Annotated in this window: 46 protein-coding genes (1 of these 46 cut by a window edge); 27 read left to right on the top strand and 19 right to left on the bottom strand. The window is 69.2% G+C overall.

The window, feature by feature from the left end:
• Together Q8Q77_RS14845 and Q8Q77_RS14840 are read right to left on the bottom strand one after the other, a co-directional pair.
• Positions 1-86, bottom strand: an 86-nt coding sequence (locus Q8Q77_RS14845; protein WP_305584398.1) for a hypothetical protein, incomplete at its 3' end; no start/stop codon positions are given.
• 63 nt (positions 87-149) lie between these two features.
• The gene (locus Q8Q77_RS14840; RefSeq protein ID WP_305584394.1) at positions 150-1,349 is read right to left on the bottom strand and encodes a DSD1 family PLP-dependent enzyme; all 1,200 of its coding nucleotides are present in this window, start codon (positions 1,347-1,349) and stop codon (positions 150-152) included.
• Between the two features lie 149 nt (positions 1,350-1,498).
• On the opposite strand from Q8Q77_RS14840, the gene Q8Q77_RS14835 reads away from it, so the two are divergent.
• The 4 genes from Q8Q77_RS14835 to Q8Q77_RS14820 all read left to right on the top strand — a co-directional run bounded on the left by Q8Q77_RS14835 (position 1,499) and on the right by Q8Q77_RS14820 (position 5,919).
• Positions 1,499-2,890 (top strand): L-serine ammonia-lyase, encoded by a 1,392-nt coding sequence (locus Q8Q77_RS14835; RefSeq protein WP_305584393.1) that lies wholly within the window; start codon positions 1,499-1,501, stop codon positions 2,888-2,890.
• Between the two features lie 87 nt (positions 2,891-2,977).
• Positions 2,978-4,135: an MFS transporter gene (locus Q8Q77_RS14830; RefSeq protein ID WP_305584392.1), complete on the top strand. Its 1,158-nt coding sequence runs from the start codon at positions 2,978-2,980 to the stop codon at positions 4,133-4,135.
• Positions 4,136-4,166: 31 nt separating this feature from the next.
• A complete protein-coding gene (locus Q8Q77_RS14825; RefSeq protein WP_305584391.1) occupies positions 4,167-5,192 on the top strand; it encodes a serine hydrolase in 1,026 nt (341 codons plus the stop codon).
• Between the two features lie 28 nt (positions 5,193-5,220).
• Positions 5,221-5,919: a GNAT family N-acetyltransferase gene (locus tag Q8Q77_RS14820; protein ID WP_305584390.1), complete on the top strand. Its 699-nt coding sequence runs from the start codon at positions 5,221-5,223 to the stop codon at positions 5,917-5,919.
• 11 nt (positions 5,920-5,930) lie between these two features.
• On the opposite strand, the gene Q8Q77_RS14815 is transcribed toward Q8Q77_RS14820, so the two are convergent.
• Positions 5,931-7,676, bottom strand: a complete 1,746-nt coding sequence (locus tag Q8Q77_RS14815) for an amylo-alpha-1,6-glucosidase (RefSeq protein ID WP_305584389.1) — start codon at positions 7,674-7,676, stop codon at positions 5,931-5,933.
• A gap of 139 nt (positions 7,677-7,815) precedes the next feature.
• Here Q8Q77_RS14815 and Q8Q77_RS14810 point away from each other — a divergent pair, with 139 nt between their 5' ends.
• The gene (locus Q8Q77_RS14810; RefSeq protein ID WP_305584388.1) at positions 7,816-8,280 is read left to right on the top strand and encodes a (2Fe-2S)-binding protein; all 465 of its coding nucleotides are present in this window, start codon (positions 7,816-7,818) and stop codon (positions 8,278-8,280) included.
• Complete coding sequence (locus Q8Q77_RS14805) at positions 8,277-10,514, top strand: xanthine dehydrogenase family protein molybdopterin-binding subunit (protein WP_305584387.1); 2,238 nt, start codon at positions 8,277-8,279, stop codon at positions 10,512-10,514. Before Q8Q77_RS14810 ends, Q8Q77_RS14805 begins: the two co-directional genes overlap by 4 nt.
• Before the next feature lie 120 nt (positions 10,515-10,634).
• Here Q8Q77_RS14805 and Q8Q77_RS14800 read toward each other — a convergent pair whose 3' ends face one another.
• Positions 10,635-12,497, bottom strand: a complete 1,863-nt coding sequence (locus Q8Q77_RS14800) for a hypothetical protein (protein ID WP_305584386.1) — start codon at positions 12,495-12,497, stop codon at positions 10,635-10,637.
• Between the two features lie 45 nt (positions 12,498-12,542).
• A complete protein-coding gene (locus tag Q8Q77_RS14795; RefSeq protein ID WP_305584385.1) occupies positions 12,543-13,541 on the bottom strand; it encodes a YafY family protein in 999 nt (332 codons plus the stop codon).
• 80 nt (positions 13,542-13,621) lie between these two features.
• Between Q8Q77_RS14795 and Q8Q77_RS14790 the strand changes: the two genes are divergently transcribed.
• Positions 13,622-14,038 carry a hypothetical protein gene (locus Q8Q77_RS14790; protein ID WP_305584384.1) on the top strand — a complete coding sequence of 139 codons (417 nt, stop codon included), beginning with the start codon at positions 13,622-13,624 and terminating at the stop codon, positions 14,036-14,038.
• Positions 14,039-14,303: 265 nt separating this feature from the next.
• Here Q8Q77_RS14790 and Q8Q77_RS14785 read toward each other — a convergent pair whose 3' ends face one another.
• Entirely contained in the window at positions 14,304-15,254 is a 951-nt protein-coding gene (locus tag Q8Q77_RS14785) for a nitronate monooxygenase family protein (protein ID WP_305584383.1), read from the bottom strand.
• Positions 15,255-15,401: 147 nt separating this feature from the next.
• Here Q8Q77_RS14785 and Q8Q77_RS14780 point away from each other — a divergent pair, with 147 nt between their 5' ends.
• Positions 15,402-15,914: a hypothetical protein gene (locus Q8Q77_RS14780; protein ID WP_305584382.1), complete on the top strand. Its 513-nt coding sequence runs from the start codon at positions 15,402-15,404 to the stop codon at positions 15,912-15,914.
• A gap of 12 nt (positions 15,915-15,926) precedes the next feature.
• Here Q8Q77_RS14780 and Q8Q77_RS14775 read toward each other — a convergent pair whose 3' ends face one another.
• The gene (locus tag Q8Q77_RS14775) at positions 15,927-17,495 is read right to left on the bottom strand and encodes a carboxylesterase/lipase family protein (protein ID WP_305584381.1); all 1,569 of its coding nucleotides are present in this window, start codon (positions 17,493-17,495) and stop codon (positions 15,927-15,929) included.
• A 208-nt stretch (positions 17,496-17,703) separates the two neighbouring features.
• On the opposite strand from Q8Q77_RS14775, the gene Q8Q77_RS14770 reads away from it, so the two are divergent.
• Entirely contained in the window at positions 17,704-18,006 is a 303-nt protein-coding gene (locus Q8Q77_RS14770) for a GNAT family N-acetyltransferase (RefSeq protein WP_305584379.1), read from the top strand.
• On the opposite strand, the gene Q8Q77_RS14765 is transcribed toward Q8Q77_RS14770, so the two are convergent.
• Complete coding sequence (locus Q8Q77_RS14765) at positions 18,003-19,082, bottom strand: acyl-CoA dehydrogenase family protein (protein ID WP_305584378.1); 1,080 nt, start codon at positions 19,080-19,082, stop codon at positions 18,003-18,005. The genes Q8Q77_RS14770 and Q8Q77_RS14765 overlap by 4 nt on opposite strands.
• A 3-nt stretch (positions 19,083-19,085) precedes the next feature.
• Positions 19,086-20,279, bottom strand: coding sequence for an acyl-CoA dehydrogenase family protein (locus Q8Q77_RS14760; protein WP_305584377.1), 1,194 nt, complete (start codon positions 20,277-20,279; stop codon positions 19,086-19,088).
• A 576-nt stretch (positions 20,280-20,855) separates the two neighbouring features.
• On the opposite strand from Q8Q77_RS14760, the gene Q8Q77_RS14755 reads away from it, so the two are divergent.
• The 12 genes from Q8Q77_RS14755 to Q8Q77_RS14700 are packed head-to-tail and all read left to right on the top strand — an operon-like array spanning position 20,856 to position 30,567.
• Positions 20,856-22,760 (top strand): methyl-accepting chemotaxis protein, encoded by a 1,905-nt coding sequence (locus Q8Q77_RS14755; protein WP_305584376.1) that lies wholly within the window; start codon positions 20,856-20,858, stop codon positions 22,758-22,760.
• Positions 22,761-22,798: 38 nt separating this feature from the next.
• Entirely contained in the window at positions 22,799-23,095 is a 297-nt protein-coding gene (locus Q8Q77_RS14750; RefSeq protein ID WP_305584375.1) for an STAS domain-containing protein, read from the top strand.
• Positions 23,092-23,457, top strand: coding sequence for a response regulator (locus Q8Q77_RS14745; protein ID WP_305584374.1), 366 nt, complete (start codon positions 23,092-23,094; stop codon positions 23,455-23,457). The genes Q8Q77_RS14750 and Q8Q77_RS14745 overlap by 4 nt, the downstream gene beginning before the upstream one ends.
• Before the next feature lie 25 nt (positions 23,458-23,482).
• A complete protein-coding gene (locus tag Q8Q77_RS14740; RefSeq protein ID WP_305584373.1) occupies positions 23,483-25,819 on the top strand; it encodes a chemotaxis protein CheA in 2,337 nt (778 codons plus the stop codon).
• Between the two features lie 2 nt (positions 25,820-25,821).
• Positions 25,822-26,289: a chemotaxis protein CheW gene (locus tag Q8Q77_RS14735; RefSeq protein ID WP_305584397.1), complete on the top strand. Its 468-nt coding sequence runs from the start codon at positions 25,822-25,824 to the stop codon at positions 26,287-26,289.
• The gene (locus tag Q8Q77_RS14730) at positions 26,286-27,158 is read left to right on the top strand and encodes a protein-glutamate O-methyltransferase CheR (protein ID WP_305584372.1); all 873 of its coding nucleotides are present in this window, start codon (positions 26,286-26,288) and stop codon (positions 27,156-27,158) included. The genes Q8Q77_RS14735 and Q8Q77_RS14730 overlap by 4 nt, the downstream gene beginning before the upstream one ends.
• Positions 27,155-28,192: a chemotaxis response regulator protein-glutamate methylesterase gene (locus tag Q8Q77_RS14725; RefSeq protein WP_305584371.1), complete on the top strand. Its 1,038-nt coding sequence runs from the start codon at positions 27,155-27,157 to the stop codon at positions 28,190-28,192. The genes Q8Q77_RS14730 and Q8Q77_RS14725 overlap by 4 nt, the downstream gene beginning before the upstream one ends.
• Positions 28,192-28,581 (top strand): response regulator, encoded by a 390-nt coding sequence (locus tag Q8Q77_RS14720; RefSeq protein WP_305584370.1) that lies wholly within the window; start codon positions 28,192-28,194, stop codon positions 28,579-28,581. Before Q8Q77_RS14725 ends, Q8Q77_RS14720 begins: the two co-directional genes overlap by 1 nt.
• Positions 28,578-29,141, top strand: coding sequence for a chemotaxis protein CheD (locus tag Q8Q77_RS14715; protein ID WP_305584369.1), 564 nt, complete (start codon positions 28,578-28,580; stop codon positions 29,139-29,141). The genes Q8Q77_RS14720 and Q8Q77_RS14715 overlap by 4 nt, the downstream gene beginning before the upstream one ends.
• On the top strand, positions 29,141-29,509 hold the full coding sequence (locus Q8Q77_RS14710; protein WP_305584368.1) for a hypothetical protein: 369 nt from the start codon (positions 29,141-29,143) through the stop codon (positions 29,507-29,509). The genes Q8Q77_RS14715 and Q8Q77_RS14710 overlap by 1 nt, the downstream gene beginning before the upstream one ends.
• 15 nt (positions 29,510-29,524) lie before the next feature.
• Positions 29,525-30,121 carry a response regulator gene (locus Q8Q77_RS14705; protein ID WP_305584367.1) on the top strand — a complete coding sequence of 199 codons (597 nt, stop codon included), beginning with the start codon at positions 29,525-29,527 and terminating at the stop codon, positions 30,119-30,121.
• Positions 30,118-30,567, top strand: a complete 450-nt coding sequence (locus Q8Q77_RS14700; protein ID WP_305584366.1) for a hypothetical protein — start codon at positions 30,118-30,120, stop codon at positions 30,565-30,567. Before Q8Q77_RS14705 ends, Q8Q77_RS14700 begins: the two co-directional genes overlap by 4 nt.
• 64 nt (positions 30,568-30,631) lie before the next feature.
• On the opposite strand, the gene Q8Q77_RS14695 is transcribed toward Q8Q77_RS14700, so the two are convergent.
• From Q8Q77_RS14695 to Q8Q77_RS14685, 3 genes are all read right to left on the bottom strand, one after another.
• A complete protein-coding gene (locus Q8Q77_RS14695; RefSeq protein WP_305584365.1) occupies positions 30,632-31,117 on the bottom strand; it encodes a hypothetical protein in 486 nt (161 codons plus the stop codon).
• Positions 31,114-31,716, bottom strand: coding sequence for a response regulator (locus Q8Q77_RS14690; protein WP_305584364.1), 603 nt, complete (start codon positions 31,714-31,716; stop codon positions 31,114-31,116). The genes Q8Q77_RS14695 and Q8Q77_RS14690 overlap by 4 nt, the downstream gene beginning before the upstream one ends.
• A 92-nt stretch (positions 31,717-31,808) precedes the next feature.
• Positions 31,809-33,311: a CehA/McbA family metallohydrolase gene (locus Q8Q77_RS14685; RefSeq protein WP_305584363.1), complete on the bottom strand. Its 1,503-nt coding sequence runs from the start codon at positions 33,309-33,311 to the stop codon at positions 31,809-31,811.
• 144 nt (positions 33,312-33,455) lie between these two features.
• Between Q8Q77_RS14685 and Q8Q77_RS14680 the strand changes: the two genes are divergently transcribed.
• A complete protein-coding gene (locus tag Q8Q77_RS14680) occupies positions 33,456-33,926 on the top strand; it encodes an SRPBCC family protein (RefSeq protein ID WP_305584362.1) in 471 nt (156 codons plus the stop codon).
• Between the two features lie 59 nt (positions 33,927-33,985).
• Positions 33,986-34,699 (top strand): DUF899 family protein, encoded by a 714-nt coding sequence (locus Q8Q77_RS14675; RefSeq protein WP_305584361.1) that lies wholly within the window; start codon positions 33,986-33,988, stop codon positions 34,697-34,699.
• Positions 34,700-34,791: 92 nt separating this feature from the next.
• Here Q8Q77_RS14675 and Q8Q77_RS14670 read toward each other — a convergent pair whose 3' ends face one another.
• Both Q8Q77_RS14670 and Q8Q77_RS14665 read right to left on the bottom strand, forming a co-directional pair.
• Entirely contained in the window at positions 34,792-35,934 is a 1,143-nt protein-coding gene (locus Q8Q77_RS14670) for a hypothetical protein (protein ID WP_305584360.1), read from the bottom strand.
• Between the two features lie 10 nt (positions 35,935-35,944).
• Positions 35,945-36,349: a Zn-ribbon domain-containing OB-fold protein gene (locus Q8Q77_RS14665; protein ID WP_254835808.1), complete on the bottom strand. Its 405-nt coding sequence runs from the start codon at positions 36,347-36,349 to the stop codon at positions 35,945-35,947.
• Positions 36,350-36,474: 125 nt separating this feature from the next.
• Here Q8Q77_RS14665 and Q8Q77_RS14660 point away from each other — a divergent pair, with 125 nt between their 5' ends.
• Entirely contained in the window at positions 36,475-36,906 is a 432-nt protein-coding gene (locus Q8Q77_RS14660; RefSeq protein WP_305584359.1) for a DUF1810 domain-containing protein, read from the top strand.
• Here Q8Q77_RS14660 and Q8Q77_RS14655 read toward each other — a convergent pair.
• Complete coding sequence (locus tag Q8Q77_RS14655; protein WP_305584358.1) at positions 36,895-37,581, bottom strand: helix-turn-helix transcriptional regulator; 687 nt, start codon at positions 37,579-37,581, stop codon at positions 36,895-36,897. The two genes, Q8Q77_RS14660 and Q8Q77_RS14655, sit on opposite strands and share 12 nt — an antisense overlap.
• Positions 37,582-37,681: 100 nt before the next feature.
• Here Q8Q77_RS14655 and Q8Q77_RS14650 point away from each other — a divergent pair, with 100 nt between their 5' ends.
• Positions 37,682-37,990 (top strand): NIPSNAP family protein, encoded by a 309-nt coding sequence (locus Q8Q77_RS14650; RefSeq protein WP_305584357.1) that lies wholly within the window; start codon positions 37,682-37,684, stop codon positions 37,988-37,990.
• On the opposite strand, the gene Q8Q77_RS14645 is transcribed toward Q8Q77_RS14650, so the two are convergent.
• Positions 37,944-38,453 carry a MarR family winged helix-turn-helix transcriptional regulator gene (locus tag Q8Q77_RS14645; protein WP_305584356.1) on the bottom strand — a complete coding sequence of 170 codons (510 nt, stop codon included), beginning with the start codon at positions 38,451-38,453 and terminating at the stop codon, positions 37,944-37,946. The two genes, Q8Q77_RS14650 and Q8Q77_RS14645, sit on opposite strands and share 47 nt — an antisense overlap.
• Positions 38,454-38,538: 85 nt before the next feature.
• On the opposite strand from Q8Q77_RS14645, the gene Q8Q77_RS14640 reads away from it, so the two are divergent.
• Entirely contained in the window at positions 38,539-39,699 is a 1,161-nt protein-coding gene (locus Q8Q77_RS14640) for a serine hydrolase (protein ID WP_305584355.1), read from the top strand.
• Here Q8Q77_RS14640 and Q8Q77_RS14635 read toward each other — a convergent pair.
• From Q8Q77_RS14635 to Q8Q77_RS14625, 3 genes are read right to left on the bottom strand one after another with little or no spacing between them, the layout of a single operon-like run.
• On the bottom strand, positions 39,696-40,076 hold the full coding sequence (locus Q8Q77_RS14635; protein WP_305584354.1) for a hypothetical protein: 381 nt from the start codon (positions 40,074-40,076) through the stop codon (positions 39,696-39,698). The genes Q8Q77_RS14640 and Q8Q77_RS14635 overlap by 4 nt on opposite strands.
• Positions 40,073-41,101, bottom strand: coding sequence for a phosphotransferase family protein (locus tag Q8Q77_RS14630; RefSeq protein ID WP_305584353.1), 1,029 nt, complete (start codon positions 41,099-41,101; stop codon positions 40,073-40,075). The genes Q8Q77_RS14635 and Q8Q77_RS14630 overlap by 4 nt, the downstream gene beginning before the upstream one ends.
• Positions 41,102-41,106: 5 nt before the next feature.
• A complete protein-coding gene (locus Q8Q77_RS14625) occupies positions 41,107-42,384 on the bottom strand; it encodes a cytochrome P450 (RefSeq protein ID WP_305584352.1) in 1,278 nt (425 codons plus the stop codon).
• Positions 42,385-42,540: 156 nt separating this feature from the next.
• Between Q8Q77_RS14625 and Q8Q77_RS14620 the strand changes: the two genes are divergently transcribed.
• On the top strand, positions 42,541-42,636 hold the start of the coding sequence (locus Q8Q77_RS14620) for a hypothetical protein (protein ID WP_305584351.1). It continues 990 nt past the right edge of the window; 96 of the gene's 1,086 nt are visible here — the first part of the coding sequence; it begins with the start codon at positions 42,541-42,543; its stop codon lies off the right edge, out of view.

The raw sequence follows: 42,636 nt of genomic DNA, 5'->3' as shown, positions 1-42,636 counted from the left end.
TCGAAGGCCTTGGGCCCCTCCAGGTCCACCTCGACGATCTCGAGCGGTTTCTTGGCCTCGAAGGCGACGGCGGCGCGGGTCTTCATGGTGTCCTCGTAGGTGTTCGGCGTCGGCGCACAAAAGGGCAGGCCGGCGCTTCGGGCAAGCCCCTAGACCTGCGCGGTGCGGCGCGCGTCCACCGGCCAGACCTCGACCCCGCCCAGCTCGTCGACCACGTAGAGCGCGTCGTGCAGATTGACGGTCGGGTCGATGTGGCCGGGCTGCAGCCAGACCAGGTCGCCGACACGCGGCGCGTCGGGCGGCCAGGCCAGGCTCGCGTCGGCGTCGATCGCCGCGACGGACCGGTCGAAGTCGCCGCCGGCCTTCAGCGCCTGGGTCAGGGCCGGATGGAAGATCGCCCCGTGCTCGTCGCCCATGGGCCGCCAGCGGGCGCCCAGAGGCGCGCCGGCCGCGATCCGCGCCGGCGGTCCGTCCACGGAGTGGGCCTTCAGACCCGCGTCGCAGACCACGTGGGTCTTGTGCCGCGCCGAGACTACGCTGGCCGCCAGGAACAGCGAGGGCGCGAAGGCCCAGGCCCCGCCGTCCGGCGAGGGGCAATCCTCGTACTCCACGTCCATGAAGGCGTAGGAGCCGGCCTGGAGCTCGTTGAACACGCCCGAGGCCAGGTCGACGGCATAGGTGCCGGTGCCGCCGCCGGTGACGAGTTCCGGGGCCAGGCCCGCCTCGGTGAGTTCGCCCACCAGCCCGCCCAGCCGCTGGCGTGTCGCCTCGCAGGCCGCGCGGCGCTGGTCGAGATCGGCGAGGTGCTGCAGATGGCCGAGATAGGCCTGGACGCCGCGATAGAGCAGACCCGGCGCGGCGTTGGCGTGACGGGCCAGCGCCAGGACCTCCTCGGGCGGAACCCCGGTTCGGTGAGTGCCGAGGTCGATGTCGATGACCAGCCCTACGATGGTGTCCGCCGCTGTCGCGGCGGCCGACAGCCGGTCGATCTGGCCCACATCGTCGGCCACCACGGCGATCTTCGTCCCGGCCTTGGCGAGGGCGGCGATCCGCGCCGCGCCCCAGGGCGCCGGGGGCGAGGTGACCAGCAGATCTTCGATCCCGGCGGCCGCATAGACCTCGGCCTCCCCCACCGTCTGGCAACACAGGCCGACCGCGCCCAGCTCCACCTGGCGGCGGCCGAGGGTCGAGCACTTGTGCATCTTGCCGTGCGCCCGAAGCTTGACGCCGGCGGCGTCGCACAGGGCCTGCATGGCCGCCAGGTTCTGCTCCAGGGCCGCGTGGCGGACCACCAGGGCGGGGGTCATGGGCGGGCGGAACGCGACGGGCGGGCCGGGGCGGTCGGTCATGCGGCGGAAGTCCTGGAACCTGTGCGAAGGACCTTCATAGGGGCGCGAAAAACCATCGGCGATCAAGCCTTCTCGCCCACCTTCCCTTGGGGAAGGCTTTTCCTGCATCGCCTTGGCGCGGTTCGCGCGATGACGTACCAACACCGCCCATGACAACCAGCGCGTTCGACCTGTTCAAGCTGGGCGTGGGCCCGTCCAGCTCCCACACCATGGGGCCCATGACCGCCGGGGCGAGGTTCATGACGCGGCTGGCGGAGCAGAGCCTGCTCGCCAGCGTCGCGCGGATGGAGGTCACGCTCTACGCCTCCCTGGCCCTGACCGGCAAAGGCCACGCCACCGACCGGGCGGTCATCCTGGGCCTGGTCGGGTTCCATCCCGCCACCATCGATCCCGACGCCGCCGACGCGGCCCTGGAGACCATCCGCACCACCGGCCGCCTCAAGCTGGGCGAGATCGGTCCCGAGATTGGCCCCGAGATCAGCTTCGACGAGGCCCGCGACCTGGTCTGGGCCGGCCGCACGCGCCTGCCGCAGCATCCGAACGCCGTGGCCTTCCGCGCCTTCGCCGCCGACGGCGCCCTGAGCCTCGAGCGCACCTACTTCTCCATCGGCGGCGGCTTCGTACTGGACGAGGACGAGATCGCGGCCAACGGGCCGCCGGCCCGCGCCGTCCCCGTGCCCTATCCCTTCGGCTCCGGAGCCGAACTGCTGGAGCAGGCGGAGCGCGCCGGCCTGACCATCGCCGAGCTGATGTTCGCCAACGAGACGGCCGTGCGCCCGCCCACCGAGGTCAATGACGGCCTCGACGCCATCTTCAACGCCATGGAGGCCTGCATTGAGCGCGGCATGCGCCAGGAGGGCTGCCTGCCTGGCGGCCTGAAGGTCCGCCGCCGCGCCAGCCAGATCCGCAACGACCTGATGGCCAAGGTGGAGCGCAACATCTCCGACCCGCTGGCTGCGCTGGACTGGGTCAATCTCTGGGCGCTGGCCGTCAACGAGGAGAACGCCTCGGGCGGGCGCGTGGTCACCGCCCCCACCAACGGCGCGGCCGGGCTGCTGCCGGCGGTGCTGCGCTACTACGACCGCTTCTATCGCGGCTCCGTCGAGGGCCGCCGCACTTTCCTGCTCACCGCCGCGGCGATCGGCGCGCTCTACAAGCAGAACGCCTCGATCTCCGGCGCCGAGGTCGGCTGCCAGGGCGAGGTGGGCGTCGCCTGCTCCATGGCCGCCGCGGGTCTGACGGCGGCCCTAGGCGGTTCCAACGCGCAGATCGAGAACGCCGCCGAGATCGGTATGGAGCACAATCTGGGCCTCACCTGCGATCCCATCGGCGGCCTGGTCCAGATCCCCTGCATCGAGCGCAACGCCATGGGGGCGGTGAAGGCCATCGACGCCTCGCGCCTGGCGCTGCTGGGCGACGGCCAGCACACCGTCTCGCTGGACAAGGTGATCGCCACCATGAAGCGGACCGGCCAGGACATGAGCGAGATCTACAAGGAGACCTCGCTGGGCGGCCTCGCCGTCAACCTCGTCGAGTGTTGATCGCGACCTGAGGCCGGCCCGTTTCCCTGACGTGGCGGACAGAAGAACTCTGTCGACTCCTGCCGGTTTGGCGTCGAAGTTCGCGCCATGGACCCACGTGTATTTGTTCTGGCCCTTTCAACATTCTCCTTCGGATCAAGCGCCTTCATATTCGCCGGCGTGCTGGAACCCATGGCCGCCGACCTGGGCGTCACCACCGGCACGGTCGGACAGCTGCAGACGATCTATGTCCTGACCGCGGCCCTGGCCGGGCCGCCGCTGGCGATGCTGCTTGGCCGTCGCGAGCGCAAGGCGATCTTGTTGCTGGCGCTGGCCGCCTCCATCGCCTTCAGCCTGGCCTGCTACCTTTCCCAGAGCTTCGGCCAGCTCCTCGGCGTGCGCGCCGTCCTGGGCGGGATCGCGGCCCTGGCGGGTCCCGGCGCCGCGACCATGGCCGCAAGCATGGCGCCCCCGGAGAAGCGGGGATCGGCCATGGCCATCGTCACCGGCGGCATGACCATCGCCTTCCTTCTGGGAATCCCCATGGGCAGCGTGGTCGGCGCGGCCTTCGGCTGGCGCTCCACCTTCCTGCTGTCAGCCCTCCTCTCGCTCATCGCCTTCGCGGCCGTGGCCCTGTTCACGCCCAGTGTGGTGCCGCCGGCGCCCATCAAGGGCGGCAAGCTCGACATCGCCACGGCCCTGCCGCTCTGGACGGCCTCCTTCCTGGCCTTCGGCGCCAACATGACCATCAACACCTATCTGGCGCCGATCATCCGCCTGCAGACCGGGGTCACGGGCGCCGGCGTCGGGGCCTTCCAGCTGATGCTCGGCGTGGGCAGCTTCCTGGGCCTGTGGCTGGGCGGCCGCAGCGCCGACCGCGGCGCCGGCGGTCTGTCGGTGGGCTTGGCCTTCCTCACCCTGGCCTGCGGCGCCGGCCTCCACACTCTCGAGCTCTCGGGCGGCGCCCCGCCGGGGCTCGCCACCAATGCGATGGTCTGCCTGGCCATCCTGGTCACCGCGACCTCGCTGTTCGCGATCGTGCCGGTGCTGCAGAGCCGGCTTGTCGAAGCCCTGCCCACCGCCGCGGTCCTCGCCCTGGCGATCAACGGTTCGGCCGTCTCCTTCGGCCAGGCGCTGGGCGGCGCCAATGGCGGCCTGATGCTCACCCATTTCGGCGGCCCGGCGCTCACCACCTCGGCCATGGTCCTGGCGGTCGGCGGCGCGGTCTTCTGGTTCCTCACCGCCGGCCGGACGCGGCCTAGATGACAAGCGCGCGGCCAGGGGCCAGTCTGGCGCCATGAGCCTCATGCCCCTCCCCGCCCAGCCCGCCGACGTTGCCTGGCCGACGGAGGCCTGGCCCCTGGGCGAGCTGCCCGCCGGCCTCGACCAGGCGCGGTTCGACGCCCAGCTGGCCCGCGCCTTCGAGACCGACGAGATGGGGCAGACCCACGCCCTGGCCATCGTCCAGGGTGGACGGCTGATCTTCGAGCGCTACGGCCGGGCCCACGGCCCCGACCACACCTATCCGTCCTGGTCGATGGCCAAGAGCATCACCCAGGCCCTGGTCGGCGTGCTGGTGGGCGAGGGTCTGATCGACATCCACGCCCCCGCCGACGTCCCCGAGTGGCGCGAGCCCGGCGATCCGCGCGGCGCCGTCACCCTGGACCAGCTCCTGCGTATGTCGAGCGGCCTGAGGTTCGTCGAGGACTACGTGCCCGAGCATCCCTCCGACGTGATCGAGATGCTCCAACGTAGCGGCCGGCCCGACATGGCCCATTTCGCCGCCGCCATGCCGCTGGAGCACGCGCCGGGGACCTGGTGGTCCTACGCCAGCGGCACGACCAACATCGTCTCGAGGATCGCCGCTCGCGCGGTCGGCGCCACCGGTGAGGCCTTCCACGCCTTCATGCGCCAAGCGCTGTTCGATCCGCTGGGGATGAAGAGCCCGGTCCCCAAGTTTGACGGGTCGGGGACCTTCATCGGTTCATCCTACTGCTTCGCCACCGCCCGCGACTTCGCCCGCTTCGGCCTGCTCTATCTGCGCGGCGGCGAATGGGACGGCCGCCAGCTCCTGTCGCGCGACTGGGTGGACTACGCCCGCACGCCCACCTTCCAGCAACCGGGCGAGGAGAACCGCTATGGCGCCCACTGGTGGCTGGACGTCGCCGGCCCCGGCTCGTTCTCGGCCAACGGCTATGACGGCCAGTACATCGTGCTGGTTCCAGACCTCGACCTGATCCTGGTCCGGCACGGCGCCACGCCGCTCGCCAAGAAGGACGTGCTGAAGGCCTGGGTCGGAGAGGCGGTCGCTTGCTTCCGCTGACCCCGGGCCGCACCTCCGGCTTCAAACCATGAGCGGCGACGCGCGCCTGTTCGCTCAGCGGATGGACACGCTCTACCGCACCGACGGCGAAGGCCGAATGGTGGGCTCGAATGAATGGGACAGCCGGACCGCGCCGCGCTTCCACCTGATGCGCACCGCGCGCGGCCCGATCGCGCGCTTCCGGCACGGCCTCCCCGACGACTTGGTCCGACGGCTGCTGGATCTAGCCGCGCAGGAGCGCGACGCCCAAGCGCTCGACCGCCTTTCGGCCCTGCACGACCGTTATCTCGAAGTCCTGGCCGAGCACGCTTCCGTGGAGCGTGTCTGGTCGGGTCCGGCCTACCTGGCCGACGCCGAGCCGCCGGCAGATGGCGCGGCGGTGACCATCGATGAGCACAATGCCGGTCTCTTGCGCGAGACCTTTAAGGACTGGCTGCCCGATGTTCCCCACCGCCGCCCCTTCCTCGCCCAGGTCGATGCAGGCCAGGCGGTGGCCATCTGCGCCAGTGTCCGCATATCCGACGCGGTCCATTGCGCGGGGGTTGAGACCCATCCCGATCATCGCCGCCGCGGTCACGCCGTGGCGGTGGTGGGCGCCTGGGTCGGGGCGGTGCGGGACCTTGGAGCGACGCCGTTCTACAGCACCTCGTGGGACAACCTGGCGTCCCAGCGGGTCGCCTATCGGCTGGGTCTCCGGTTGGTCGGCGTCGATCTCCACGTGACGTGAGGCCGGTCTCCCTAGTCGGGATCACCAGCCAGAACCGTCTCGCGGTGCTTCAGGGCCACCGCTGCGGGCAGTCCCGACCAGCCTTGCAGCAGCGAGCCCCGGCCCCAGGGCGGTGAGAAATACTCCACCGCCCCCAGCCAACCCTTTTCCAGGCAGACCTCCCACCAGCGGACCAGCGGATAGCGCCACCCGGGCAGGCCCCGGCGCAGCCGCTCCTCGGCATAGAGCCCGTCCATCCAGGGCCAGTCCGAGCCGTTGTGGTAGCGGAAGGCGAAGGCGGACTTGGACCGCGTGTCGGCCCGGTGCTTGAACGGCGGGTAGACGCACATCATGCCCCAGTCGCCGAAGGACTGGTCGGTGTTGTGGCGGGTCTCCAGCCGGTCGCGCACCGCCTGCAGCACCTGGAGCGCGCGGTCCTCCGACACGGCGTCATAGCGCAGCAGGGTCAGGCTATCGAGCGTCAGGTGGTCCTCCAGCGCCGGCTCCACCTCGGCCAGCCCCTCGGGCGCGTGATAGTCCGCATACCAACCATCGGGCCGCCAGAGCTGGGTCTCGATGGCTGCGCGGGTCTCGGCCGCCAGGGCCTTGGCGGCGGCGCCGAAGGGGGGATCGAGCTTGGCGCCCAGCTTGGAGATCACGTCCAGCGCCCCGACCCAGAGCCCCAGGTCATAGGCCACGAACCCGCCGCGATAGACATTGTCGGCCCAGTCGCGCTCGTGGCGCGGCTTCACCGGCAGGCCCATTTCGGTGAGGCCGCGATAGCGGTCGAACACCGCCTTCACCAGCGGCCAGTGCCGTTCGGCCGGCTCCAGGTCGCCGGTGGTGCGCACATAGTCGCCGATCGCCAGCACGAAGAAGAGCGGGCTGTCGAAATGGTCGCTCCACCAGTCGATCGAGCGGATGTGGATCCAGTCCATGCCGAAGGCCGTGGTGCGCAGCTCCTCCCAGGCCCGCGCCTGCTCGGGGCCCGAGACGATCACGCCCGACGGCGCCTCGCCGTCCGGCTGCAGGCCCGAGGCGAGGATCTCGATCTCCTCGTGGACGATGCTCGGCGCCAGCCCCAGCAGCAGTTGCAGGGTCCAGTAGCCGTCGCGGTAATAGGTCCGCGCCGGCGCCGAATAATGCAGTCCCGCCGCCAGGCCGTCGAAGCGTCCGCGCTCGTCGCGGCGGACGCTGGAGAGCCCGGCGTGGACCCCCTGCACAACCATGCCGCGCATCACCGGATCGGCCTCCGGCATCAGGTCGCAATGGGCGGCGTAGGCCTGGGCCTCGCCCACGATGGTGTCGACGGAGAAGTGCAGGGCGCGGTCGGCCTCGGCCAGGTCCGCCCCGGCCGCGACCACCAGGTCCTCGCCCCGCTGTTCGATCAGCACTACGCCCCATTGCAGGTCGATCCGTCGCCGGGCCTTCTCGCGCCGGACGCGGGCCTTGGGATGGGTGCTGCGGTCCCAGCTGGCGCAGCGCCGGGCCGGGGCGAATCCGCGATAGGTCGCGCCGCGGATCACCATTACCGGCGCCTCCTGGGCGGCGAACACCCCGCCGCCCGGAGCGCTGAGGCCGTTGGGGAAATAGACGTAGGGCCCATCGAGGCCGGAGAACCGCAGCCGCCCCAGGTCGCCCTCGCCCCACAGCGCCAGATCGGCCCAGCCCTCGGCATGCAGCTCGCCCTGCAGGCGCGGCGCCATGATCGGCAGGGTCACCGCGTGGTCGCTCTCGACCAACCCGTCTTCGCGGGCCTTCAGGATCGGCTCGGGCACGGTCTCGCTCCTGTCTGGAGTCCAGGTTTAGGCGCATCGGCGCAACGCGGGAATAGGCGCGAAAGCTCCGCCGATGCGTCTGGACAGGCGTTCGAAAAAGGGCGCAGCCTGCGGACAAGGAACCAGGGGGAGTGCGACCATGGCGACGTTCCAGCTCAACGGCCGGACGGTCACGAGTTCGGGCCCGGAGGACGCGCCCCTACTGTGGGCGATCCGCGACGACCTGGGCCTCAAGGGCACGAAGTTCGGTTGCGGGATCGGCGCCTGCGGGGCCTGCATGGTCCATGTCGACGGCCAGGTCGTCCCGTCCTGCATCACGCCGGTCAGCGCGGTGGCCGGCGCCAAGGTCGTCACCATCGAGGGCCTCGATCCCAAGGGAGCCCACCCGCTGCAGACCGCCTGGATCGCGGCGCAGGCGCCGCAGTGTGGCTACTGCCAGTCGGGCCAGATCATGCGGGCCGCCGCCCTGCTGGCCGCCACGCCGCACCCGACCGACGCCGAGATCGACGCGGCCATGAACGGCAACCTGTGCCGCTGCATGGCCTATGTGCGCATCAAGAAGGCCATCAAGCTGGCCGCCGCCAAGCCGGGAGCCCGCGCATGAACAAGCTCTTCGCCCCCTCCCGCCGCGGCTTCATGATCGCCGCCACCGCCGCCGGCGCCATGTTCGGCTTCGTCGCGCCCGGAGCCGCCGCCGAGGCCGGCTTCGAGCCGACCGTCTGGTACTCGATCGACCGCCAGGGGATCGTCACCGTCAATGTCATCCGCGCCGAGATGGGCCAGCATGTGGGCACCGCCATCGCCCGCATCGTGGCCGACGAGCTCGAGGCCGACTGGGACAAGGTGCGGATCGTCAGCGTCGATAGCGACCCCAAGTGGGGCTATATGGTCACCGGCGGGTCCTGGTCGGTCTGGCAGAGCTATCCCCTGATGAGCCAGGCCGGCGCGGCCGGCCGCATCGCCCTCATCGAGGCCGGCGCCAAGCTGCTGGGCGCCGACCCCAAGACCTGCGTCGCCCGCAAGGGCATGGTCAGCGCCGGCGGCAAGTCGGTCTCCTATGGCGACATCGTCGCCAAGGGCGGGCTGAAGGCGTCCTTCACCGAGGCCGAACTGAAGGCCATGCCGATCAAGCCGCCCTCCGAGCGGCGGCTGATCGGCCGCGAGACCCAGGCCCGCGACATCCCCGACAAGACCAACGGCAAGGGCCTCTACGGCCTCGACGCCACCGTCCCCGGCATGGTCTACGCGCGGCCGAAGATCCCGCCGACCCGCAACCAGTCCAAGGTGGTCTCGGTGGACGACAGCGCCGCCAAGGCGGTGCCCGGCTACCAGCGCAGCCTGGTGCTCGACGACCCCTCCGGCACGATCCCCGGCTGGGTGGTGGTGCTGGCCGACAGCTTCGTGGCCGCCGATCGCGCCGCCGAGCTGGTCAAGGTGACCTGGACCAACGGCGACACGGCCAAGGTCTCCGAGGCCGACCTCCAGGCCCACGCCGCCAAGCTCATCGCCGATCCCAAGGCTGGCGCCATGGTGCTCAACGACGCCGGCGTCGACGGGGCCTTCGGGTCCGCCAAGTCGACCCTGGAGGCGACCTACACCACCGCCAGCGCGCTCCATTTCCAGATGGAGCCGCTCAATGCGCTGGCCTTCGAGAAGGACGGGGTCTTCGAGATCCACACCGGCGCCCAGTGGCAGTCGCTGACCCTGCCGACCCTCGCCAAGGCGCTCGGCCGGCCCGAGGACAAGATCGTCATGCGCACCTACCTGCTGGGCGGCGGCTTCGGACGGCGGCTGAACGGCGACTATGCGGTGCCCGCGGCCCTGGCCTCCAAGGCGATCGGCAAGCCGGTCAAGCTGGTCTTCACCCGCGCCGACGACAGCCTGTTCGACTCCTTCCGCTCGCCTAGCGTTCAGAAGGTGCGGATGGCCTTCGGCGACGGCGGCCGGGTGACCGCCATGGAGCACCACGCCTGCGCGGGCTGGCCCACCCTGGTGATGGCCCCCTTCTTCATGCCCAAGGGCGTCGACGGCGTGGCCTACGACCCCTTCGCGATCAATGGCGCCAACCATTGGTACACCGTCGGCGCCCATCGGGTGCGGGCGGTCTCCAACGACCTGGCCAACGCCGCCTTCCGTCCCGGCTGGCTGCGCTCGGTGGGCCCCGGCTGGACCAATTGGGCGGTGGAAAGCTTCATGGACGAAGCCGCCCACGCCCAAAAGGCCGACCCCCTGGCCTTCCGGCTGAAGCTGCTGGACGGCGCCGGCCGCAACGCCGGTGGGCCGCCCAGTGCGGTCGGCGGCGCCAAGCGCCAGGCCGCGGTCCTGGCCCGCGTCGCCAAGAACGCCGGCTACGGCGGCAAGCTGCCCAGGGACACCGGCGTCGGCCTGGCCACCACCTTCGGCCAGGAACGCGACATGCCCACCTGGATCGCCTGCGCCGCCCGCGTGCGGGTCGACCGCAAGAGCGGCGAGGTCAAGGTCGAGAGCCTGCACCTGGCGGTCGACGCCGGGGCCATCGTCCATCCCGACGGGGCGCTGGCGCAGATGGAGGGCGCGGCGCTCTGGGGCATGAGCCTGGCCCTGTTCGAAGGCGCGACCTTCACCAACGGCCAGATCGAGCAGACCAACCTGGACAGCTATACCCCGCTGCGGATGGCCGACGTGCCCGAACTGCACATCGATTTCGTGGAGAGCCCCGAGCCGCCGGTCGGCCTGGGCGAGCCCGCCACCACGGTGGTCGGTCCCGCCATCGGCAACGCCATCTTCGCCGCCGTCGGCGCCCGCGTCCGCCACCTGCCGATCCGGCCGGACGCGGTCCTGGCGGCGCTGAAGGCCTGATCGCTGTCCCAGAGCAAAATCCGATCCGATTGGATCGGATTTTGCTCAAGCCTCTTTGAATTTAGACCATTTTCTTCGCCGAACCGGTGTCCACTTCGGCGGAAAATGGTCTAGGGCGGCCTAGAAGGGGAAGCGATGCCCCTTGCGCTTGCTCGACCGATGGCTGAGCCAAAGCGTCAAGGCGGCCAGGCCCGATAGGGCGAAGGGACCGATCACGGCGGCCTGCGGCAGCGGCCACTTCATCGACACGCCCCAGAGCGCGAAGCCGATCAGGGCCAGCCACGGGGTCGCCGCCGCCAGCAGCACGAAGCCGCGCACGGCGCCGGTCGACTCCCCGGGACCGAGCAGGACGCTCTCATAGTCCTTGGGCTGGCCGACCCGTGACGGCAGGGCCGCGAAGCTGAAGGCCCGCAGATAGATCATCTGGAACAGGCTGGAGATCACCGTTCCATTGTCGAAATAGCCCGAATGGGAGGCTCCGGGCGCTGGGAAGCGGAAGGCCGGCGCGTGGACGTTGTCGACCTGCTGCGAGGTCCGCGTCGCGCTGGCGGGCGATTGCAGCGCCCCGCTGATCGGATCGCCCTCGTCCCAGAAGTTCACCCAGTGGATATGGGGGTGGCGGTTCATGCAGAAGGGATAGGTCCCGATGTCGCCGCGCAGCTCCTCCACCACCCGCTTGAAGCGATGCGAGGTGCTGCGATAGCTCTCGAAGAAGTACTCGATCTTGTCGATCGGGCTGCCCATCGTCACGAAATGCTCGATCTTCCCCATGTCGACCGGGCCCTTGTCCGGATTGCCCGGGCTCTCGGCCCTGTTGCGCCTGGCGACATTGAGCAGGGCGTCGTGGGCGATGCTGGCGCCCAGGCTATGGCTGACGATGCAGACCCGATCGCATCTCGGATCGGCCAGCACGTGCTCGATCATCTCGCGGCTGCGATCCAGGACGCGGGTGCGTCGTTCGTTCTTCTCGTCGGTCTCGGTGTAGGTCGCCCAGGCCTCGACGTCGCCCAGATAGCCGGTCAGGAACTTGCCCAGGCCGAGCAGAAGAAAGAGCGACGCGGCCAGGCTGAAGGCCGAGCCGATGGTGGGCGCGGCCAGGTTCAGGCTCTGCAGCAGGGTCTTGCCGATGTCGGTTCCCTGCACATGCCGCAGCAGGAACAGGATCGCCCCGGTGGTCACCCCGGCCAGCAGCAGCAGGGTCATGGCCAGGGTGGTGAGCGCGAAGGCGTTCCGCCACTCCTCCCCCTGGTAGAAGCGCTTCCAGCGGCCGGCCAGGATCTCCTGGCGCGCCAGCACGTCCGGCTCCCCGGCCTCCCGCTCCCGGACGAATTCGATGAACGCCTTGAAGTCGCCCTTGGGAAAGGCGCGCTGGGCCGGCATGCCCTCGAATTCGGTGTAGTGGGAGATCATGCGCGGCAGGTCGTCGGGCTGCACCCCGGCCGGCAGCTTGGCGCCGCGCTCGAACAGCGAGACCAGGGCCGCGCGCCTCAGGCGCTGGCGCTCGCGCCAGGGCGATCCCAGGGTGCGGAACGGCCGGCGCTGTTGCAGGCCCATCCAGCGCAGCACGCGCCAGGGCGACTTCTCCCCAGCCATCACCGGCGCCCAGTAGACCTCGTAATAGCGGACCGTCTTGGCCTTGGCGTCCTGGTCGGCGTCCGGAAGATAGCGGCTCTCCACATAGGAGATGCTCCGGGCCGGGTCGGACCGCAGCGGCTCGATCGCCGCTCCTATGCCCACCAGCTTGCCCAGCTTGGCGCCCCGCGCCCGCTGCGCGCCGAGGAAGGCGTCGATCTTGTCGATCAGCCGCCCGGTCTCCTCGAACCGCCGCTGTTCGCCGATGCCATGGAAATAGATGACGGCCGCGTACGGCGTTCGTCCGCCCTCGGCCGGCTTAGCCTTGACTATCTTGGCCGGGGCCGCCTTGGCCGGCTTGGCTCTGGCGGGCTTGGCCCGGACAGGTTTCGCAGCACTCTCGTCCGCCATGTTCGCCCCCCGCGTGTCAACGTTCGGTTGCGAACCCTAGACCCGCTACGTCAGGACGCCAATGGGCGCGCCGTGCGCCCGCATCGCCACGGCCAGCTCCTCGCGCATCATGACCCTCAACCGCTCCGGCCCCAGGATCTCGACCTTGTCGCCCCAGGTGAAAAGGTGCCAGGCCAGCTCCCGCATGCCCCCCGCGACGAAGCGCACCATCACCCCGCCGTCGGCCAGGGGCTCCAGGGCCTGGGTCGGGTGGAACCGCCAGCCCAGGGCCTCCTCGGCCCCGTGCGGCAGCACCCGCAGCTCCACCTGTTCCACCTCGTCCTGATAGATGCCGAAGCTGCGGTTCATGAACTCGCGAAGGGAGAACTCGGGCGGCCGCGAGCCCGCCGCCTCGCTGACCGCGATCTCGCGGACCCGGTCCAGCCGCCAGGTGCGCGGCTCCACTGAGTCCCCCTCGGCCCCCACCAGGTAGTTCGAGCGCCCGAACATCAGTCCGAACGGCGTCACCTCCCGCAACCGCCCCGGCGACGAGCCGCCGGCGTAGCGGAACCTTAGTCGTCTCAAGGACTTGATAGCTTCGCGCACCGCGCCGAGCACGATCTCGTCCTCGAAGGGACGAGGCCCGGCATGGATAGCCATGGTCTCGGCCTCCAAGAGAGCCTCCAGGTCCGGCGCGAGCTTACGGCGCGCGCCCGCGCGGATCGCGGAGAGGACCTTTTGCTCCAGAGACAGCAACGCCCCGGCCCGGGTCTTCGACCCCGCCTGCCGGTACTGCTCGGCCGCGGCCCGCAACGCGGCGAACTCATCGGCGGTCGGCGCCTGGAAGATGCCGTCCAGGCCCGATGGGATGCGGAACCGCTTGGTGGGCGGGTCGTCCACTTCCTCGAGCTGGGGAAAGGCGTCGCGCAGCGCGTCGCGCATCCGCTCGGCCGTGCGCCGTCCCACGCCCATCTGGTCGGACATCTCGTCGAGGGTCAGGCCCTCGGCCGACGAGGCCAGCATCCGGGCCAGTTCCAGCAACCGCGCCGCCTTCTCATGCCGCATCGCCGGCTCCCGAAATACTACGTCCGCTTCTGACGCATCGACATCCTATCAAGATCATGCCGAGACGAAAGGTGACTTCGATGACCAGCCGCAACGTGACCCGCTTCCGCCCCGCTCCGCGCCGCCCCGTTTCCGGTCGCGATGCCGAGCCGCTGTTCCTGTTCGACGCCCGGCGCCCGACCCAGCCGGCCAGCCCGGCCATGATCGACCAGGTCATCACGCACGCAGACGTCGCCGTCCGGCTCTCCGGCGGTCGCCTGAAGCTGCGGATCAGCACCGGGATGATCGAACGTCTTCAAGCGCAGGGCCGCCTGGACGAGAGCGCCCATCGCCTGGCCGACCTCACCGTGGTCTGGGACGAGCAGGAGGGCCAGGTCCTCAATGTCCGCGACGACGCCCGCCTGCGCGACGCCGCCCAGCGCTGGTCGGCCCTGGACGCGCTGTGGGACGAGGAAAGCTTCGAACCGGAACACGCCCTGCGGTCTGCCGCGGCTTAGGGCGAACACGACCCAGATGCTCCCCCTCTGGGGGAGCTGTCCGCCGAATGGCGGACTGAGGGGGACTTTGACTCTGTTTGTGGGCTTGATCCCCCTCCGATACGTCGCCGAAGAGGGCGACGCGCCACCGTGACGAGCGCCGGCTCGCGCTTGCGAGCCGGATGCGATCGACAACGATTTGTCGATCGCCGCGAAGAACGCCCTTCGCCTCGCGAAGGGCGGGGCCCCTAATCGCGCTGCGCGCTGGGGGAGGATCTAGGAGCGATTAGACCCCCACCGGCGCGTACTTCCCCGCCATCTCGGCCATGATCGCCTCGAACTCGGCGACGGTCTCCTTGATCACCTCGGCCACCGGCTTCACGGAGTCGATCCGCCCCGCGACCTGGCCCGAGAGTGCGATCGAGGCCTCCATGTCGCCGCCGAAATAGAGCGCCTGGGTGTTCTTGAACTCCGACATCACGCCGGCCTCGCCCGGATCGCGCTCCAGGCGCGAGGTCCGCTCGGTGCGCAGCGCCCGCAGGGCCGCGCCGGGGCCGAAGCGGTTGAGGAACACCGTGTCGGTCTCCTTGGCCGCGACGATGGCGTCCTTCCAGTTCTGATGCACCGGGCTCTCGGCGGCCGAGACCATCCGGGTGCCCATCTGCACGCCTTCGGCGCCGAGCGCGAAGGCCGCCGCCATCGTGCGGCCGTCGACCATGCCGCCGGCGGCGATCACCGGCACGCCCACCTTCGAACAGACCAGCGGCAGCAGCACCATGCTGGAGACGTCGCGCGCATTCTTGAAGCCGCCGCCCTCGGCGCCCTCCACCACCAGGCCGTCCACCCCGGCGTCGATGGCCTTCAGCGCCGCGGCCAGCGATGGCACCACGTGGAAGACGGTCAGGCCCGCCTCCTTGAGCTGGCTGCAATAGCGGTTGGGATCGCCGGCCGAGGTGGTGACGAACTTCACCCCCTGGTCGACCACGAAGGAGACGATGTCTGCGTCCCGGACATAGGCCTGGGCGATGTTCACCCCGAACGGCTTGTCGGTGAGCTGGCGCATCTTCTTGACCTCTTCGCGCACGGCGTCGAGTTCGCCCGACGAGGTCTCGATGATCCCCAGGCCCCCGGCGTTCGACACCGCCGAGGCCAGTTGCGACCGGGCGATCCAGCCCATGGGCGCCTGGATGATCGGATATTTCACGCCCAGCAGCTCGGTGATGCGGGTCTTGATCATGGGACGCGTCCTCAAACGGTTGTTTGAAATCATTTAGCGCCGATCACCCCCGGCGTCGTCAAGCCGCCTTCCGCGTGCCAGCGCTGAATGTCTTGTTGCGAGTCATTATCAATAGCAATACGGTCGAGACCAACCGAGGACACCGCCATGCCCCAGCCTGAAAACCCCGCCCGCCTCGACGACCTGACCCAGGGCGAGCACATGCTGCTCTGGGCCTTCCGGGCCCTGGCCATCGGCGCCCGGGACTGCCGGCTGATCCACCGGCAGTTCGACGAGGCCTGTGGACCGGCCGGCGCCCAGGCCCTGGCGGCGCTCGGCGTCTTCGTCCGCGAACTGGCCCTGACCGGCCGGCGCAAGATCACCCTGGCGGCTCCGGGCTCCTTGCGCATCACCCGCGACGAGCAGCTGATCCTCGCCCTCTTCGCGGCCGCCCAGGCCGAGGACTACGCCCGGCTGGAAGCCCACCTCGCCTGGTTGCTGGCCGGCGAGCCGCGCCCGCCCTTCGCGGCCGCCGCCTGCCTGACCGCCCAGGCCCTGGGGATGAACGGCTACGTGTTGCGGCTGCCGCAGGTGGAGGCGCCTGCCAACATCGGGCGACAACAGATCACCCAGCTTCGTCCTCTTCCCGCTCGAGGGGAGAGGGTGGAGAGGAGGAGCTAGGAGCCCCGCGAGCTACGTCCCCGGCTGGATGTAGGGCACGGCCTCGAACAGCCGCCGTTCGTCGCCGCGCGGGTCGTTCACCACCTTGGTCTCCATGTCGAAGACCATGGTCGCCCGCCGGTCCAACTCATAGCGCGGCCAGGGCGGAAGGGCCGCCGTATTGGGATCGCCGGTCCGCGCCAGGGCGATGAAAGCTTGGCTCATCTGGTCGGCGACCCTCTGATGGCCAGGGGTCGCGGCGTAGGGCGAACCGGCCGCGCCCAGATTGTCGAAGGCGAGCGCGACGTCGGCGGCGTGCGGCGCGCCAAGCCGCCCGCCCTGTTCGCTGGTGCGCAGGTCGAGCTGGTAAACCCATCCCGGCGCTCCGGTCCGGGCCCGTTCCTCGGCCTCGATCACCTGGCCCCGCCAGGACCGCCCCGCCGTGGTGGCGGCGAAGAACACGTCGGTGGGCGAATAGGCCGGATAGAGCCTGCGATAGCTCGCGACCACATGGTCCGGATCGATGTCGACCCGCATCTCCGGCGCGATCCGGGCGGCCACCTCCTCCCAGCGCATGACGAAGGGATCGGGCTTGGAGCCCGCCAGGAAGGCGCGGGTCTCATCATGGGTGTTGCCCAGGATCATCGGGATCTTCAGTCCCTGCGGATGGGCGTCCGGATAGAACGGGTGGCGCGCCAGGCTCCGTTGGTCCAGCACCGGGCCGAAATAGAGTCGGCCGGGCGTGAACGGATCGGCCGCGGCGAGACCTTCGACCAGCCGGGCGGGCGGCAGGGTCGCGGCCTCGACGGCGCGGTCGGGCGTCAGGCCGAGCGTCTTCAGGAACAGGGTCATCCGTTCCGTGGCGTGCAGCGGCCCGGAGGCCGTCACCTGCTGGCCGCTCATGGTCGCCGCGGCGTGGAATAGGCCCCTGGCCGCGGGCATGGCCATCATGGTGGCGATCTTGGCGCCGCCGCCGGACTGGCCGAACACCATCACCCGGCCCGGATCGCCGCCGAACCCAGCGATATTGTCGGCCACCCACTGCAGGGCCAGGACGATGTCCAGCATCCCGGCGTTTCCGGAATCGGCGAAGGCCGGTCCCGCCAGCTTGGCCAGGAATCCGTAGCCGAACACGTTGAGCCGGTGGTTGATCGTCACCACCACCACGTCGCCGCGCCGGCAAAGCCGCGCGCCGTCATAGAGCGGCGAGCTCCCCGAACCCGACGCATAGGCGCCGCCGTGCAGATAGACCATCACCGGCCGCTTGGCGCCGTCGGCCACGCCCGGCGTCCAGACGTTGAGGAACAGGCAGTCCTCGCTCTGCGCCTCGTCGGCCTTGCCGGCCTGGGGCGAGGCCGGACCATAGGCGACGGCCTCCTGGGTCTTGGTCCAGGGCGCGGGCGCTGCTGGAGGCCGAAAGCGCCGGGGACCGGTGTCGGCGCCGTAGCGGACGCCCTTGAAAACCTTGATCGCCCCGTCGGCATAGCCCCGCACCGGCCCGTGGGTGGTCCGCGCCGTGGGCGAGGCGCCCGCCGCGAACGCGCCGCCCGGCAGCAGCAGCCCGGCCGTCGCCAACAGGGCGCGCCGATTGAGATGGTCCATGGCCGATCCTCCCAGTCGCACCCTAGAGCGCCTGATACCGGTGTCACAAGACACTCTCTTCCTCCCCCGTTCACGGGGGAGGGGGACCGCCGACAGGCGGTGGAGGGGGCGGCCTCAAACTCCGAGCCCAGTCTCGCCCCCACCACCATCCTGGCGGATGGTCCCCCTCCCCCATAAATGGGTGAGGAAGAGGATCGAGGAGCGCCCCATGACCGACCTGCCCGACGTCGTCCGTACGGAGAAGCAGTTCGAGATCCGCCTGGGCGACGAGGTGGCCTTCGCGGAGTACCGCCTGGAGCCGGGCGTCATCGTCTTCCCGCACACGGTCGTCCCCGACGCCTTCGCCGGCCAGGGCGTCGGCAAGCGCCTGGTGGAGGCGGGCCTGGCCTATGCGCGGGAGAACAAGCTCTGGGTCAAACCGACCTGCAGCTTCTTCCGCGCCTACATCGCCAAGCGCCCGGAACTCCTGGAGCTGGTCCACCCCGACATGCGGGATGGACTGACCCCCTAGGCCGCCAGGCCCTGGATCTGGGCGGCGATGCGGCGCACTCGCTCGGGACCGCCCAGGAGCTGGCGGTTGAGGCCCACCCGCTTGAACCAGAAGTGCAGGCCCAGCAGGTCGGTGATCCCCATGCCGCCATGCACCTCGGTGGCGGTGCGCGCGATGAAGCGGCCGATCTCCGAGGTGTGGGCCTTGGCGTGGGCGGCGGTCAGCGCCGACTCGTCGCGCGCCTCGTCGAAGGCGTAGGCGGCGTACCAGACCAGGGCGCGGCAAGGCTCCAGCTCGGCGGCCATCTCGGCGCAGAGGTGCTTCACCGCCTGGAACGAGCCGATCACCCGGCCGAACTGCCGGCGCTCCTTGGCGTAGTCGACGGCCTTCTCGATCATCACCTCGCAAGCGCCCAAGGTGTCGGCGGCCAGCAGCACCCAGGCCGCGTCGCGCAGCCGCGCCAGGGTCTGCGGTCCGCCCAGGGGCTCGGCCGGGGTCTCGTGGAAGGTGAGCTCGCCCAGCCTGCGGGTCTGGTCGATGCTCGCCATCGGCGCGCGGCCCAGCCCCGCCGCGTCGCCCGCGACCAGGTGCAGGTTCCCCGTCCGGTCGGCGACCACGAACAGGTCGGCGCTCAGGGCGTCGGTGACGAACAGGGCCTTGCCGGTGAGCTTGGCGCCGGCGGCGCCGACCCCGGCCCCGTCGCGCGCGCCGGCCACCGGCTCGGAGATGGCCAGGCCCGCCGTCGTCTCGCCCGTGGCGATCCTCGGCGACCATTTCGCCTGTTGCTCGGCTGTCCCGGCCTCGTTCAGCGCGATGGCCGCGGTCACCCCGCCCAGAAACGGTCCCGGCGTCACCGCGCGGCCCAGGGCCTGGGCCGCCAGCGCCGCGTCCAGCAGCGACATGCCGAGCCCGCCGTGGGCATCGGGCGTCACCACCCCGGCAAGGCCGAAGTCGGCGATCGCCGCCCAGATATCGCCGCCCGCGTCGGCCGGATCGCCGGCGTAGCGGCGGACCCGGTCTAAGGGGACACTGTCGGCCAGGGTGCGCGACAGGCTGTCCTGCATCATCTTCTGGTCTTGGGTGATCGAGAAATCCATGACCTAGACGCTCGCCAGCTTGGGTTCGCGCGGCATTCCGAGGCCGCGTTCGGAGATGATGTTCTTCTGGATCTGGGCGGTGCCGCCGCCGATGATCAGGCCCAGGTCGAACATGTAGCTGCGCTGCCAGTTTCCCTTGGCCCGCAGGTGCGGTCCGTCCTCATAGAGCACCCCAAGTTCGCCCAGGGCGTCGATCGCGAGCGCGGCGATCTGGTGGTTCAGCTCACAGCCCTGCAGCTTGACCACCAGGGCGGCCATGCCGGCCGGCTCACCGGTCATCGACGACGTCAGCAGCCGCAAGCCGTTGAACTTCATGGACATCGCCCGCGCCTGGAGCTGCATCAGCCGGTCGCACATCACGGGGTCGTCGATCAGCCGCCGGCCGTCGACCGTCTCGGTCTTCATCAGCTCGATCAGCGAGTGCAGCCGCGCCTCGGTGGCGTTGGGGTCGCCCAGCATTCCCCGCTCGTGCTTGAGCGTCGCATTGGCCACGAACCAGCCCCGCCCCCGTCCACCGACCACGGCGCTCTGCGGAACCCGGACGTCGGTGAAGAACACCTCGTTGAACTCCGCCGACCCGGTCATGGTCTTCAGAGGCCGCACCTCGATCCCCGGCGCCTTCATCGAGAACAGGATGTAGGAGATGCCGTCATGCTTGGGCGCCTGCGGCTCGGTGCGCACCAGGCAGAAGATCATGTCGGCCTGGGCCGCCGTGCTCGTCCATATTTTTGACCCCGAGATCAAAAAGTCGTCGCCGTCCTCCGTCGCCTTGGTCTGCAGGCTGGCGAGGTCGGAGCCCGCGCCGGGCTCGGAATAGCCCTGGCACCACACCACCTCGCCTCGCAGCGTCGGCCCGATCCAGCGGGTCTTCTGCTCCTCCGAGCCCACCTCCAGCAGGGTCGGGACCAGCATGGAGATGCCCTGGTTGGCGAAACCGCGCGGGGCGCCGGCGGCGGTGAACTCCTCGGCGATGATCCGGGACTTCAGGATGTCGGGCTCCGCGCCATAGCCGCCGTACTCACGCGGAATGGTGCGGGCCGCGTAGCCGTGCTCGATCAGCAGGGACTGCCACTCCAGCGCCGCGTCGCGGGGCCGCTCGGCGCCCGCGGTCGGGGCGTAGCGATCGGCGTGGGCGCTCAGGAAGCCACGCACCTCGTCGCGGAAGGCCTCCATCTCAGGCGTCAGCTTCAGGTCCATGGCGTCCTCCGCGGCGATCCTGGTCCTAAGGCCAGCACCGCGCGCGCGCCGGAGCAAGTGTGACCTCGCGGAAGGCGGAGACCCGACGTCCCGGGCGAGTCAGAATTGGAAGAACCGGTTCGTTGATCTTGCCTCGACCACCCTAGACTGTGAAACGGCGCACTGGCGCCCGTAGAAGTTAAGCGCCGTCCGCCTCCGCCGCGGCTTAGCGCCAGATTGTCGCATGACCCCGGCAAATACCGGCTTTTGTTGACGATCTCGGGTCTCGCGGAACGTGGGCCCTTCTGGCCGGTAACCATTTCTTCAAGCCGCGCCCGTTAACCAAGGAGGTGGTGATGTCTCGATGAACTGCGGGCGGGGGCCTCGCGCTTCAAGATTTCGAGGTACGCTCAAAGTATTTGGGGGTCGACTTGACAGTATTCTGGCGAATGCAGGCGCAAGTTAGAGCTCTACACAAGATTCTCGGAGCCGCGGCCGACTCCAACGCCCCACCGATAGCATCCTGAATCACCCCCGACCCTGAGACAGGGCTTGGCCCGGCGCGCCAACCCGAAATCCGAACAACCAGGAAGACCCGTGTCGTTCAACAATCTGAAGATCTCCTGCAAGTTGACGATCGGTTTCGCCGCGGTCGCCGTGACCATGGCCGGCATGGGCGGGGCGATGCTGATGAACCTGCGCGCCCTCGACGCCGCCCGCCTGGAGACCCAGGAAGGCCACGAGACCCTCATCACGATGAACGAAGCGAAGTTCTTCCTGACCCGTCAGGAGAACAGCTATCGCGGCTACCTGCTGTCGAAGAACCCCTACTACGCCGAGCGTGTCGACAAGCACCGGGCCAATTTCAAAAAGCGCCTGGCCGCGGCCCGGCCGCTGCTGGCCGACTCTCCTGAGCTCGCCGCCAAGGTCGATGAGGCCGAGGTCGCCGCCGACAAGTGGTTCACCGACGTGGTCCGCGCCGGTATGGCGCTCAGCGCCGATCCTGCCACCCTGCCCCGCGCCATCGATATGGTCGGCCCCGACGGCCTGGCCGACAAGGTGATCACACCGGCCGAGGACGCCATGGACGCGGTGGTCGAGGCCGAGGTGGCCAAGATGACCTCCCTGCAGACACAACAGGTCGAGTCGAGCCGCAGCGCCTTTGTCTGGCTGGCCGGGGGCCTGGCCATGGCGATGCTGATCGCTGTGGCCTTGAGCTCGCTGCTGACCCGCACCATCGCCAAGCCGGTGAACGCCATGACCGCGGCCATGCGCCGCCTGGCCCAAGGCGACTTCGACGCCGCCATTCCCGCCGTCGGTCGCCAGGATGAGGTCGGCCAGATGGCCGACGCCGTGGCGGTGTTCAAGGCGGCGGGCCTGGAAAAGCTGCGGCTCGAGGGCCAGACCGCCCAGGAACGCAAGGCCGCCGAGAACGAGCGGGGCCGTCACGAAGCCTCCAACGCCGCCTCAGCCAAGCAGCAGGGCCAGGTGGTCGACGCGCTCGCCGCCGGCCTGGACCACTTGAGCCAGGGCGACCTGACCTATCGCATCGGCGGCGCCTTCCCGGCCGACTACGTCAAATTGCAGAGCGATTTCAACGCCGCCATCGGCCAGCTTCAAGACGCCATGACGGTGGTCGTGACCAATGTCGGTGGCATCCGTACCGGCGCCGACGAGATCTCCACCGCCGCCGACGACCTGTCGCGGCGCACCGAACAGCAGGCCGCGAGCCTGGAAGAGACCGCCGCGGCCCTGGACGAGATCACCGCCACGGTGCGCAGGACCGCCAGCGGCGCGAAATCGTGCTCGGACGTGGTCCTGGCCGCCCGTGGCGACGCCCAGACCTCGGGCGAGGTGGTGCGCCACGCCGTCTCGGCGATGAGCGAGATCGAAACCTCCGCCCAACAGATCAGTCAGATCATCGGGGTGATCGACGAGATCGCCTTCCAGACCAACCTGCTCGCGCTGAACGCGGGGGTCGAGGCCGCCCGCGCCGGCGAGGCCGGCAAGGGCTTCGCCGTGGTGGCCTCCGAGGTCCGGGCCCTCGCCCAGCGCTCGGCCGAGGCCGCCAAGGAAATCAAGGCCTTGATCTCGGCCTCGACCCAGCAGGTCGGCCAGGGCGTGCGCCTAGTCGGCGAGACCGGACAGGCCCTGGAACGTATCGTCGGCCGCGTCGCCGAGATCGACGGCCTGGTCACCGAGATCGCCGCCAGCGCCCAGGAACAGGCCGTGGGCCTGCAACAGGTCAACACCGCCGTAAACCAAATGGATCAGGTTACGCAGCAGAATGCGGCCATGGTCGAACAATCCACCGCCGCCAGCCACTCGCTCGCCAACGAGGCCGAGGCCCTGGCGGGGTCCATCGCCAGGTTCCGAATCGGCCAGCCGCAAGCCGCCGCGCCCCGCGCCCATGCGCCCGTTCCCCAGATGCGGCGCGCCAGCCGCCAGGGTTCGGCGGCGCACAGGGTCGAGGCCAGCGTCGATGGCTGGGAAGAATTCTAGGTCGCCGCACGTCCGCGGTCTGAAGGAGAAGCGTACCGATGTCCGAGTTATCCGCACCAGCCCAGGTCAGCTTGCCGCCGGTCCTCGACCTGCAGGCCGCTGAACCTCTGCGCGCTGAGCTGATGGCCTTGCGCGGCCGCCCGACGACCCTGGACGCCTCCCAGGTGACCCGTCTGGGTGGGCTTTGCCTGCAAGTTTTGATGTCCGCGCGAAAAATCTGGGTCGAAGACGGCGTTTGCTTAACGGTGGATCAACCGTCTTCAGGCTTTTCAGAGCAGTTGGCTGCGTTTGGCGGCCCCGAGCTGCAATTCCAGCCCGAAGGGGGACTCTCGTGAGCAAGACCGTACTGACCATCGACGACAGCCGCACGATGCGGGAGATGCTGAACCACGCCTTGGTTCAGGCCGGCTACACGGTGATCCAGGCCGTCGACGGCATCGAGGGGCTGGAAGTCCTCCAGGCCAACGGCGCCGACGTGGTGATCACCGACATCAACATGCCGCGCCTCGACGGGTTCGGCGTGATTGAAGGCGTCCGCGCCAATCCCGACCACCGCGCCACGCCGATCCTGGTCCTGACCACGGAAAGCGACGCAGCCAAGAAGGAGCGGGCCCGCGCGGCCGGCGCCACGGGCTGGATCGTCAAGCCGTTCAATCCGGTCAAGCTCGTCGAAGCCGTCCGCCGCGTCGCCGCCTAGCTACAGCCACTTGTCGGAGCGTTCCGTGGATCCGTTCGAGAGCATCAAGCAGACCTTCTTTCAGGAGTGCGACGAACTCCTGACCGACGCCGAACAGGGTCTGCTGGCCATGGAGGCCGGCGACGCCGACGACGAGACGATCAATGCTGTCTTCCGCGCCGTCCATTCGGTGAAGGGCGGCGCCGGCGCATTCGGTCTCGAGGATCTGATCCGCTTCGCCCACGTGTTCGAGACGGTCATGGACGACCTGCGCTCGGGCAAGATGGAATTGACCGACGACGTCGCCAAGACCCTGCTGCGGGCCTTCGACGTCCTGGCCGACCACGTCGTCGCCGCGCGCGACGGCGGAGCGGTGGATGAAGCCCGCTCGGCGCCCATCCTCTCGGAGATGAAAGGCCTGATCGGCGGCGAGGGCCTGGACGACGACGGCGACATTGGCGGCGACGAGGACTTCGGCTTCGTGCCGATGACCGTGGCCATCGAGGGCGACGACAGCCCGGCCTTCGACGCCCCCGCCCTCGAGATCACGCCCCTCGAAGACGCCCCCGCCTTCGACGCCGAGCCCGACGCCGGCGGCGGACGGGTCTGGCGCATCGGCTTCGCGCCGAAGTCGGAGATGTACGCCAAGGCCAACGAGTCCGGCCTGGTGCTGCGCGAACTGGCCCGTCTGGGTCCCACCGAGGTCAACTTCGACGACAGCGACCTGCCGCCGCTGGACCAGCTTGCCGCGGAGACCGCCTATCTGCGCTGGACGGTGCTGCTGACCACCGAGGCCGACGAGGCGACGATCCGCGAAGTCTTCGAATTCGTCGAGGACGACTGCCTGATCACCGTCGGCCTGGAAGGCGGCGAAGCCGCCCCGCCGCCGCCTGACGCCACCGACTCTTCCGACGACGCCCTGGCCGCGGCCAGCGCCGACGCACCGCTCGACATCGCCGCCTTGCTGGCCCGCGTTGCAGGCGAGGCGCCCATCGCCCAAGCCGCGCCCGAGCCGGCGCCGGTGGCCGCGCCCGCCCCCGACCTCGACGTCGCCGCCCTCATCGCCAAGGCCCAGGCGCCTATCGCGCCCGCCGCCGTCGCCGCGCCCATCGCGCAGGCCGCCAAGCCCGCCGGACCGCCCGTCGCCGCCAACGCCGGCGGCCCGGCCGCCGCGCCCACCGCCACGATCCGCGTCGATCTCGACCGCGTGGACCGCCTGATCAACGCCGTGGGCGAACTGGTCATCCAGCAGGCCATGCTGTCCCAGCAAGTCATGGAGAGCGGCCTGGCCCGTTCGTCCAACGTGGCGCTCGGCCTGGAAGACCTCGAACTGCTGACCCGGGAGATCCAGGACAGCGTCATGGCCATCCGCGCCCAGCCGGTGAAGAGCGTGTTCCAACGCATGCCGCGCCTGGCCCGCGAAGTCGCCGACATGACCGGCAAGCGGGTCAAGCTGGTGATGGAAGGCGAAGGCACCGAGGTCGACAAGACCGTCATCGAGCGCCTGACCGACCCGATCACCCACATGCTGCGCAACGCCATCGACCACGGCCTGGAAGATCCGGAAGGCCGCATCGCCGCGGGCAAGCCGGCCGAGGGCGTGGTGCGCCTGCGCGCCCTGCACCGCGGCGGCCGCATCGTCATCGAACTGCAGGACGACGGCCGCGGCATCAACCGTCCACGGGTCCGCGGGATCGCCGTCGAACGGGGCCTGATCGCCGAGGACGCGGTGCTGTCGGACGAAGAGATCGACAACCTGATCTTCCAGCCCGGCTTCTCCACCGCCGAGACCATTTCAGACATCTCCGGCCGCGGCGTCGGCATGGACGTGGTCCGCCGCTCCATCCAGGGGCTGGGCGGCCGCATCACCATCTCGTCTGAGCCCGGCAAGGGTTCGAAGTTCACCATGTCCCTGCCGCTGACCCTGGCCGTCCTGGACGGCATGGTGGTCACCGCGGCCGAACAGACCCTGGTCGCCCCGCTGTCGGCGATCATCGAGAGCCTCACCCCGCGCGCCGAGGACGTCCACCTGGTGGGCGGCAAGGACGCGGTGATCCGTATCCGCGAGACCTTCGTGCCGCTGATCGACGTCGGCGTGGCCCTGGGCTTCCGTGACACCCCGCTGGCCCCCGGACAGGGCGTCGCCGTCCTGGTCGAGAGCGAAGGCGGCGGCAAGGCGGCCCTGCTGGTCGAGGCCATCCAGGGTCAGCGCCAAGTGGTCATCAAGAGCCTCGAGGCCAATTACCAGCAGATCGACGGCATCGCCGCGGCCACCATCCTGGGTGACGGCCGCGTGGCCCTGATCCTCGATGTCGACGCGCTGGTCACCACGCAACACCGCCGGAAGCCCGCGCCGCGCGCCGAGAAGCGAATGGCTGGATGAGCATGATCGACACCCTGAGCCATACCCCCGGCGCCCGCCGCGAACTGATCGCCTTCCGCATCGGCGACCAGGAGTTCTGCGTCGACATCATGCAGGTCCGTGAAATCCGCGGCTGGACCGCCTGCACGCCCCTGCCCCGCACCCCGTCCTACATGAAGGGCGTGATCAACCTGCGCGGCGCCGTGCTGCCGATCGTCGACCTCGGCGCGCGCCTGGGCCTGACCACCACCGAGCCGACGGCCCGCCATGTGATCATGGTGGTCAATGTCGGCGGCCGGACCCTTGGCCTGCTGGTCGAGGCGGTCAGCGACATCATCAATATGAGCGACGACATGGTGCAGCCGACGCCGGACGTCGCCTGCGACCAGGTGAAGACCTTCGTGAAAGGCCTGTTCGCCGTCGACAACCGCATGGTCAGCCTGATCTCGCTCGACCGCGTGCTGCCCGAGACCGAAGCGGAGGCCGCATGAGCACCTCCCCCGATAGCCGCAGGGGCGGAGCCGGTCTCGTCGAAGGCGAGTTCCTGTTCACCACCGACGACTTCAACAAGATCGCCCAGATCCTGCACAGCCACGCCGGCATCGCCCTGGCCGAAGGCAAGGCGGCGCTGGTCTATTCGCGCCTGGCCAAGCGCCTGCGCTCGCTCGGCCTGCGCTCGTTCCGCGACTATTGCACCCTGGTCGAGGGCTCCGACGGGCTCGACGAGCGCCAGGCCATGATGGCGGCGCTGACCACCAACGTGACCCGCTATTTCCGCGAGCCGCACCATTTCGACCACCTGCGCGACGTGGTCATGCCGAGGCTCGCCGAGCGGGCCAAGAAGGGCGGCCGCATCCGCCTCTGGTCGGCGGCGTGCTCCAACGGCCAGGAACCCTATTCCATGGCCATCACGGTCCTGGCCGCCCTGCCTGAGGCCGCCAACCTGGACGTGAAGATCCTGGCCACCGACATCGACCCCAACATGGTCGCCGAGGGCAAGGCCGGCCTCTATCGCGAAGAGGCCGTCGAGCCCGTGCCGCTCGACCTGCGCCGCAGGTGGTTCAAGAAGGCGGCCGGCGGCTGGGAAGTGGCCGACGAACTGCGCCGCCTGGTCTCGTTCCGCGAGCTCAACCTGATCGGCGACTGGCCGATGCGCGGCAAGTTCGACGCCATTTTCTGCCGCAACGTGGTGATCTATTTCGACGAACCGACCCAGGAACGCATCTGGACCCGCTTCGCCCCCATGCTGGAGCCGGGAGGCACCCTCTATATCGGCCATTCCGAGCGGGTCACCGGCCCCGCCACCAACATCTTCGAGACCACGGGCCTGACCACCTATTCCTTGAGGGCCGGCCGATGACCATTGGCGTGCTGGTAGTCGACGACAGCGCCACGATGCGCGGCCTCATCGGGGCGGCGCTGAAGCGCGACCCGGATATCGAGGTCCTGGGCTTCGCCAACGACGCCATCGAGGCGCGTGAGCAGATCAAGAAGCTCAACCCCGACGTCGTTACCCTCGATATCGAGATGCCGCACATGAACGGCCTCGATTTCCTGGAAAAGATCATGCGCCTGCGGCCGACGCCGGTGGTGATGGTCTCCACCCTGACCCAGTCGGGCGCGGAGATCACCCTGCAGGCCCTGGAGCTGGGCGCGGTGGACTGCGTGGCCAAGCCCGTGGGCGGGGTCACCGTCCAGCAGGCCTTCGCCGACCTCACCGCCAAGGTGAAGGCCGCGGCCAAGGCGCGGGTGAAGCCCTATGACGGGCCGACCGTGCCGGTGGAGCGAGACGCCTCCTATCGGGCCTCCGACGTCATCCTGGCGCTGGGCTCTTCGACCGGCGGGGTCGAGGCCTTGATGACCATCCTGGCCAACTTCCCCGAGACCTGCCCGCCGACGGTCATCACCCAGCACATGCCGGCGACCTTCACCAAGAGCTTCGCCGCGCGGCTGGACCGCATCTCCGGCGCCCACGTGACCGAGGCCCAGGACGGCGACCGCCTGCAGCCGGGCCATGTCTACATCGCTCCCGGCGGCGACGCGCACATGGAGATCGCCTCCTCCTCTCACCCCGTGATCCGGCTGCGCGAGGGCGAGCCGGTCAACGGCCATCGCCCGTCGGTCGACGTCTTGTTTGAATCGATCGCCAAGTTGAACCGCCGCAGCGTCGGCGCCATCCTCACCGGGATGGGCCGCGACGGCGCCCAAGGCCTGCTGGCGATGAGGAAGGCCGGGTCCCGGACCCTCGGCCAGGACGAGCCTTCCTGCGTTGTCTACGGCATGCCCAAGGTCGCCTTCGAGATCGGGGCGGTGGAGAAGCAAGTGGGCCTGTCGCGGATGGGCCCCGCCATCTTGAACCTCTGCGCGGCCGCAGAATCCAAAAGGAGCGCCTGATGCCGACCGCCGTCTCGATCAAGACGCTGATCGTCGATGACCAACAGACCATGCGCTCGCTGATCCGCACGAGCCTGCATGCGCTGGGCATCACCCAGACCCGCGAGTCGCCGGATGGCGAAGAGGCCCTGCGAGCGCTGCTGAGCGCCCCGGTCAATCTGGTCATCACCGACTTCAACATGCCCAAGCTGGATGGCCTGGGCCTGCTGCGCGCGATCCGCGCCCACGGCCCGACCTCCAAGACCGCGGTGATCATGCTGACCGGGCGCGCCGACCGCGAGCTCGTGCAGCGCGCCGTGCAGTTCGGCGTCAACAACTACCTGGTGAAGCCGTTCACCACCCAGACCCTAAAAGAAAAAATCGAAGCGGTGTTCGGCCCCCTGACATGATCGTTGAAAACGTCTCCAAAAGACCAGGAAAGCGGATCCATGTCGTGCAGGGAGAGCACGCCATATCCTGCGACCCCGATGTCCTGCTGACCACCATCCTCGGGTCGTGCGTCGCCGTGTGCATGCGCGACGGCAGGACCGGGGTGGGCGGGATGAACCATTTCCTGCTGCCGGAAGGCAAGGCCGAGGGCCTGGACAACGAGAGCCGCCGCTACGGCGCCTACGCGATGGAACTGCTGATCAACGAGCTGCTGCGCTCCGGCGCGCGGCGCGAGCGGTTGGAGGCCAAGTTGTTCGGCGGCGCGCGGATGTTCGGCGGTCTCTCAGACGTGGGCGCGTCCAACGCCGCCTTCGCCGAGAAATTCCTCCGCGACGAAGGCATTCCCCTGGTGGGCTCAAGCCTGGGCGGGCTGCAGGCACGGCGAGTCCAGTACTGGCCGACCACCGGTCGGGCGCAACAAAGAACCGTCACTGATAACGCGGAGCTAACCCGTCTGCGCGATCCTGTGCGGGTCAAGCCCGAGCCGGTCGAGGACGAGGGGGCCGTGGAGCTGTTTTGATGTCGCGAACCGCCGCCGCCATTCAGACCCCCGAGGTCCTGGCTTCCATCGCCGTGGAGCTGGAGCATGCCGGCGCGCTCTGCGATCGGCTGGAGACCCTTGTCACCCTGCTCGTGCGCGCCAGCCGCGGCGAGCCGCTCGCCATCGCCCTTGAGGAAGCCCAGACCGTCGACGTGCTGACCCAGCACCTGGCGGCGCTGGCGACCTTCACCCGCAAGCTCTCCGCCCAGGCGGCGAGCGGCGACTACGATCTCTCCGACGCCGTGGCCGGCGTCACCCTGGGAGACCTGGCCAACCGACTGGCCCAGGCGACCCGGGACGCGCCGGTGCGCGTCAAGGCCGACGCCGGCGACCTAGACCTCTTTTAGACAGGCCGATCCCCCATGGGCCTAGATCCGAAGATCCGCATCAACCTGGACCGCTCCGTGGTCCTGCTGGTCGACGACAATCCGCAGGCCCTCGAGGCGCTGACCGCGATGTTCCGCGGCTTCGGCGTGCGCAAGCAGTTCAAGTGCGGCTCGGGCGCCGAGGCCATGCATGTGGTCAAGACCCAGGAACTGGACCTGATCGTCATCGACTCATCCATGCCCGACATGGACGGCTACGACTTCGTCCAGTGGCTGCGGCGCGAGGCGCCGGACGCCGCCAAGTTCACGCCCGCGATCATGCTGACCGGCCACGCCGCCCGGACCGTGGTGGAGAAGAGCCGCGATTCCGGGGCCAATTTCGTGGTCTCCAAGCCGTTCACCCCCGAGGTGCTGCTGCAGCGCGTCTTCTGGGTGGCCAAGGACGAACGCCAGATGGTGGTCGCCGAGGGCTATGTCGGCCCCGACCGCCGCTTCAAGAACCTCGGGCCTCCGCTGGGCGTGAAGGGCCGTCGCCAGGACGACCTGTCGACCCATGTCGGCGCCGCCAAGGACCCGAACCTCGACCAGTCGGACATCGATATGTTGATGAAACCCTCGAAGGTGCAGTTGTGAGCGACGCCGAGTTCGTCAAGGTCAAGTACCGCTTGACCGAACAGGTCGCCCGCCCGGGCGGCATGACCGCGGGCCTGGCCAGCGAACGGGCCCAGCGCGAACTGGCCGCCCACGCCGGGGACGCCATGAAGTCGCTCGGCGGCATGATCGGCCGCCTGGAGGTCATGTGCAAGGAACGCACGGCCGAGCTGGACAAGGTCTATGAGGAGGGCTCGACCATCCTGGATATCGCCGGCCTGTTCGACAAGCGGGTGATTTGCGACGCCTGCTACAGCCTCTGCGAACTGGTCGATCGCCTGCGCACGCACAAGAAGACCGATTGGACCAGCATCAACGTCCACGTCAGCGCCCTGCGCCTGCTTTGGACCAAGGATGGCCAGGATCCCGCGACCCTGAAGTCCGTGGTCGACGGCCTGTGGACCATCACCGACCGGCTGAATCCATAGGGCATTCGGCACGCCATCCTTCTCCCCTTGCGGGAGCTGGACAAACCGAGTCCGGCCCCTCGCCTCAGGCCGAGGACCCCTCGGGCCGGGCGTAGCGCTGGCTGACCTTGCGCAGGCCCGCGAGGATCGCCTGGGTGCCGGCCGCGTCGGCCGCGCCCTCGGTGTGCAGCAGCAGGCGGAAGGCGCGCAGGTGGACGGCCGCGGCGTTGGCGTCCCAACGCTCCTGGCCCTTCAGATAGTCCAACAGGTCCGACAGGCTGATCAGGGCGGTGTCCACCGAGGCCAGGCCGCAGACGCTGGGAATGCCGATCGGCGTGGCGACGATCTTGTAAAGCTCGTCCAGCAGGGCCGGATCGTACTGCCCGCCCGCCCGCGCCGCGCAGCCCTCCGCGGCCTCCAGCACGCCCTTCAGCTCACTGAGGCACTCGCCCTTCAGGCTCTCGAGACCGATCCCGGCGTTGCGCACCGCCTCGGCGACCGGCAGGCCGCCCGGCGTACGCAGAAGCTTGGCGAGCCGAACCGGCGGCACGTGGATTTTGACAGCACTCACAGTTCCACCCGTCGTGTCTTGAGGAGGCCGTCGATGACGTCCTGTTCCATGTTGGGGGTCGCGGCCTCGCCGACCACCGCCGGCAGGTCGTCGCGGCGGCGGCCGACCGTGCCGGGGGGCACGCCCTCGTTCTTGAAGCGCCGATCGGGGCCCATATAGCTGTCGCACTCGACAAAACGCCGGCCTTCCTTGGAGATCCAGAGCACACGCTCCAGCACCGAGATCGGCGTCAGCGGCTTGGCCAGGATGAAGTGGGCCCCGCAGTCGCGGGCCTTGGACACCGCGTCGCGCGGCGTATGGCCGGCGGTCAGCAGGACAGGAGCGAAGCAGTTGGGTTCGATGCGGCTCTGGCGCAGCCACTTGATGAAGTCGTAGCCTTCGCCGCCGGCCCCCAGGGCGTCGGCGATCACCAGGTCGACCTCGACCTTCTGGACAGCGGCCTGGGCCTCTTCGACGCTCTCGCAGCGGTGAAGCGTCTTGGCGCCGAACCCCGTGAGGATCTGGACCAGGATGCTCATGCCCATGGTCGATTCCTCGAGCAGCAGCACTGAGGCGCGCTCAAGATTGAAACGGGCGCGAGATTCCGGATTCAGCCCCATGTGCTTCCCGATGAGATGCGATATCCCAGGGCTAGCTCAATAGAGTTAACAAGAGATTCAACGGTTTGAGGCGTGGCGACGCGCCACAAATACTAGGGGTTGAGGTAGACCGGATTACCCAGCAGCAGCAGGCGGCCGTCGGGTCCGCGGACATCGACCCGCATCCATCCCGGCGCACCGTCGGAGACGAACTCGAAGCTCGTCGTCGCCGTTTCGCCCGCCAGCTTCGGGTCGGCCAGCGCGCCCGCGGCGCGGCCCGAGAGCGCCAGCGAGCCGCCCGGAACGCCCGTCACCCGGACCTCGACCCGGACCCTGGCGCCGGCGGGCGCGATCAGGGCGTCGCCCATCCCCACCCCCGCCTCGCCCGCTGCCGCTTGGACCTCCAAAAGGCGCCCGCGGGTCCCGGCGAGGTCTAGGAATACATGGCCCTGTACGATCGCCGCCAGGATCGCGGCCTGGCTGAGCTCGCCCGCGCGCACCACGGTGGTCGGCACGCCGATGGCCGGCGCCCGGTCCGGTGGCAGGCTGGCGTCGTGGTTGTCGGACCCGCCGATGGCGGTGATCCGGCGCCCCTCGTTCAGCCGCGCCTCCCAGAAGGCCAGGCCCGAGAGGGGCCCCTCGGCCAGGCCGCCGTTGACCACCTCGATCGCGGCGATCCTCGAATAGTCGACGCCCTTGGCGGTCCAGCCGCAGCCCATGCAGATCTCGCCCGACGGCAGGCCCGGATGGTTGATCGACAGGACGCCGCCGGCGGCCCTCACCTGATCGAGGATCGTCGAGAGGGTCGGCGCGCGCGCGCTTCCGAGCTGGAAATCGACAGCCGCTACCGGCCCGAACAGGTTGGCGTGGCCATGGAAGGTCGTGATCTCCCGGCCGGGGATCAGCAGCAGGTCGTCGAAATAGGGCGCCAGCTCACGCATCGCCCCGAACTGCGACGTCGTGTTGTGGTCGGTGACCGCGATGAAGTCGAGGCCGCGGGCCGAGGCGGCCTCCAGGGTCTTGAACACCGGGCACGGGACCTTCGCCGCCCGGCGCGACAGGCATGACCCGTCGGAATGGGCGGTGTGCATGTGCAGGTCGCCGCGCCACCACCGCTCGCCCGTCACCGTCGGCGGGGCCGCGAAGCCGGCGAACGGCTGACCCTTCCGGTCGAACCAGACCTTGGCGACATAGTCCGCCCGGCTCTCTTTACGGATGTTCGGAACCCCCAGCACCAGCCGCCAGGTGCCGGCCTTCAGCGGCCCGGGCAGGTAGGAGGGGGTCGCGTCGCTCTCAGCCAGGGTCAACCGGGCCTTGTTCCCACCGCTCCAGCCCCGGAACCGCTCTGGATCGCGCAGGCCCAGGTCGATGACCGAGCGCTGTTCCTTGCCGCTGTAGGCGAACTCCACCGTGATCCGCTCGACGCCCGCCGGGACCTTGAACGGAACCTCGGCGTAGGTCTCATGCGCCGCGCCGGTCAGGGTTCCGGTCAGGGTCAGATCCGGCGCGCGCGGGCCCTGCGCCCGCGCGGCCACGACGTCGAAGAAGAGCGCCAGGGCGGCGAGCGCGAGCAGGACCGCCCCCGCCCGCAGGCCCTGTTGCAGGGTGCGGATCATCGGACGCGGTATAGCACGGCGGCACGGCCAAGCTCGACTCCGTGAGGTCGCCAACACTTAAGTCATGACTTGACAATTAGCCGCCCGCCTCAATACTAAAGTCATCACTTCAACATCCGCCTCCAGCTCCCCCAGGACAGGCCCATGACCGAGACCGTCGCCGACGCCGCCCACGCCACCTTCACCATCGAGCGCGTCTATCCCCAGGCCCCGGCGCGAGTGTTCAACGCCCATGCCGACATCGGCCTCAAGCGCCGGTGGTTCGCCGAGGGCGAGGGCTTCACGCTGCACCACTACGCCCTCGACTTCCGTGTCGACGGCCGCGAGACCGCGCGGTTCAGCTTCGAGGGCGGTCCGGAGGTGACCATGGAGATGGTCCACCAGGTGATCGTCCCCGACCGCCTCATCGTCATCGCCTACAGGATGGCCATGGGCGATCAGCCGATCTCCGCCTCGCTGGCCACCATCGTGTTCATCGCCAACGGCGGCGGCACGCGCCTCACCTATACCGAGCAGGGGGTCTATTTCGCCGGCGGCGGCGACATCCAGGGCCGCGAGGAAGGCAGCCGCGGCCTGCTGGAGAGGCTAGCCGAGGTCCTGGCCGAGGGCGGCTAGCGGTCGCCGCCGAACCTACCCCCCTGCTGGCGGGTTATCTTCCCCAATGGAGAACGCTCATGGACGCCAAGACCGAGACCCTGATCCCCGCGGGCCAGCTGGCCCGCGATAACCCCGTGCGATTCCGCAACGAGAGCGCCGAGTACCGCGCCGCGCGCACCGCCCTGCTCGCCGAGGAGATCGAGCTGCGCCGCCACCTGGAACGCGTCGCCGCCCAGCGCCGGGCCCTGCCCCCCGGGGGCGAGGTCGAGGGCGACTACCGCTTCGAGGGCGAGACGGGCCCAGCCGACTTCGTCGACCTGTTCGGCGATAAGCCGACCCTGGCGGTCTACAGCTACATGTTCGGGCCGGAGCGCGAACGCCCCTGCCCCATGTGCACCAATCTGCTGGGCGCCTGGGAAGGCGCCGCGGCTGACATCGACCAGCGCATCTCCCTGGTGGTCGTCGCCCGCTCGCCCATCGCGCGGCTGGTCGCCTGGAAGCAGGAGCGGGGCTGGAAGAACCTGCGGCTCTACAGCGACCTGAACGGAAGTTATTCGCGGGACTATTTCGGCCTGCTGCCCGACGGCTCGGAAGTCCCGGCCTTCAACGTCTTCACCCGCCGCGACGGGACCATCCGCCACTTCTGGTCCGGCGAGATGAGCGGCTCCACCGCCGATCCCGGCCAGGACCCGCGCGGCGCGCCCGACCTGGCGCCCCTATGGAACGTCCTGGACACCACCCCTGAAGGCCGAGGCAAGGACTGGTATCCCAAGCTGGACTACGACGCCTGACGCTCACGAAATCGCCCTCCCCGGCAGGCCGGAGAGGGCGAAATTGCTGCACCCATGCCGCGCAGCATGCCGTGCGGTAAGAGCCGGAAAACCTAGCCTTTTTCGTTCGAGAAAATGATCGTGCCCGAGGCCGCGAACATGCCTCCGACCCCGTGCGAGACGCTGATCTTCGCGTCCTTCACCTGGGCCGGCGCGGTGCCCCGAAGCTGGCGCACCGACTCCTGCAAGGCGTACATGCCGTACATGCCCGAGTGCATGTACGAGAGCCCGCCGCCGTTGGTGTTCAGCGGCAGCTTGCCACCGATTGCGGTGTTGCGGCCGTTGATGAAGTCCTTGGCCTCGCCGGGCTTGCAGAAGCCCAGGTCCTCCAGGCCGTAGAGCGGCAGGTGTGCGAAGGCGTCGTAGATCATTAGGTGGTCGACGTCGGCATGGCTGATCCCGGCCTCGTCGAAGGCTTTCTTGCCCGAGACGCGGAAGGCCTTGGAGGTGTTGAAGTCCTCCATCTGGCTGACCAGCGGGGTCTCCACGCTCTCGCCCGTGCCCAGGATGTAGACGGGCTTGGTCGGAAAGTCCTTGGCCCGCTCGGCGCTGGTGAGGATCAGCGCCCCGCCGCCGTCGGTGACCAGGCAGCACATCAGCATCCGGAACGGCCAGGCGATCATGGCTGAGTTCAGCACGTCGTCGACGGTGATCGGGTCCTTGAAGCTGGAGCGCGGATTGAGCGCCGCCCACTCCCGCTGGACCACGGCGACCATGGCCAAGTCTTCCTCGGTCACCCCGTAGGTCTTCATGTAACGAAGCACCGGGATCGTGAACATGGTGGGCGGGCTGGTGACGCCATAGGGCATTTCGAACTGGCCCATCAGGCTGGACGGCGAGCGGCCGAAGCCCCCGGCGCCGACCCGCGAACGCCCCGATTCCCCGTGGGTGATCAGGACGGTCTTGCACAGGCCCTCATTGATCGCCGCGGCCGCATGGCGGACGTGCAGCATGAAGGAGCAGCCGCCGACGCTGGTGCCGTCGGCATAGGTGGGCGTGATGCCCAGATAGTGCGCCAGCTCGACCGGCGAGATGCCAGCGCAGGCCACGCCGTCGATGTCGGACGGGTTGAGCCCCGCGTCCTTCATGGCGTTCAGCGCGGCGTCCGCGTGCAGGCCGATCACGGACACGTCCGGGATCTTGCCCATCTTGGTGGTTTCGGCGGCCCCGACGACCGCGACGGAATTCTTTTTCATGGTTCTGCCCTCAACCCTTCGCCGGTTGGAACAGGGGCAGCGAGATGGTGTCGCTGATCTTCTCGAAGACGACCTCAAGCGGCATGTCCAGGACGAGCGCCTCCGGCGTCTGCGGGCAGCCCACGATATTGGTCATCATCCGCGGGCCTTCCTCGAGCTGCACCACGGCGATGGAGTGCGGCTCGGTCCCCATGTCGGGGCGCGGGCGGGCGTTGATCACGTAGGAATAGAGGGTCGCGCGGCCCGAGGCCTTGAAGACCTCGACATCGCGGGAGCCGGTCTTGGGGCAGAACGGACGCGGCGGGAAATAGGCCTCACCCGTCTGCTTGTTGCGTTGCAGGAGCAGTTCGCCCCTGGCGGTTCCGTCCCAGAAATGCTGGGTCTCGGGCGTAGGTTCAGGCGCCATCCTCGGCATGTGAAATTCGTTCCCAATCAAAATCGTTGATTCATGTCCCTCCGGAATAGGAGGGCGGCGCAGCAAAGCCGACCGGGACCGACTTGTCGAGGCGCGGAGGCGCCTCCTAGGATAGGGGCATGAGCATGCTCGACGACCCCTTCGACCTCGCCCGGTTCCTGGACGCGCAGAACGAGACCTCCGAGGACGCGCGTGACGAACTCCTGGCCGGGCGCAAGACCACCCATTGGATGTGGTTCATCTTCCCCCAAGTGGCGGGCCTGGGGCAAAGCCCCATGGCGGTTCGCTACGCCATTCGGTCGCGGGCGGAGGCCATTGCCTACCTCGCCCACCCGACGCTGCGTCAACGGCTGATCGAGCTGACGAACCTGGCGATCCACGCACCCGCAGCTTCGGCCCGGGAGCTGTTCGGAACTCCCGACGATCTCAAATTCTGCTCATCCATGACGCTGTTCGACGCCGTCGCGCCGCACGAGCCGGCCTTCCCCAGGGCGATTGATCGCTGGTTCAAGGGGCCGGACGCCCGGACGCTCGAGATCCTGCGCTCATGGACGTGAAGGAAACGCGACCCTGAAGGCCGCCAGGCCCGGCGCGGAGAAACTGACCACCCGACTGCCCTCGACCCTCCGCGCCCAACCGCGCGCGCAGATTCGGTCCAGCACGGCCTGACCGAGCGCACCGCCCAGATGACTGCGCCGCACGCTCCAGTCGAGGCAGGCCTTGCAGAGCGGCCTGCGCCCACGGGCCAGCCCCGCTGTCTCCACACCCAAAGCCCGCATGAAGCCCGCGCCCTCGGCGGTCAGGCTGAGCGACCCCTCGCGATCTTCCACCAGGGCGCGGTCCGTCAGGCTGTCCAGCATGGCCACACCCAGCTCACCGGCCAGATGGTCGTAGCAGACCCGCGCCATTCGCAAGGCCGGCTCCGTTGGGCCTGGACGCACGCGCTGGTGGCCGGCTCGCTCGGCGAGCCCCATCAGCTTCTCGAGCAGATCAGCGACCTCCGAGCCCGCCAGCGCGAAGTAGGCGTGACGGCCCTGGCGTCGCCCGATCACCAGCCCGCCGTCGGCAAGTTTCGCCAGATGGCTCGACGCGGTCTGCGGCGTCACTCCGGCCTCACGGGCTAGTTCGCCGGCGGTCAGCGCCTGGCCGCCCATCAACGCCGCCAGCATGTTGGCCCGGGTCGGGTCCCCCAGCAGGGCGGCGATGCGCGCGATGTCCGGACCCAGTCTCATGGTGGAAGACTAGCACAGACCTGCCGTCGACAGTTCGATCCAGATCGAAGCATGCAGGGCCGCCAGACCGGTAGAACCGCGGCGATCCATCGGAGCACCCATGACTGTCACCTGCGCCATCCGCTACGTCATCGACCCGTTCCAGCGTGACGCCTTCGAGGCCTATGCCCGCAACTGGCTGACCATCATCCCGGCCTGCGGCGGCGACCTGCTGGGCTACTGGCTACCCCACGAAGGCACGAACAACATCGCGCATGCGCTGATCTCCTTCGACAGCCTGGCGGACTACGAGGCCTATCGCGCCCGACTGAAGGCCGACCCCGCCGGCGCGGCCAATTTCGCCATGGCCCAGGAGAAGCGCTTCATCCTGTCGGAGGAACGGACGTTCCTGACGCCGGTGACGGCATGATCGCGACGATGCGGTCGAACAGTGAGCGCCGCGCCAGGGCGTCGTCGAGCCGGTCGAGCGCGGCAACCGCGTCGCCGGCCTCGGCGTTCAGTTCCAGGGCCGCCGCCTCGAAAGCCCGCCAGAGCGGCGTCAGCCGTTGGACCAGCCTGGCGCCTTCCTCGGTGAGCGTCAGCCGTCGTCGACGGGCGTCGGCAGGGTCGGGGTCGGAGGTCACCACACCGGCCTTCTCGAGCGACTGACGGGTCTGGCTGACCGAGGCGTGGGTGATCCGCAGCGCCGACGCCAACTCCCCGACACTCGCTGGCCCGTGACGCGCGAGCTGGTTGAGCACGCCGAACCAACGCTGCTCGAAGTCGATCCCCAGCGCGGCGTAGACCCGGGTGGCGTCGCCGTCGATCCATTCCGAGACCCGCCGCAGCCGCGCGCCGATAGCCGCCCCGCCCGCACCTCGCGTGTCGTCCATCAGATCTTCCTCGCCCCCTCGACTTGACATATATGTAGGCACCTACCTATTTGACCGCAAGTCGATCTCATCTGAGGCGGAACCCGTGCCAGACTCTCAATCTCCCTACACGTTGCGGATGGGCCGGCGCGGCGTCCTGGCCGCTGGGCTCGCCGCCCTGGCGGCGCCCGCCTTGGCGAAGGACGACCTGGACGTCTTCGTCGCGGACGAGATGGCCAAGGCCGGCATACCCGGCTTGGCGCTGGGCCTGGCGAGGAACGGGACCATGCGCCTGGCGCGCGGCTACGGCTTCGCCGATCTGGCGGGGCGCCGGCCGGTGACCGACGATACGATGTTCCACATCGCTTCGATCACCAAGACGGTGACCGCGACCGCCATCATGCGGCTGGCCGAGCAGGGTCGCCTGACGCTGGACGCGCCCGTGGCGCCTCACCTCGACTTCCCGCTGGCCAACCCGCATCACCCCGATGCGCCGATCACCTTCCGCCACCTGCTGACGCACGTTTCCAGCATTTCCGACGCCAAGTACTACGAGATCGATTTCCGTCAGCCCGGCGTCGACGCCACCCTCGCCTTGGGCGACCTCCTCAGGGACTATCTCGCGCCGGGCGGCCGGACCTATTCCCGCGAGGCATGCTTCTCCAAGGCGGCGCCCGGCGCGGCCTGGGACTACAGCAACATCGGCTATGGCCTGCTCGGCTATCTCGCCGGCCGCATCGGCGGGCAGGACATGCGCGAGCAGACCCGCGAGGCGATCTTCGCGCCGCTCGGCATGCGTCATACGAGCTGGACCATCGCGGGAACCCCCGAGGCCCTGCGCGCCACGCCGTACGACCTCGTCGACGGCGCGCTCACGCCCGTCGCGCCGATGGGCTTTCCCGATTGGCCGGTCGGCATGATCCGCTCTTCGATCGCCGACCTGATGCGGTTCGTGGCCGCCTCGGCCAACGGCGGCGTGGCGCGGGGAACCCGGATCGTCGACGAACTGGGCATGGCGCAAATGCTCGACATGAAGACCCCGCCCGGCTTGCCCGACTGGCTGACCGGGCAGGGCCTGGGTTGGATGGAGTCAAAGCTCGGCGACGGCGTGAAGATCAGCCACTGGGGCGGCGACCCGGGCGTGTTCACCGCCGCCTTTCTGGATCCTGCCGCGCGCAGCGGCGTCGCAATCCTGACCAATGTGACGGCGAGCGCCGAGAGCAAGACGGCCGTGAGGCGCATCGCCGCCCGGCTGTTCTCCGCCTAGACCGCCGATCCCGCCACCAGCCGGCGTTCGGTGGAGGCCACGAGTTCGGCCCAGATGGCGGCCTCCCTGGCGGGGTCCTTGCCCTCGACCTCGATGTGCAGGGCGATCAGGGCCGCGCGCAGGCGGGCGTTCTCGGCGGAGAGGACCGAGAGCCTCAGGTCCTCGTCCGACCCCGCCTCGCCGAGCAAATCCCGGATAGCGCGGTTCTCCTGGACGAGATTGTGCGCCGCGCCATCCCAGGCCTGGGCGGCGAAGCCCAGCAGGGCGGCCGAGAGGCCGAGCGCGCTCGCCCGGTCGGCAGCCGCCACGTCGGGGGCGGCGTTGCGGACCAGCAGGCCGGCGGTCTCGATCAGCACGGCGGAAACGTCGGGTTTCATAAGCGCCCCATCACCTTCAGCACCGCGCGGTCCTGGGCATTCTGCAGGGCCCACGGCGGATAGGCCATGATCGGCTCGCGGTTGCCGCCGTCGATCCAGGCGCGCGCGGAGGAGACCCAGATCGCCTGGCCCTTCACGCAGTTGAACAGGGTCCACCATTTCAGCGCGGCGGGGTCGGCCCTGAGCCCGCTGGACTGCTCCCAGATCGCGACGGCCCGGTCCTGGGAGATCAGCCCGCCCGCCAGTCCGCGGCCGAAGCTCCAGACCGGATTGAAGCTCCAGCCCAGGTCCTCCAGCGGGTCGCCGAGATGGGCCATCTCCCAGTCGAGGACGCCGTGGATGTCGCCTTCCGTGTCGAACAGGAAATTGCCGGTGCGGTAGTCGCCGTGCACGACGCCGACCTTCTGGGCCGCCGGCGGCGGGTTGGCGCGCAGCCAGCGGATCGCCGCACGGATGATCGGCAGGGGCTCGGCCTCATCCGCGTCGAGCACGTCTTCCCAATAACCCAGCTCACGCGTCCAGCAGTCGGCCGGCGCGACCGACGCCATGACCTTGTCCAGGCCGAGCGCCACCGGATCGGCCTTGGCGATCTCGCCCAGGATGGTCCACTTCCGCTGCGCCAGGCGCTCGTGGCAGGCCAGGTAGGGTTCGGCCCAGAGCAGCCCCGGCGAGGCCTGGAACCCGACGATCTCCGCGGCGACGAAGAACGGATGGTCCAGCGGACCGTCGCCCTCCTCCAGCCACAGCATCTCGGGCACGGGCGCCGCCGAGCCGTGAAAGGCGCGATAGGCCTCGAACTCGATGCGCCGCTCGGTGTCGATCAGCGAGGCGGGCGGATCGCGGCGCAGGATCAGCCGGCGTTCGCGGGCCTGGCCCTCGGCGTCGCGCCAGCTCAGGCGGAAGCGATAGGTCTCCCGCGACGCGCCGCCGGAGATGCGGCCCATGTTGTCGACCGCCACCTCCGCGGCGCCCGGCATGCGGCCGGCGATATAGGCCGCCAGCCGCGGCTCCAGCGGCGAACCCATGCGGCTCAGGCCATCTCGAAGGCGATAGGCAGGGTCTTGGGGCCGTTCACGAACACGGCCAGCGACTGCTTGGGCGGGCCGGCCAGCTCAAGGCTCTTCAGGCGCGGCAGCATCTCCTCCCAGAGGATGCGCATCTCCATCTTGGCCAGGTGCTGGCCCAGGCACAGGTGGGCGCCGTAGCCGAAGGCCAGGTGCCTGTTGGGCTTGCGGTCGACACGGAAGGCGTTGGGGTCGTCGAACACCTCCTCGTCGCGATTGCCCGACGCGTAGCAGAGCATCAGCCAGTCGTTCTTCGACAGCGAACGGCCGGCGAGCTCGGTGCTCTCCGTGGCGGTGCGCATGAAGGTCTTCACCGGGGTGATCCAGCGGATGCTCTCATCCACCAGCCCCGGGATCAGGGACGGGTCTGCCTTGACCTTGGCGAACTCGGCCGGGTTCTCGGCCAGGCCCCAGATCGCGCCTGCGGTGGAGGACGAGGTGGTGTCGTGCCCGGCCGTGGCGACGATGATGTAGTAGCTCATCGCCTCGAAATGGCTGATCGGCTGGCCGTCGATCTGCGAGTTGGCGATCAGGCTGCCCAGGTCGTCGCCCGGATTGGCGCGCTTGCCCTCCGAGAACCGGGTGAAATAGGCGATGAAGTCGGTCAGCACTCCAGTCTCGATCTGGGCGGTCGGGCTGTCGTCCTTCGGCTTGCGGCCGAGCTCAGGATCGGCGGCGCCGAACAGCTCCTGGGTCAGCATCAGCATCCGGCCCTCGTCCTCCTCCGGCACGCCCATGATCTCCATGATCACGTGCAGGGGGTAGTGCAGGGCCACCTCGCTGACGAAGTCGCACTTGCCGCCCTTGGCGGCCATCCTGTCGACGGCGGACCGGGCGATCTTGCGGATACGGTCTTCCATGCTGCGCAGGTTCTGCGGCAGGAACCAGGCCTGGGTCAGGACCCGGTACTTCATGTGGTCGGGCGCATCCATGTGGATCAGGGTGCGCAGCAGGTGCGGGCTGCCGCCGGTCATCTCGCGGACGCGGACGTCCACGGCCTGGCTCACCAGGGTCGGCGAGCGCACGCCATTGGCGTAGAGCGCGTTCTGGCGGCTGACCTCCAATATGTCGGCGTGCTTGGTTGCGACCCAGAAGGGATCGACGCCCTCGATCTCCGCCACGCCCAGCGGATTGTTGGCGCGCAGCCAGGCATAGGTTTCATGGATGCGGCCGTCGGCATAGGCGGCGGGATCGACCAGGATGGCGGCATGGTCGTCTGGAATCCGGAAATTCTTGGCGCTCATTGACGTCGCTCAGCCCATTGAAATCACCCCGTAACCTTACGTGGCGTCAGAGCAGAACGTCCTCCCTTGTCTTGTTATCTTTGTTCACTTGATACTGCGCCGACAGGCGCGGTCGCAATACATAGACCACAGATCGCTGCTCCGGAGGACGCCCCAATGCTGACCAAGGCCGACGATTTTCCAATCCACCAGACGCCTGAGCCGATCGCCTTCTCCGGCACCGACCGCAATTTCTACGACCGCTACTTCTTC

It is taken from the genome of Phenylobacterium sp. (assembly GCF_030698145.1).
Lineage (GTDB): Bacteria > Pseudomonadota > Alphaproteobacteria > Caulobacterales > Caulobacteraceae > Phenylobacterium.
This window is presented reverse-complemented; position numbering and strand designations above follow the sequence as displayed.

Coding starts and splice junctions, on each gene's coding strand:
- Q8Q77_RS14840 (WP_305584394.1), bottom strand. CDS start 1,349: ATGACCGACCGCCCCGGCCCGCCCGTCGCGTTCCGCCCGCCCATGACC.
- Q8Q77_RS14835 (WP_305584393.1), top strand. CDS start 1,499: ATGACAACCAGCGCGTTCGACCTGTTCAAGCTGGGCGTGGGCCCGTCC.
- Q8Q77_RS14830 (WP_305584392.1), top strand. CDS start 2,978: ATGGACCCACGTGTATTTGTTCTGGCCCTTTCAACATTCTCCTTCGGA.
- Q8Q77_RS14825 (WP_305584391.1), top strand. CDS start 4,167: ATGAGCCTCATGCCCCTCCCCGCCCAGCCCGCCGACGTTGCCTGGCCG.
- Q8Q77_RS14820 (WP_305584390.1), top strand. CDS start 5,221: ATGAGCGGCGACGCGCGCCTGTTCGCTCAGCGGATGGACACGCTCTAC.
- Q8Q77_RS14810 (WP_305584388.1), top strand. CDS start 7,816: ATGGCGACGTTCCAGCTCAACGGCCGGACGGTCACGAGTTCGGGCCCG.
- Q8Q77_RS14805 (WP_305584387.1), top strand. CDS start 8,277: ATGAACAAGCTCTTCGCCCCCTCCCGCCGCGGCTTCATGATCGCCGCC.
- Q8Q77_RS14800 (WP_305584386.1), bottom strand. CDS start 12,497: ATGGCGGACGAGAGTGCTGCGAAACCTGTCCGGGCCAAGCCCGCCAGA.
- Q8Q77_RS14795 (WP_305584385.1), bottom strand. CDS start 13,541: ATGCGGCATGAGAAGGCGGCGCGGTTGCTGGAACTGGCCCGGATGCTG.
- Q8Q77_RS14790 (WP_305584384.1), top strand. CDS start 13,622: ATGACCAGCCGCAACGTGACCCGCTTCCGCCCCGCTCCGCGCCGCCCC.
- Q8Q77_RS14785 (WP_305584383.1), bottom strand. CDS start 15,254: ATGATCAAGACCCGCATCACCGAGCTGCTGGGCGTGAAATATCCGATC.
- Q8Q77_RS14780 (WP_305584382.1), top strand. CDS start 15,402: ATGCCCCAGCCTGAAAACCCCGCCCGCCTCGACGACCTGACCCAGGGC.
- Q8Q77_RS14775 (WP_305584381.1), bottom strand. CDS start 17,495: ATGGACCATCTCAATCGGCGCGCCCTGTTGGCGACGGCCGGGCTGCTG.
- Q8Q77_RS14770 (WP_305584379.1), top strand. CDS start 17,704: ATGACCGACCTGCCCGACGTCGTCCGTACGGAGAAGCAGTTCGAGATC.
- Q8Q77_RS14765 (WP_305584378.1), bottom strand. CDS start 19,082: ATGGATTTCTCGATCACCCAAGACCAGAAGATGATGCAGGACAGCCTG.
- Q8Q77_RS14760 (WP_305584377.1), bottom strand. CDS start 20,279: ATGGACCTGAAGCTGACGCCTGAGATGGAGGCCTTCCGCGACGAGGTG.
- Q8Q77_RS14750 (WP_305584375.1), top strand. CDS start 22,799: ATGTCCGAGTTATCCGCACCAGCCCAGGTCAGCTTGCCGCCGGTCCTC.
- Q8Q77_RS14735 (WP_305584397.1), top strand. CDS start 25,822: ATGATCGACACCCTGAGCCATACCCCCGGCGCCCGCCGCGAACTGATC.
- Q8Q77_RS14730 (WP_305584372.1), top strand. CDS start 26,286: ATGAGCACCTCCCCCGATAGCCGCAGGGGCGGAGCCGGTCTCGTCGAA.
- Q8Q77_RS14725 (WP_305584371.1), top strand. CDS start 27,155: ATGACCATTGGCGTGCTGGTAGTCGACGACAGCGCCACGATGCGCGGC.
- Q8Q77_RS14720 (WP_305584370.1), top strand. CDS start 28,192: ATGCCGACCGCCGTCTCGATCAAGACGCTGATCGTCGATGACCAACAG.
- Q8Q77_RS14715 (WP_305584369.1), top strand. CDS start 28,578: ATGATCGTTGAAAACGTCTCCAAAAGACCAGGAAAGCGGATCCATGTC.
- Q8Q77_RS14710 (WP_305584368.1), top strand. CDS start 29,141: ATGTCGCGAACCGCCGCCGCCATTCAGACCCCCGAGGTCCTGGCTTCC.
- Q8Q77_RS14705 (WP_305584367.1), top strand. CDS start 29,525: ATGGGCCTAGATCCGAAGATCCGCATCAACCTGGACCGCTCCGTGGTC.
- Q8Q77_RS14690 (WP_305584364.1), bottom strand. CDS start 31,716: ATGGGGCTGAATCCGGAATCTCGCGCCCGTTTCAATCTTGAGCGCGCC.
- Q8Q77_RS14685 (WP_305584363.1), bottom strand. CDS start 33,311: ATGATCCGCACCCTGCAACAGGGCCTGCGGGCGGGGGCGGTCCTGCTC.
- Q8Q77_RS14680 (WP_305584362.1), top strand. CDS start 33,456: ATGACCGAGACCGTCGCCGACGCCGCCCACGCCACCTTCACCATCGAG.
- Q8Q77_RS14675 (WP_305584361.1), top strand. CDS start 33,986: ATGGACGCCAAGACCGAGACCCTGATCCCCGCGGGCCAGCTGGCCCGC.
- Q8Q77_RS14670 (WP_305584360.1), bottom strand. CDS start 35,934: ATGAAAAAGAATTCCGTCGCGGTCGTCGGGGCCGCCGAAACCACCAAG.
- Q8Q77_RS14665 (WP_254835808.1), bottom strand. CDS start 36,349: ATGCCGAGGATGGCGCCTGAACCTACGCCCGAGACCCAGCATTTCTGG.
- Q8Q77_RS14660 (WP_305584359.1), top strand. CDS start 36,475: ATGCTCGACGACCCCTTCGACCTCGCCCGGTTCCTGGACGCGCAGAAC.
- Q8Q77_RS14655 (WP_305584358.1), bottom strand. CDS start 37,581: ATGAGACTGGGTCCGGACATCGCGCGCATCGCCGCCCTGCTGGGGGAC.
- Q8Q77_RS14650 (WP_305584357.1), top strand. CDS start 37,682: ATGACTGTCACCTGCGCCATCCGCTACGTCATCGACCCGTTCCAGCGT.
- Q8Q77_RS14645 (WP_305584356.1), bottom strand. CDS start 38,453: ATGGACGACACGCGAGGTGCGGGCGGGGCGGCTATCGGCGCGCGGCTG.
- Q8Q77_RS14635 (WP_305584354.1), bottom strand. CDS start 40,076: ATGAAACCCGACGTTTCCGCCGTGCTGATCGAGACCGCCGGCCTGCTG.
- Q8Q77_RS14630 (WP_305584353.1), bottom strand. CDS start 41,101: ATGGGTTCGCCGCTGGAGCCGCGGCTGGCGGCCTATATCGCCGGCCGC.
- Q8Q77_RS14625 (WP_305584352.1), bottom strand. CDS start 42,384: ATGAGCGCCAAGAATTTCCGGATTCCAGACGACCATGCCGCCATCCTG.